The 57,671-nt window shown below is 44.6% G+C and carries 43 protein-coding genes and 2 tRNA genes (2 of these 45 cut by a window edge); 27 read left to right on the top strand and 18 right to left on the bottom strand.

Features of this window, described 5'->3' with window-relative positions; genetic code table 11:
• From AB6D07_RS03710 to AB6D07_RS03725, 4 genes are all read left to right on the top strand, one after another.
• A protein-coding gene (locus AB6D07_RS03710; protein ID WP_017097325.1) for an ammonium transporter crosses the window boundary here: on the top strand, positions 1 to 418 show its 3' end. Its footprint begins 812 nt before the window's first position; the window shows 418 of its 1,230 coding nt (coding positions 813–1,230); its start codon lies beyond the left edge, outside the window; it ends in the stop codon at positions 416 to 418.
• Positions 419 to 582: 164 nt separating this feature from the next.
• On the top strand, positions 583 to 1,599 hold the full coding sequence (locus tag AB6D07_RS03715; protein ID WP_012604721.1) for a Fe(3+) ABC transporter substrate-binding protein: 1,017 nt from the start codon (positions 583 to 585) through the stop codon (positions 1,597 to 1,599).
• A gap of 243 nt (positions 1,600 to 1,842) precedes the next feature.
• Complete coding sequence (locus AB6D07_RS03720) at positions 1,843 to 3,468, top strand: iron ABC transporter permease (protein ID WP_017103853.1); 1,626 nt, start codon at positions 1,843 to 1,845, stop codon at positions 3,466 to 3,468.
• The gene (locus AB6D07_RS03725) at positions 3,468 to 4,496 is read left to right on the top strand and encodes an ABC transporter ATP-binding protein (protein ID WP_017097323.1); all 1,029 of its coding nucleotides are present in this window, start codon (positions 3,468 to 3,470) and stop codon (positions 4,494 to 4,496) included. The genes AB6D07_RS03720 and AB6D07_RS03725 overlap by 1 nt, the downstream gene beginning before the upstream one ends.
• Positions 4,497 to 4,653: 157 nt before the next feature.
• Here AB6D07_RS03725 and AB6D07_RS03730 read toward each other — a convergent pair whose 3' ends face one another.
• From AB6D07_RS03730 to AB6D07_RS03790, 13 genes are all read right to left on the bottom strand, one after another.
• Complete coding sequence (locus AB6D07_RS03730; RefSeq protein WP_017103854.1) at positions 4,654 to 6,066, bottom strand: phosphoglucomutase/phosphomannomutase family protein; 1,413 nt, start codon at positions 6,064 to 6,066, stop codon at positions 4,654 to 4,656.
• A 74-nt stretch (positions 6,067 to 6,140) separates the two neighbouring features.
• Positions 6,141 to 8,546, bottom strand: a complete 2,406-nt coding sequence (locus tag AB6D07_RS03735; protein ID WP_017103855.1) for a GH36-type glycosyl hydrolase domain-containing protein — start codon at positions 8,544 to 8,546, stop codon at positions 6,141 to 6,143.
• 127 nt (positions 8,547 to 8,673) lie between these two features.
• Positions 8,674 to 10,620: a beta-N-acetylhexosaminidase gene (locus AB6D07_RS03740; RefSeq protein ID WP_017103856.1), complete on the bottom strand. Its 1,947-nt coding sequence runs from the start codon at positions 10,618 to 10,620 to the stop codon at positions 8,674 to 8,676.
• Between the two features lie 12 nt (positions 10,621 to 10,632).
• On the bottom strand, positions 10,633 to 11,517 hold the full coding sequence (locus tag AB6D07_RS03745; protein WP_017103857.1) for an N-acetylglucosamine kinase: 885 nt from the start codon (positions 11,515 to 11,517) through the stop codon (positions 10,633 to 10,635).
• Between the two features lie 2 nt (positions 11,518 to 11,519).
• Entirely contained in the window at positions 11,520 to 13,241 is a 1,722-nt protein-coding gene (locus AB6D07_RS03750; RefSeq protein ID WP_017103858.1) for a glycoside hydrolase family 9 protein, read from the bottom strand.
• A 113-nt stretch (positions 13,242 to 13,354) separates the two neighbouring features.
• Positions 13,355 to 14,350 (bottom strand): ABC transporter ATP-binding protein, encoded by a 996-nt coding sequence (locus AB6D07_RS03755; protein WP_009847565.1) that lies wholly within the window; start codon positions 14,348 to 14,350, stop codon positions 13,355 to 13,357.
• 87 nt (positions 14,351 to 14,437) lie between these two features.
• Positions 14,438 to 15,421: an ABC transporter ATP-binding protein gene (locus tag AB6D07_RS03760; RefSeq protein WP_009847564.1), complete on the bottom strand. Its 984-nt coding sequence runs from the start codon at positions 15,419 to 15,421 to the stop codon at positions 14,438 to 14,440.
• A gap of 2 nt (positions 15,422 to 15,423) precedes the next feature.
• Positions 15,424 to 16,449: an ABC transporter permease gene (locus AB6D07_RS03765; RefSeq protein WP_009847563.1), complete on the bottom strand. Its 1,026-nt coding sequence runs from the start codon at positions 16,447 to 16,449 to the stop codon at positions 15,424 to 15,426.
• A gap of 2 nt (positions 16,450 to 16,451) precedes the next feature.
• Positions 16,452 to 17,438 (bottom strand): ABC transporter permease, encoded by a 987-nt coding sequence (locus AB6D07_RS03770; protein WP_009847562.1) that lies wholly within the window; start codon positions 17,436 to 17,438, stop codon positions 16,452 to 16,454.
• Between the two features lie 169 nt (positions 17,439 to 17,607).
• Positions 17,608 to 19,290, bottom strand: coding sequence for an ABC transporter substrate-binding protein (locus tag AB6D07_RS03775; RefSeq protein WP_009847561.1), 1,683 nt, complete (start codon positions 19,288 to 19,290; stop codon positions 17,608 to 17,610).
• A 709-nt stretch (positions 19,291 to 19,999) separates the two neighbouring features.
• Entirely contained in the window at positions 20,000 to 23,389 is a 3,390-nt protein-coding gene (locus AB6D07_RS03780; RefSeq protein ID WP_017103859.1) for a response regulator, read from the bottom strand.
• A gap of 217 nt (positions 23,390 to 23,606) precedes the next feature.
• Positions 23,607 to 24,629, bottom strand: coding sequence for a 16S rRNA (guanine(1207)-N(2))-methyltransferase RsmC (gene rsmC, locus AB6D07_RS03785; protein ID WP_017103860.1), 1,023 nt, complete (start codon positions 24,627 to 24,629; stop codon positions 23,607 to 23,609).
• 110 nt (positions 24,630 to 24,739) lie between these two features.
• A complete protein-coding gene (locus AB6D07_RS03790; protein ID WP_009847558.1) occupies positions 24,740 to 25,825 on the bottom strand; it encodes an AI-2E family transporter in 1,086 nt (361 codons plus the stop codon).
• 76 nt (positions 25,826 to 25,901) lie between these two features.
• On the opposite strand from AB6D07_RS03790, the gene AB6D07_RS03795 reads away from it, so the two are divergent.
• Entirely contained in the window at positions 25,902 to 26,027 is a 126-nt protein-coding gene (locus AB6D07_RS03795) for a hypothetical protein (protein WP_009847557.1), read from the top strand.
• Positions 26,028 to 26,168: 141 nt separating this feature from the next.
• Here AB6D07_RS03795 and hemL read toward each other — a convergent pair whose 3' ends face one another.
• Positions 26,169 to 27,464: a glutamate-1-semialdehyde 2,1-aminomutase gene (gene hemL / locus AB6D07_RS03800; RefSeq protein WP_012604713.1), complete on the bottom strand. Its 1,296-nt coding sequence runs from the start codon at positions 27,462 to 27,464 to the stop codon at positions 26,169 to 26,171.
• Between the two features lie 296 nt (positions 27,465 to 27,760).
• Here hemL and erpA point away from each other — a divergent pair, with 296 nt between their 5' ends.
• The 3 genes from erpA to AB6D07_RS03815 all read left to right on the top strand — a co-directional run bounded on the left by erpA (position 27,761) and on the right by AB6D07_RS03815 (position 32,664).
• Positions 27,761 to 28,102, top strand: coding sequence for an iron-sulfur cluster insertion protein ErpA (gene erpA, locus AB6D07_RS03805; protein ID WP_004734539.1), 342 nt, complete (start codon positions 27,761 to 27,763; stop codon positions 28,100 to 28,102).
• Between the two features lie 337 nt (positions 28,103 to 28,439).
• Positions 28,440 to 29,564 carry an efflux RND transporter periplasmic adaptor subunit gene (locus AB6D07_RS03810; RefSeq protein ID WP_017103861.1) on the top strand — a complete coding sequence of 375 codons (1,125 nt, stop codon included), beginning with the start codon at positions 28,440 to 28,442 and terminating at the stop codon, positions 29,562 to 29,564.
• Positions 29,565 to 29,574: 10 nt separating this feature from the next.
• Positions 29,575 to 32,664, top strand: coding sequence for an efflux RND transporter permease subunit (locus tag AB6D07_RS03815; protein ID WP_017103862.1), 3,090 nt, complete (start codon positions 29,575 to 29,577; stop codon positions 32,662 to 32,664).
• A gap of 96 nt (positions 32,665 to 32,760) precedes the next feature.
• On the opposite strand, the gene AB6D07_RS03820 is transcribed toward AB6D07_RS03815, so the two are convergent.
• Entirely contained in the window at positions 32,761 to 34,050 is a 1,290-nt protein-coding gene (locus tag AB6D07_RS03820) for a peptidoglycan DD-metalloendopeptidase family protein (RefSeq protein WP_009847553.1), read from the bottom strand.
• Between the two features lie 129 nt (positions 34,051 to 34,179).
• Between AB6D07_RS03820 and tyrS the strand changes: the two genes are divergently transcribed.
• Together tyrS and AB6D07_RS03830 are read left to right on the top strand one after the other, a co-directional pair.
• A complete protein-coding gene (gene tyrS, locus AB6D07_RS03825) occupies positions 34,180 to 35,367 on the top strand; it encodes a tyrosine--tRNA ligase (RefSeq protein WP_017103863.1) in 1,188 nt (395 codons plus the stop codon).
• Between the two features lie 437 nt (positions 35,368 to 35,804).
• Positions 35,805 to 36,650, top strand: coding sequence for a magnesium transporter (locus tag AB6D07_RS03830; protein WP_009847552.1), 846 nt, complete (start codon positions 35,805 to 35,807; stop codon positions 36,648 to 36,650).
• A 109-nt stretch (positions 36,651 to 36,759) separates the two neighbouring features.
• Here AB6D07_RS03830 and dacB read toward each other — a convergent pair whose 3' ends face one another.
• Complete coding sequence (gene dacB, locus AB6D07_RS03835) at positions 36,760 to 38,193, bottom strand: serine-type D-Ala-D-Ala carboxypeptidase (protein ID WP_017103864.1); 1,434 nt, start codon at positions 38,191 to 38,193, stop codon at positions 36,760 to 36,762.
• Positions 38,194 to 38,305: 112 nt separating this feature from the next.
• On the bottom strand, positions 38,306 to 39,367 hold the full coding sequence (locus tag AB6D07_RS03840) for a porin (RefSeq protein WP_017097307.1): 1,062 nt from the start codon (positions 39,365 to 39,367) through the stop codon (positions 38,306 to 38,308).
• A gap of 515 nt (positions 39,368 to 39,882) precedes the next feature.
• Between AB6D07_RS03840 and greA the strand changes: the two genes are divergently transcribed.
• Positions 39,883 to 40,356 (top strand): transcription elongation factor GreA, encoded by a 474-nt coding sequence (gene greA, locus AB6D07_RS03845; protein WP_009847549.1) that lies wholly within the window; start codon positions 39,883 to 39,885, stop codon positions 40,354 to 40,356.
• 124 nt (positions 40,357 to 40,480) lie between these two features.
• On the opposite strand, the gene yhbY is transcribed toward greA, so the two are convergent.
• On the bottom strand, positions 40,481 to 40,777 hold the full coding sequence (yhbY, locus tag AB6D07_RS03850) for a ribosome assembly RNA-binding protein YhbY (RefSeq protein WP_004734509.1): 297 nt from the start codon (positions 40,775 to 40,777) through the stop codon (positions 40,481 to 40,483).
• A gap of 114 nt (positions 40,778 to 40,891) precedes the next feature.
• On the opposite strand from yhbY, the gene rlmE reads away from it, so the two are divergent.
• From rlmE to AB6D07_RS03930, 16 genes are all read left to right on the top strand, one after another.
• Entirely contained in the window at positions 40,892 to 41,521 is a 630-nt protein-coding gene (rlmE, locus tag AB6D07_RS03855) for a 23S rRNA (uridine(2552)-2'-O)-methyltransferase RlmE (RefSeq protein ID WP_009847548.1), read from the top strand.
• Between the two features lie 107 nt (positions 41,522 to 41,628).
• Positions 41,629 to 43,599: an ATP-dependent zinc metalloprotease FtsH gene (gene ftsH, locus AB6D07_RS03860; RefSeq protein ID WP_029223088.1), complete on the top strand. Its 1,971-nt coding sequence runs from the start codon at positions 41,629 to 41,631 to the stop codon at positions 43,597 to 43,599.
• A gap of 89 nt (positions 43,600 to 43,688) precedes the next feature.
• Positions 43,689 to 44,519 carry a dihydropteroate synthase gene (gene folP / locus AB6D07_RS03865; RefSeq protein WP_017103865.1) on the top strand — a complete coding sequence of 277 codons (831 nt, stop codon included), beginning with the start codon at positions 43,689 to 43,691 and terminating at the stop codon, positions 44,517 to 44,519.
• 21 nt (positions 44,520 to 44,540) lie between these two features.
• Positions 44,541 to 45,881 carry a phosphoglucosamine mutase gene (glmM, locus tag AB6D07_RS03870; protein WP_017101803.1) on the top strand — a complete coding sequence of 447 codons (1,341 nt, stop codon included), beginning with the start codon at positions 44,541 to 44,543 and terminating at the stop codon, positions 45,879 to 45,881.
• A gap of 278 nt (positions 45,882 to 46,159) precedes the next feature.
• Positions 46,160 to 46,492 carry a preprotein translocase subunit SecG gene (gene secG, locus AB6D07_RS03875; protein WP_009847546.1) on the top strand — a complete coding sequence of 111 codons (333 nt, stop codon included), beginning with the start codon at positions 46,160 to 46,162 and terminating at the stop codon, positions 46,490 to 46,492.
• Positions 46,493 to 46,508: 16 nt separating this feature from the next.
• Positions 46,509 to 46,593 (top strand) — tRNA-Leu (locus AB6D07_RS03880).
• Positions 46,594 to 46,646: 53 nt separating this feature from the next.
• Positions 46,647 to 46,723 (top strand) — tRNA-Met (locus AB6D07_RS03885).
• 237 nt (positions 46,724 to 46,960) lie between these two features.
• Positions 46,961 to 47,416 (top strand): ribosome maturation factor RimP, encoded by a 456-nt coding sequence (gene rimP / locus AB6D07_RS03890; RefSeq protein ID WP_004734501.1) that lies wholly within the window; start codon positions 46,961 to 46,963, stop codon positions 47,414 to 47,416.
• Positions 47,417 to 47,451: 35 nt separating this feature from the next.
• On the top strand, positions 47,452 to 48,939 hold the full coding sequence (gene nusA, locus AB6D07_RS03895) for a transcription termination factor NusA (protein WP_009847542.1): 1,488 nt from the start codon (positions 47,452 to 47,454) through the stop codon (positions 48,937 to 48,939).
• Positions 48,940 to 48,961: 22 nt separating this feature from the next.
• The gene (infB, locus tag AB6D07_RS03900; protein ID WP_009847541.1) at positions 48,962 to 51,652 is read left to right on the top strand and encodes a translation initiation factor IF-2; all 2,691 of its coding nucleotides are present in this window, start codon (positions 48,962 to 48,964) and stop codon (positions 51,650 to 51,652) included.
• Between the two features lie 135 nt (positions 51,653 to 51,787).
• Positions 51,788 to 52,201 (top strand): 30S ribosome-binding factor RbfA, encoded by a 414-nt coding sequence (rbfA, locus tag AB6D07_RS03905; RefSeq protein ID WP_009847540.1) that lies wholly within the window; start codon positions 51,788 to 51,790, stop codon positions 52,199 to 52,201.
• On the top strand, positions 52,201 to 53,154 hold the full coding sequence (gene truB / locus AB6D07_RS03910; RefSeq protein ID WP_012604702.1) for a tRNA pseudouridine(55) synthase TruB: 954 nt from the start codon (positions 52,201 to 52,203) through the stop codon (positions 53,152 to 53,154). Before rbfA ends, truB begins: the two co-directional genes overlap by 1 nt.
• A 218-nt stretch (positions 53,155 to 53,372) precedes the next feature.
• Positions 53,373 to 53,642 carry a 30S ribosomal protein S15 gene (rpsO, locus tag AB6D07_RS03915; protein WP_004734493.1) on the top strand — a complete coding sequence of 90 codons (270 nt, stop codon included), beginning with the start codon at positions 53,373 to 53,375 and terminating at the stop codon, positions 53,640 to 53,642.
• A gap of 360 nt (positions 53,643 to 54,002) precedes the next feature.
• A complete protein-coding gene (gene pnp / locus AB6D07_RS03920) occupies positions 54,003 to 56,123 on the top strand; it encodes a polyribonucleotide nucleotidyltransferase (protein ID WP_009847538.1) in 2,121 nt (706 codons plus the stop codon).
• Positions 56,124 to 56,247: 124 nt separating this feature from the next.
• Complete coding sequence (nlpI, locus tag AB6D07_RS03925; protein WP_017103866.1) at positions 56,248 to 57,171, top strand: lipoprotein NlpI; 924 nt, start codon at positions 56,248 to 56,250, stop codon at positions 57,169 to 57,171.
• A 174-nt stretch (positions 57,172 to 57,345) separates the two neighbouring features.
• On the top strand, positions 57,346 to 57,671 hold the 5' portion of the coding sequence (locus AB6D07_RS03930; RefSeq protein WP_029223089.1) for a MarR family winged helix-turn-helix transcriptional regulator. The gene runs 82 nt beyond the window's last position; 326 of the gene's 408 nt are visible here — the first part of the coding sequence; its start codon is at positions 57,346 to 57,348; its stop codon lies off the right edge, out of view.

Genomic DNA, 57,671 nt, shown 5'->3' on the forward strand with positions numbered 1-57,671 from the left:
AACAATGATTCTTAACGGTGCGTTAGCGGGCCTAGTAGCAATCACTGCAGACCCTCTATCACCATCACCTCTATTTGCTGTAGCGATTGGTTCTGTATCTGGTGCATTGGTTGTATTCAGCATCATCGCTCTAGACAAAGCTAAGATTGATGATCCAGTAGGTGCTATATCGGTACACGGTGTGTGTGGTTTCTTCGGTCTAATGGCTGTACCACTAAGCAATGCTGATGCAACGTTTGGTGCTCAACTATTGGGTGCAGCAGTAATCTTTGCATGGGTATTCGGTGCTAGCCTAGCGGTATGGGCAGTGCTTAAAGCAACAATCGGTATCCGAGTAACTGAAGATGAAGAACTTGAAGGTATGGACATGCACGATTGTGGTGTCGGTGCTTATCCAGAGTTTGTGTCTGTAAAATAGAACACTATGTATTAATTCATAATTTACAAATATTTACATATTACCCACTTGAAACCTGCTCTCATGAGCAGGTTTTTTTGTGCTCTATCATTGAAATTAATATTTTAATAAATATAATAACGCAACTGATATAGATTATCATTTCGATATAAAGGATTTTACCAATGAAAAAATTGCTAACTCTTTCAGCTCTAGCATGTAGCGCAATCGCACCAACGGCTGCAATCGCTGCTGAAGAAGTAAACGTATACTCTTACCGTCAACCTTTCCTTGTTGAACCTATGTTTGATGAGTTCACAAAAGAGACTGGTATCGAGGTGAATGTTAAGTTTGCTAAGAAAGGTTTAGCAGAGAAGCTAGCTCAAGAGGGCGAATACAGCCCAGCAGATGTGGTATTAACTGTTGATATCAGCCGTCTATCTGAGCTAACTGAAAAAGGTTTAGTTCAAGCTGTAGAAAGTGATGTTCTAGAAAAGAATATCCCAGCTCAGTACCAAGACACAGCTAACGAGTGGTTCGCTCTAACAACTCGTACACGTAGCGTATACTCTTCTCGTGACCGTGTTGGTCGTCTAGGTGAAGATTTCACTTACGCTGATCTAGCTAAGCCAGAATTCAAAGGTAAAATCTGTACACGTAGCGGTAAGCACCCATACAACGTTTCTCTAGTATCTTCGATGATTGCTCACAAAGGTGAAGCTGAAACGAAAGAATGGCTAGAAGGCGTAAAAGCAAACCTAGCACGTAAGCCTCAAGGTAATGACCGTGCACAAGTTAAAGCGATCAAAGAAGGTCTATGTGACGTTTCTCTTGGTAATAGCTACTACCTAGGTAAGATGGTTAACGATAAAGAGCAAAAAGCTTGGGCTGACGCTGTTTACCTTAACTTCCCTAACCAAGAGACAACAGGTACTCACGTAAATATCTCTGGTATGGCAATGGCTAAATTCTCTCCAAATAAAGAGAACGCGGTTAAGCTAATGGAATTCCTATCTGGTGACGTGGCGCAAGGCATGTACGCAGAAGTGAACTACGAATACCCAGTGAAAGCTGATGTTAAACCTTCAGAGCTTGTTGCTTCTTGGGGGGAATTCAAAGCTGATACAATTTCTCTAGATCAGATTGCTGACCACCACGCAGCTGCAATCAAGCTACTAGACGAAGTTAAGTTCGATCTATAATTTTTTACTGTAGGCTTCGGCCCAAGTAAAATGACAGCCTCAAGTCGCCATTTCGGTAACTTGGGGTTGTTTTGTTTTGGAAAATCACTTTTTGATACAAAGCTCCCCGTTAATCCCCAGAGTTATGAGCATCTCACCTTGAAGTCATTACAGTATATGGGTATAAATAACCCCCCATTAAAAGGATATGAGATGTATTTGCAAATGCATTTGTGTTTCATTAAGCCTCGTTGTAGTTAGGCGATGAAAGAAAAGAATTATTTATGGAACACCAGTAGCTGCATCATTGCTGTATTGCTGGTTTTACCGATTTTAGCGATTTTTACGACTGCTGTTGGAGAAACAGATGAGCTGTTTTCTCATCTTATGTCCACAGTAATGCCCACCTATACTTATAATACGGTGGTTTTAGTCATAGGAACCTTATTCCTGTCCTTGGCTTTTGGTATTCCGTCAGCTTGGATTATGGCAATGTGCCGTGTTCCAGGAGAGCGCGTTTTACAGTGGGCATTAGTGCTGCCATTAGCAATGCCAGGCTATATTGTCGGGTATATCTTTACCGATTGGTTCGACTTTGCTGGTCCGGTTCAAATTCTGCTACGAGATTTAACAGGCTGGGGGCCCGGAGAGTACTGGTTCCCAGACATTAGAACCTTGTTCGGAGCTATTATTGTTCTGTCACTTGTTCTCTACCCCTATGTTTATTTGCTATGCCGCGCGGCTTTTATGGAGCAAAACGTCTCCTTATTGCAATCCGCTCGGTTGTTAAAGTGTTCACCTTGGGAAAGCTTTCGTCGTATTTCCTTGCCGCTTGTTCGTCCATCAATGGCGGTCGGGCTATCACTGGTTGCAATGGAAACCATTGGTGACTTTGGTACCGTAAGTTACTTTGCAGTCAATACCTTAACGACTGCGGTTTACGATACTTGGTTAGGTTACTCAAGCTTAACGGCTGCTGCGAAAATATCGGCGATTATGCTGATTATCGTGATCCTACTATTGAGTTCAGAGCGCTATAGCCGTCGCAAACAGAAATTATTCCAGAATCAATTCAGTAGTCGTGAAGATTTTCGTTACGACCTTTCCGGTTGGAAGAAGTGGTTAGCATTGTTTTGGTGTTGGGGGTTGGTGTGTGTCGCATTCTTGTTCCCTCTTGCCCAGTTAATGATTTATGCCTACAAATATTTTGCTCAAAGCTGGACCCCTGAATTTAGAGAGTATGCCGTTAATAGCCTTTATGTTTCGGTAGTTGCTGCAATTATTGGTGTCGTTATTGCTTTGATTGTGAACTTCAATCAACGTGTTAGCCCAAGTAAGAAAAATCAGGCTTATATGCGTATCGCTTCCATGGGCTATGCCGTTCCAGGCACCGTGTTAGCGATTGGCGTGATGGTACCGGTGTTGTTTATGGATCACTTGGTTAATGACATCGCTAAAGTGATGGAGTGGGGACGACCTGGTTTGATCTTCTCTGGTTCCATGTTTGCGCTTATCTTTGCAATGGTCGTGCGTTTTTCTGCAGTGGCGATCGGCAGTATCGAAAGTAGCTTGAGTAAAGTATCTCCTTCATTGGATATGGCTTCTAAAACCATGGGCTGTAATACCAACCAGATGTTACGTCGTGTTCATTTACCTTTGATTAAACGCGGCGCGTTGATCGCAGGTTTACTGGTGTTTATCGAATCAATGAAAGAGCTAAATGCGGCATTGCTGTTACGTCCTTTCAACTTCGAAACATTGGCGACCTATGTTTATAACTATGCCTCAGATGAGCACCTAGAGTTGGCGGCAATGCCTGCTGTATTATTGGTGTTGGTGGGTTTAATTCCTCTGATCATCGTAAACCGTTCCTTGGAGCAGAAACACTAATGAGTTGTGCATTATCAATTAAAGATCTGACTTGTAAGTACGAGTCCCAAACTATTTTGGAATCTCTTTCTTTAGAAGTTGAGCATGGTGAAATTGTTTGTCTGCTTGGTGCCAGTGGTTGTGGTAAGACTACGCTGCTTAAAGCGATTGCCGGCCTGCTTCCATTGAGTAGTGGTGTCATGAGCTTGAACTGTCAAACCATCGACGATGGAGACAACTGGTTACCACCTGAGCAGAGAAACATCGGAATGATTTTTCAAGATTACGCCCTGTTTCCGCACTTGACGGTAAACCAGAATATCTGCTTTGGCCTCAAAGGTCTTTCTGAACAGCAAAAGAAAGAGAAAGTTCAAGAGATGTTGGAGCTAGTTCACTTAGATGAATTCGGTGACCGATACCCACATCAACTTTCTGGTGGTCAACAGCAGCGCGTAGCGATTGCTCGTTCTTTAGCGTACAAGCCAGACTTATTGTTATTGGATGAACCCTTCTCAAATATTGATACTCAAGTTCGCCATGAGTTGATCTCTCAGATTCGTAAAATATTTAAAAAGCAGGGTGTTACTGCTATTTTTGTAACGCACAGCCGTGAAGAAGCATTCGCTTTTTCAGATAAAATGGCGGTAATGAACCATGGTGTGATTGAGCAATATGGTTCAGCATCTGAGTTGTACTTCCACCCATCGAGTAAGTTTGTTGCTGATTTCTTAGGTGGTGGTAGCTACTTGAATGCACAGCGTATTTCAGATAATGAATTTGAAACGAGCTTGGGTCTGATAGAAGCGAAAGCACAAACTCAAATCGAAGTGGGAGCGGAATGTGCGTTGTTACTAAGACCACAGCATATAGTGGCGAGTCATGATGTCGACAGTAACCTGTCAGTGTTGGAACAACAATTTATGGGCGACCACTGTCGTTATGTGATTGAAGCTAACGGTCAGAAACTGTTAGCAACGTCTTCTGAGGCTCTAGGTGTTGGTATGCCAGTCACCGTCAAAGTAGATACCAAAGGTGTGTTGGCGTTTTAATGATACGCAGTAAGTATCGTTCTGCCGAAAAGTAAAATGCATTCGTAAAAAAGCCCAGCACTTTGATACAGAGTACTGGGCAAGAGTTCTTCACCTATAGGCTTTAACAAGGCAGTGGTTTGTTAAGTCCCATTCAAAACTGCTGCACTCTATAAGTCTATAGAGAGAGGAAGTCTTTCACTTTTTGAAGAACACGTTCTGCAGTGTCTTTATCTTCCATTTCTGCGAAGATTCGCAGTAACGGCTCTGTTCCTGAGAAGCGAGCGATCACCCAGCCGCCATTCTTGAAGTACACTTTGGCACCATCTTCATAGCTAACTTTTTCAATTTCGTATTCAAATTCAGGCAGTTGTTTCTCTACGTAAATCTTGGTGTAGAGCGCTTCTTTCTCTGAAGGCTTAAACTGGCAATCTCCTTCTGCCGTGTAGGCATAGCCATACTTAGAGTAGATTTCATCAAGTAACTCAGATAATTTTTTACCGGTTACACTGATCATCTCAACCAGTAAGCTTGAAGCAAATACGCCATCCTTACCTTTGATATGACCTCGAATGGTTAAACCGCCCGAGCTTTCACCACCAATCAGTGAATCATCTGCTTCCATTTGAGAGCTGATATGCTTAAAGCCTACAGGAACCTCAAAGCTCTTCTCACCATGATCTGCCGCTACTTTGTCGAGTAGATGTGTGGTGGCGATGTTACGAACGACAGAGCCCTTCCAGCCTTTGTATTCCAGTAAGTAGTAGTAAAGTAGGAGTAGCACTTCGTTAGGGTGAATGAAGTGACCTTTCTCATCAATGATGCCTAAACGGTCGGCATCGCCATCAGTACCAATACCAATGTCATATCCTTCTGCTGCCACCAAGTGCTTCAAGCGATAGAGCGTTGCTGCATTTGGGGACGGCATAAGACCACCGAAATCTGGGTTCTTACCATCGTTGATTACATCGACATCACAGCGACCGTTGATCAGTACGGTTTGCAGAGCATTTTTTGCAACACCAAACATTGGATCAATCAGTACGCGCAGGTTGGCTTTCTTAATCGAATCGATATCGATGAAGTTGATGATTGAATCAACAAAGTCGTTCATCGGGTTGATGATCTCGATTTCTTTGTCGTTTAACGCTTGTTCGAAATCGACTCGTATAACATCTTCGTTGGTCAGTGTTGCGATTTGCTGTTCGATCTTCTCTGTGATGATCTCGTCAGCATCGCGTCCACCTTCAATGAACACCTTTATGCCGTTATAGTCCGCAGGGTTGTGAGAAGCGGTAATACACGCAGAGTAAATACATCCCATCTCTTTTGCTTGGAACATCACGATAGGTGTTGGAACGAACTTATCAATGAAGCTTACTTTGATGTTGTTCGCCGCAAGTACTTCTGCAAACCAGCATGCCGCTTTATCTGAAAGGAAGCGACGGTCATAGCCGATAACGAATCCATTCTTGGCTGCATCTTCATTATTGATGATGTTAGCGAGCGCTTGCGCTACAAGGCGAACATTGTCTCTGGTGAACTCTTCACCAATGAAAGCGCGCCAGCCACCTGTACCAAATTTAATCATTAGAAAATCCTTTTAGTCTCATTGCCTCAAGTCGATAAAGACTTGAGGCAAGAGCTGTTCGTTAAATTAAGTGACTAGCCTAGAACAACGACAACGTCGTTCACGCTGCCTTCTGCTTGTACTGGGATTGCACCTTCAACTGACTTACCGTTGATAGTGATAGAGGTAACCCCTTTGCTTACTGCATTCGGGTTTTGCACTGTGATGTTGTAAGTCGCGCCACGCCATTGACGAGTAACCTCGAATTCCGGCCAATCAGTCGGAATACAAGGATCAATCGTTAAGCCTTCAAAGCCTGTGCGAACACCAAGAATGAAGTTGGTTACCGCAAAGTAAGCCCAACCCGACGTACCTGTTAACCAAGGGTGGTTTGCACGACCATGGTCTTGATGATCTTTACCCATGATGAACTGCACGTACGAGTATGGTTCTGCGTAACGTGTTTCAATCATGTCGTTTTGGTTGTACGGGTTCAGTGCGTCGTAGAACTTCATCGCACGGTCACCACGACCTAGCTTCGCTTCTGCTACCCAAGCCCATGGGTTCGGGTGAGAGAAGATTGCGCCATTCTCTTTTACGCCTTGATAAACGCGAGTCACAAAGCCGATATCATCGTTTGGTGTTGCGAATGAAGGAGAATTTAGGTGCAAGCCGTATTCAGAGAATAGGTTCTCATCAACAGCGTCCATCGCTTTCTCGCCACGCTCTTGAGAAACCGCGCCAGATAGAACCGCTAGCGTGTTTGACTCAAGGTGTACACGACCTTCAGCTTGTTGAGCGGTACCGATCTTGTCGCCATTTTTTGTTAGACCACGGATGTACCAGCCACCTTCGTCATCCCATAGGTGTGTTTCACAGGCTTCACGTACGTTCGCGGCCATTTCTGTGTATTTAGCAACGTCAGCATCGTTATTGCGGAACTTAGCTAGGTCTAGGAATTCTTGTAGAGCCCAGAAGTGCAGGAATGAAACCATTGACGACTCACCGCCACCTAGGTTTAAACAGTCATTCCAGTCTGCACGAAGGCCCTTACAAATGCCCGTTTGACCCACGTATTCAGCAGAGAAGTTCAGTGCCGCTTTCATGTGTTCGTAAACGGTCGCTTCGCCACCGTCTGCGTATGGGATCACTTCATCAAAGAAGTCGTGTTCACCGGTTTCCATTACATATTTGATGATGGTCGGAACGATCCATAAGTGATCATCAGAACAGGTGTCTTCAATGCCATGGATCTTATCGTCGTCTGAAGGCGTTGGAACAACCGTTGGCGATTTTGAAGGTTCAACATCTGCTTTTTCTGGATCGAACCAGTCAGGATCGAACAAGTGTAGACCGTAGCCCGCTTTCACTTGGCCGCGAAGCAGGTCGATAATACGTTTCTTGGTCATTTGTGGGTTGGCATGAGGTACTGAGATCGCGTCTTGCGCAGTATCACGGTAACCAAGGCCAGTACGGCCACCGACTTCAATGAAGGATGCAAAGCGCGACCAAACCACACAGGTTTCCGCTTGGTATAGCGTCCATGTGTTGATCATGGTGTCTAAGCCTTCGTTTGGAGACTTAACTTGGAATTTGTTGCAACGCTCGTCCCAGTGATCTTTGATGCCTTGGAAAGCGGCATCGACGTTGGCTGTGTCTTGGTACTTTTCACGTAGGCGCTCGCCGTTGCCTTTACCGATACCGAGTACATAAGCAAAGCGAACTTCTTCACCCGGCTGAATGGTAAATTGCTTGTGCAGAGAACCACAGTGGTTGTAACAGGTTTGAGCGCTGTTAGAACATTTACCGTTCTCAACGGCAATTGGGTTCGCTTCATCACGGTACATGCCAAGGAAGTTGTCACGTTGGCCGTCGTAGCTATCTGGTGAGAAAGTTGAAGCTAGGTAGTAGAAACCTTCAAAGTCGTTAGTGTTGTAGTACAGGTCGTATTCAAGAACACCTTCTTGGTAAGACGTACCCGCAGAGTACAAAGACATCTGATGGTTCTGATTATCCGATTGGATGTGGCTGAACGAGAACTCAACAAATGAGAAAGTACTGATGGTTCTTGGTTTGTCAGTGTTGTTCTTTAGTACCACGTCCCAAACTTCCGCATCTTCACCCTTAGGAACGAATAACGTTTTGGTTGCTGTAATACCACTGTATTCACACTTGAATTTTGAGTATGACAGGCCGTGACGAACTTCGTAGTTCGCTTCATCTAGGCTCTTTGCCACAGGCTGCCAAGAAATAGACCAGTAATCGCCCGTCTCATCATCACGCAGGTAAACATAGTGTCCTGGACGGTCGAAGGTGCCGTTTGGACGGAATTTAGTAACACGGTTGTATTCCGGAGAATTGTAGAACGAGTAGCCGCCAGCATTGTGCGAAATCACGGTACAAAACTTTTCAGTACCTAGGTAGTTGGTCCAAGGTGCTGGTACATCAGGGCGAGTGATGACGTATTCGCGATTATCGTTATCGAAATAGCCGTATTTCATTGTCATTTCCTTTTTAACAAACTGCATCTATGCAGCTAATTTTTAAATAATGATGCTGAGTCGAATCTGACTGAGCACCTTAATCAGGGGAAGCAAGTACTCGACTTGAGTGTGCTTTGGTTTCGTTTTATTCAGATTTCCAAGGGTTGCGATAATCAACATTGAGTCTGTCGAGTAATGGCAGGTGGCCTTTTAGGCGAGATAGGTAATCTAGCCAGTTTCGGTTGTTTTTATGTGTCCAACATCCTTCAGCTAAAGCGCTAATTCTTGGAAATACCATGTAATCCATGCGCTTTTGATTGGTAACGATCTCACACCATAGAGCACACTGAATTCCGCGGATCCGCTTACGAATTGGATCGGTGTCGGATATCTCAGCGAGGGCTTCGTAGGTATAAGCTTGTTCTAAGGGGATAACGGCAGCCCAATCTACGCCCGGTTCTTCCGGTGCATAATCTTGGGTCATGTCGAGATAGGTAAACTGTGCTGGTTGCAGCACCACATCAAAGCCTTGGCGAGCACAATTGATAGCGGCTTCTTCACTGAGCCATGAATAGATGATGGTCTCTTTGCTCACCTTGTCGCCGTGCTGTGCTTCTTCCCAGCCCACCATGCGCTTACCAAGTTGTTTGAGTTTGTTCTCGGCATAGCGGAATAGGTGGCCTTGTAGGTCTTTGCTGTCTTGATACTGGTGCTCTTTCATCAGTGCTTGAGCGGCAGGGCTGTTGGTCCACACGCCCGGTGGTACTTCATCTGCGCCCATGTGAATCAATTCGCTAGGGAAAAGTTCTGCGACTTCTTCAATCACAGCATCTAGGAACTGATAAGTACCTGGCAAGCCTGGATTTAGTACATTGTCGTTGTAGTGCTGAATACTCTTGTATTGAGTAGTGTCGGCTTGCTCTACCAGCATCTCAGGCAGCGACTTTATTGCGGCACGACAGTGTCCTGGGATATCGATCTCTGGGATCACCATGATGCTGCGTTGCTCTGCGTATTCAATGACTTCACGAATCTGTTGCTGCGTGTAGAAGCCGCCATAGTTATCCGCAAGGTGGGTGTATTGCGGTTCTAATGCATGATCAGGACCGCGCCAAGCGCCGATTTCAGTCAGCTGAGGCAGGCTCTTAATCTCAATTCTCCAACCTTCATCGTCAGTTAGGTGCCAATGAAATACGTTGAACTTGTAGTGCGCCAGTTGATTGATTAAACGCTTCACTTGCTCTACTGAGTGGAAGTGACGCGCGCAGTCCAACATCATGCCTCGGTACTTAAAGCGAGGGTGATCGGCGATTTTGCAGCATGGAATAGAAAAATTTTCGGCATCCAGTTGTTGAATCAATTGAATCAGACTTGCCACTGCGTGTGTAAACCCAGACTGGCTACCTGATTCAACAATTATTTGTTGTTCAGTAATGCGGAGTTTGTATTCTGCTTCGTCTAATGTTGGATTGCTGCGAAATAGAATGTCGCCGCTTTCGTCTTTTGAAAGTTCAGTTGGAAGCTCATTCGAAATCGACAGTTCAAAGGTAGAAAGTAATTCTTGCTGCAACCAAGAGACGGCTTTATCTGCAAGGTGAGATTGAACCTCAATCTTGCATCCACAGCTTAGCGCGAAACTACCTTGCTTGAGTTCGATCTGATTTGGTTGAGGAATCAATGCTATCTCAGAAGCGTTAACTTCAGGTATTTGATTGCGTTCACGGTATGGCGAAGCCAGTACTATGGGTGATATCGCGACAGGCAGTACCGATGTTTCTCCATCATGATGTGACTGGATAAAGGCATCGTTAAGGCCATCAGAATAGAAGCGGAATGGGGCGCTTTGAATACTGAATTCAAGGTAGTAATGGTTGTTGGCCTTTAATACTGAAGAACTTGGTTTGAACGAGCAATAGCTTCCAACTTGAGTCAGTTCACCTTGCGATAGACTCTCAGGAAGGATGAATCGGTCAAATGCAAAATGCAGAGACCAATCTTTTACGTCGAGGTCACTTAAATTATGTACCGTAAGGCCAAATCGGCAGTTATTTTTTTGTTCAGAAAGAACAGCTAAGTCGATGCGATAATTCATATAACTTCCCTGCTAAGCCTGTTGATACAAGTTGTGTTGTGACTTGCCGGCAAACATCAATGCGCCTTCGATAGCGTCAAATTGAGGTTTAACGATCCATTGTTGTACAGGTGGTGATAGCCAGTTGAGAATACGCTCAGCGATACTTCCCATTAAGCACACCTTGTCAGCGCCTTTTCGATGCAGCGCTAATACAAACATTTCGATATCGGCTGCAGTCTGCTTAAGCATCTCTATAGCCAGTTCATCGCCTTCATTTGCCAGTTGAAAAATGACGGGTGAGAATTGACCGTAATCCTTTGGAATCGCGCCTTTTGACCATGCCACGATCGCATCAACATCATTATTGAAATGATTCATGACATGTTGAGTTAGTGGGGTTTTGTTACGAATACCATCTTCAGCGAGTAGAACTTGCTGAATTAAACGAAGGCCCATCACTGCGCCGCCGCCTTGGTCAGAAATTGGAAATTCACGACCGCCAACCACATGTTGTTCGCCGTTGTTTAGGTAGATACCACATGAACCTGTACCACCAATCATGATCGCGCCGTCTTGGCCATTATGTGCACCAATACATGCACCATAGGCGTCTGTATTGAGTGTCATACTTGCGAAAGGGTGTGCTTGTGCCATGAAGTCGAGCCATGCTGACTTCTGTTCAGCACCAGCTAGCGCCAAACCAACATGCATATTAGAAAAATCGTTAGAGTTGAGTTGCCCTTGTTGTGCGGCTTTAGTAATCGCATCAACAATTGAACTCATTGCAACATCGACACCCAAAAGGATGTTGGCACTGCCACTTTTCGCTTCACCAATGAGTTTGCCTTGGTCATCACGAATGCGAGCACGGCAAGATGTGCCGCCACCATCAATACCTACGTAGTAAAGCGTCATGATTATTGCTCCTTACTTTGTGCTAGGAAGTTGAATTGCGCAGCCGTTGCTAGCAAATACCACGCCCCATGAGGGATCCATTGTTCACCCCAGCGCCAGTTTTGAAGCATGTCGTCTTTCTGTGCTGGTGGGTTGAATGCGATGTCTTGTTCGTCTTCGAACCCTGCCGTGATGCCATTGCAAATCCCGCCTTTGGCATTGAAGAAACCAAGTTGTGGTAGATAGTCTGGGTTGTTATGACCGTGGCCATCAAGCATGCACATGTGGTAAGGATTCAATCCTAAAATCCAATCAAGACTGTTTTGTGAAAGTTGGATTAAGCGCTTTTGAAGATCGGCATTTTGAATGTGTGGTTGAACTAAGTACGCCATGGTCGCAATTGAGCCAAGGCGCGCGTTTTCGCCTTGCCACCAGTAGCCTGTCTCGTTCTTCTGAGTAACGAAGAAAGCATCGCGCTTATCACCATCAACATTTTTAACGTACTGTCTTGGGTAGCCAAATGGGTTGATGACTTTGTCGGTAATATTGATTTCGAACTGACAAGCTTGCTCAACAACCACACGTGCTTGTTCTTTCAACTCAGTGTCAGTTTCATTATCGATGTACTCGCATAGAGCAATTACAGGAAGGCCAGCTTCAGCTGCATGGAAATAGGGGCGAGAGCCATCAGCATTAGCTGACCAAAAGTGCTCAAATGAATCATCAGATTGCTGACGAGAGATCAAGCGACTAGCCCAAACTCTTGCTTCGGATAGGTATTGCTCGTCCTCTGTTACTCGGTACAGTTCATTGGCAGCGAGTAGGGCACAATATTCATCGATGATGTTTTCTTCGCCATCGTTTAGGTACTGCAGGTTATGTTCTTTTAGGTGCCAATAACCGCTAACGGCAGTTTCAAGATAAGTTTGGCTCGAGTAACTGCCCGAGGTTTCAAGTTCAGATGCAGCAGCTAATGCGGCGATAGCAACGCCCGCACCTTGTCGGTAGCCCGCTTGCAAGTCCGTTGATTTGTTACCTTCTTGAGTGGCGTATGCGCAGATGTCACGTTGATTGATGTCTTTACTCCACTTGTCGAATACCGTCATGTAAAAGTATCCGTCAGCGTCTTGCATACGTACTAAGAAATCGGCACCGAATAGGGCTTCTTCCACTAAACGAGTCATAGAGAATTTAGGAAAGTCTGAGTTATTGCTAGTTAAGCGCACGCTTTTGAGCATATTCCAAACAACCATCGGAATTTGTTGTGGGTTGAGATAATTGCCATAAGATAGGTGGCTAAAGTACTTACTTACATCACCCGATGCGTCGTACCAACCGCCATGAACATCGACGTATCTGTCAGTGCCCATAATTTGTGCTTGTCGATCTTTTTTGTCGAAACTACCGCCACAGCGTTGTGACTTAAAGTAATGAAGCACATCAGAAAACGTGTGGTTCATTAATAGGTTGCTACCAATCTCAAATACTTCAGAGCGTAGGTTGTCAAAACGTAGGTAGTAGCGACCTGATTCAGTGAATGAACTGAAATCGATAGTGAAGAATTGCCCTTGATGCCAATTTGCTACGCGGCCTTGTTTAACCACATCAAAACTTCCGACAGTGATATGGTTGTCGGCACACACCAAAAGTGCAGTCGTACTTGATAAGCGAGCTTTCTTCGTTTGCAGAATAGCCTGCTTTGGAGCCGTGGATTCGTAGCCAATATGGTTGGTCAATAACAGCATCAATATTCTCCGACAGTCCTAGTTTCTACTGGCTAGGTACTTGAATGTTTTGGATATAAAATGTTTTGGATATAAATAGTTAGGGCCCGCAGACCCTAACTTGGTTTTATTGCTTAGCTTTCGTGTAGGTAACAACGCACAAAGTGGTTATCAGCTAACTGCGTAACCCCTGGTAACTGCTCTTTACACTTGTCCATTGCATGAGTGCAACGGCCTGCAAATGGGCAACCTGCTGATACTGGTGTCCAAAGAGGGATCTCACCTTTGTTGCCTGCGAGTTGTTCGTGGATCGATTTTTTAGGATCTGGAACCGCAGAAACAAGCAGTTGGGTGTAAGGATGCTGAGGGTTAGCAATCACATCATCGGTATCGCCCCATTCCACCATGTGTCCTACGTACATCACTGAAAGATCTTCAGCAATGTAACGAGCGGTTGCGATATCGTGAGTGATGTAAAGTAGAGACATTTGTTTCTCAAACTTCATTTCTTCCATCAGGTTCAAAACACCAGCACGAATCGATACATCAAGCATCGATGTTGGTTCATCGGCTAATACAACTTCTGCACCAACTGCAATGTTACGGGCTAGGTTGACACGTTGACGCTGACCACCAGAGAGTTGATGAGGGTACTTCTCTGCCGTTGCTTGTGGTGGCACTAAGCCAACTTGCTCTAGAAGATCGTACACACGTTCCTGTAACTCTTTCTTGTTGCCCGGAGATACTTTTTTGTGGATCAACAATGGTCGAGCTATGTGGTGAAAGATGTTATGTGTTGGGTTCAGAGAACCAAACGGGTCTTGCCATACCATCTGCACGCCTTCACGGTAGTGCATAAGATCTTTTCTGCTTGAGATCTCTTGGATATCACGACCTTTGTATTCGATCGTACCGCCCGAAGGTGCGTACATTTTTGCGATCATTTTTGCTGTTGTTGATTTGCCTGAACCTGACTCACCAACCACAGCTAGGCCACGACTTTTATACATCTTGAATGATACGTCGTTAATCGCACGCATCATTGGGGTTTGAATTGTGGTACTGCTTATTGGGAAGTCTTTTACGACATTCTTGCCTTCTACCAATAATTGACCGAAATCTTTGCTCATAATTGTCTCCAGAATCCTTATTCGCTTTGCTTGCATTTCGGCGGTCGAGCCGCCTTATTCGTTATTCACGCTGAATCAGCGTGCAAGCTATAGCTTCCTTTGTACTATTGGGTCACCGTACAGGTGGCAGTTAGACAAATGCCCCGGGTCGATAGAACGCAGCTTGGTTGGCACCTTGGTACACGTTTCATGTACACGATCACAACGAGCTTGGAAACGACACCCTTCAGGGATCTCTAACAGGTTCAGAGGGTTACCCGGAATGCCTGCTAGTTTTGTCTTTGGCCCTGTTAGTGGAGGGAAAGAACTTCCCAGCCCTTTGGTATAAGGGTGGTAAGGGTTTTCTAGAATATCTTGAGCATTGGCAACCTCGATGAGCTCACCTGAGTACATGATGCCGATACGGTCAGAGAACTCGACCATCAATGACAAGTCATGGGTGATGAACAGGATCGAGAAGCCAAACTCTTCTTTTAGTGCATAGATCTTTTGTAGGATTTCGCGTTGAACAACCACATCAAGTGCGGTCGTTGGCTCATCCATAATGATAAGCTTTGGATTCAATGCTAAAGCGATAGCAATAACCAAGCGCTGACGCATGCCGCCAGAGAATTGGTGAGGGTAGTCACTCAATCGGCTCGGGTGAATATCTACGATTTCAAGTAGACCTTCAGCGCGTTGCTTAGCTTGCTCACGAGTCATGTTGGTGTGACGCATAATTACGTCACAGAACTGCTCTTCCATTGGTAATACGGGATTGAGTGCGTTCATCGCACTCTGGAATACCATCGACATCTCGCTCCAACGGAACGCTTGCATACGGTCATCACTGTATTCAAGAATGTTCTCACCATTGAAGATAACCTCGCCACCACTGATGTAAGCGGGCGGCTTATGCAGGCGCATAAGAGAGAAAGCAACAGTTGATTTACCACAGCCAGATTCACCAGCTAGGCCGAATACTTCACCTGGAGCAATGTCGAAACTTACGTTGTTACACGCACGTACATCGCCAGACTCTGTGATGTAATCCACGCATAAATTGCGGATAGAAATTAGTGGTTCAGACATGATTATTTATCTCCGCTCCAAAGTGCATTTTGTGGTGGTAGTTCAGGTTCACGTTCTTCTTTGTCTTGTGCTGCTAATTTCTTCCAACGCTTCATGCCTTTGTGAGAACGCAGTTGCGGGTTGGCAATTTCATCGACAGCGAAGTTAAGTAGAGCAAGACCAGTTACAAGTAGTGTCAATGCGATACAAGGAGCCAACAGTTCCCACCAAGCGCCAATCAGCATTGATGAAGAGGTTTGAACGTTGTAAAGCATGATGCCCCAGCTGATTGTGTTCGGGTCACCAAGACCTAGGAACGAAATCGTTGCTTCCATCATGATTGCGTACATCACCGAACCGATGAAGCTCGCGCCAACGATAGAGATAAGGTTTGGAAGAATCTCTACGAAGATAATACGGAATGAAGATTCACCCAGAACTTCAGCGGCTTTTACAAACTCTTTTTCACGCAGTGCTAAGGTCTGGGAACGAACAACACGCGCGCCCCAAGCCCAAGACATAAAGCCGATAACCAAGGTTATGGTGAGTGGCCCTGCCTCACCGATAAAGGCTGCAACTACGAACAGTAATGGGTATTGAGGAATAACCAGCATGATGTTCATTGCGGCTGTCAGAACATCATCGACACGGCCGCCAAAGTAGCCAGCGGAAACACCGATAACCGTTGCTAGTAAACATACGGTAAGACCCGCACCAAAACCTACAGCAAGAGATACGCGTGCGCCGTATACCACTTGTGACCAAACGTCACGACCCATACGAGTTGTGCCCAGTACGTGGTCTGCCTTCTTAGACATTATCAACGTACGACGATCGTCTGCTAGGTTTTGAGCAACCCAGCCATCCGGGTTAGTTTGTGCAGACTTAACCACGAAGCCAGGGTATTCGTGTGGATTACCTGTACGTTTGTCTGGCACATGTTTTGTGATCAATGGAGCCGCAATAGCACCAAGAATAAAAATACTTAGGATGATGACGCCGGTTAAGGCCATCGGGTTACGCCAAATGAGTTTTAGAATATCTTTCATGATTATTTACCACCCTTACGAAGACGAGGGTCAAGAACAACGTAAAGCATGTCTGCAACTAGGTTAAAGAACAGCATGAATAGCGTCATGATAAGCAGTTGGCCTTGCAGTACTTGGTAATCACGAGCGTTAATTGCGTTGAAAAGTACGCTGCCAAGACCTGGGTAGTTAAAGATGATTTCGATAATTAACTGACCACCGATTGCCATACCTAACGACATAGAAAGTGCTGTCACACTTGGTAGCATCGCGTTACGAGCTGCGTAATTGAATACCACTCGGTTTTCGCTCAGGCCTTTGCCTTTCGCCATGGTGATGTAATCTTCAGCTAGCAGGTTGATCATGTTGTTACGCATGTTTACTAGGAAGCCACCAATTTGAACAATAGATGCACATAGCAAAGGTAAGAAGGCGTGGTAAGCGACATCTTTAATGAATGCCCAGCTTGTCCAATCTGGAATCGTACCTGCGGTATAGGCGTAACCTGTTGGGAACCATTTCAAGCCGATTGCGAAGGTAAACAGCGCAATCATGGCAATAACAACTTGAGGAACGGCTTGTAGAATAAGCATCCCTGGAGTAACAAAAGCATCGTATTTGCTGCCACGTTTCCACGCTGCAAAAATACCTAGGATTGAACCAATAGAGAAAGAAAGAATAACGGCAGTGCCTGCTAAGAATAGCGACCAACCGAATGCGCCACCTAACAGTGTATTTACTGAAAGTGGGTAGAATTGAATTGATGTACCAAGCTCCCAGCTTAGAATGTTCTTCATGTATGCGCCGTATTGAACCAGTAAGCCGCCATCAACGAAGCCTAATAGTTCTTTCATTGCCGCAATACGCTCAGGAGTAACTTGAACAGAAGCGTTCGCAAACATCATGGTAACTGGGTCACCAGGCATTGCTCTTGGAATAATAAAGTTTAACGTCGCTGCAACTAATAGCGCGACAAAATAAAATGACAAACGTCTTAAAAAATAACCCATAACTCACACCTTACTCACCCAGATTGTTTCCCTGTTTCTGGATTCAGGTCGCTCCTAGCGAAATTTGGAACGAAAAATCCCCTGACGACTAGCGCCATACTTTCAATTGATAGTGTGGGGATTTTTATAAGCGGCGTAAGAAGTTACGCCGCAAAGATTGAACGATTACTTATTTAACTGGTTTTAGGTCCAGTACATGAAGTAGACGCTCTGGAATACCAGCCCAAATGTTTGGACGGCCTTTTGGATTTTCTTCGTTCCACCAACCAGTGAATCGAGTTGTGTTGTATTGGTACATGTAAGCACCAGACATCACAGGGATAGTTACTTGGTCTGCAGCGATAATTTGCTGGATACCATGTGCAATATCTAGCTGTTCGTTCTTGTCAGCTGTTTTGTAGAAGCTGTTTAGAAGACCATCTAGCTTGTCATTTTTGTAGAAGTGCATAGCGAAACGAGGCATACCATCACCAGATTGTAGTGATGAGTTGTAAGCACTGTTCCAGTACGTGTATGGATCCGCACCGTGGAAGTAGTTTGTGTATGCTACGTCGTATGTACCTTCAAGCATTGCTTGATTGTAAACAGAGAAGTCAGGTGTACGAGCTTTCGCTTTAATACCGATTTCGTTTAGTTGCTCTACCGCAAGTTGAACTGTGTTGTTGAAGTCAGTCCAGCCGTTTGGCGATTGAATCATTAGTTCGAAAGATTTGCCTGATGGAGTGTCAACAAAACCATCTTTGTTTACATCTTTGAAGCCAGCGTCAGCAAGAAGCTTCTTCGCGCCTTCAGCGTTGTAAGTGTTGAAGCCTTTGTATTTGTCGTGAGTTTTTTCATCAGACCAAGCTTCAAACGCGTAGCCAAGACCTGATGCGAAATCGTTCACAGTACCGCCACCGTAGAATGCGATGTCGATGATAGTTTGGCGGTCAAGAGCCATAGAGAAAGCACGACGGAATTCAACGTTGCTCAATGCTTCATGCTTCGCAGCATCAGGGTGTTTGAAGTTAACGATGAATGCTTGTGTACCTGCTGGCGGGTACCAATAGTGGTGTTTAGGGCTTGCTGCAGCGTATGTACGATCGATATCTGGAACGAAAGAAGACGTCCAGTCCATTTCACTGTTTACAACTTTACCTAAGAACTGGTCGTTGTTCGCAATTTGTGGAACACGTAGACAGTCAACATCTAGGTTGTCTGCATCCCAGTAGTTCGGGTTTGCACACTGGATGTACAGTTGCGCTGTAAACGTATCGATTTCTGTAAATGGACCAGAACCTACCGGGTTCTCATTGGTAAACGTTGATGGATCTTTAACGTCTTTCCAGATGTGCTTAGGTACTACAGGTACTTTAGCAATCTCGTAAGGTACGTTTGAGTTTGCTTCTGTTAGTGTGAACTTAACTTGGTTGTCGTTCAGTTTTTCTACAGAAGTTACCCAAGAGTTGATACCAGATTGGTCAAGCTCTGGCTTCTCTTTTACAAGGTTGAAAGAAAAAACAACATCATCAGCAGAGAAAGTTTCTCCATCAGACCATTTAACACCCTTACGAATGTCGAAAACAACGCTCATCAGATCATCTGACATTTTGAAGTTTTCAGCTAGACGGAACACCGGAGTGTTACCGTGCATTTCGTTAAATACTACTAAAGGCTCGTACATGAAGTCAGTTGTAGTATGTAGGTTAGTAGCACCAAGGTACGGGTTAAAGTTACGTACGAATGTAGTGTACTCTTTCGGGTGAACGGTCAGTTCGCTGCGCTCTGCAGCTGTTGCTACTGATGCAAAACCTGTTGTAGCAGTTGCAATAATTGCTGTTGCTATTGCTGTTTTTTTTATATTGGCAAGCATAGCTGTTCCTTACTATTTGCTTTCATTTCACTAATGGATTGAATGTTATCTGTCGCTAATTAGTTAGTAGATACACACTCTAGTTAAAGGCCTACCTCTTCTTCGTTGCTCCAGACTCATCTTTGATTCTGAGAAGTGGTAAGAGTGGCCTGTAGGCCTTTGGCAGGAGTAAGAAAACACCTTATCGATGAATTAATCAAACTCGTTTCCCGTCAAAAACGTTAAAAACACACAGCGCCACGTCATTAACGTCAAAATGGCTTGCTTTGGTGGTTTTTTGTGCGCAATTGTTAAGGTGATGTGACTCGCATTTGGTTTTGTGGTGGTAGCTTTTTGTAAGTGGTCACTAACCTTTTCGGCTTTTAATTATCGATGCTTATCTTGCTGTGGTGTAATTGTAGATCTCGGTCACTTACCTATTTTACGTTAAATTTTTCTAGAAAATTAAATCTGCCGTTCTGTTGTGACTCGCTTCTCAAACTGCAACAAAGAGCCGGAGGAATGTGAAATTCAGCCAAGAATAAGGCTCAAAATAGTAACTGAACTGGTGATTGTTTAAGATTGAGTAACGTGTCATTTTACTTGTTTGATGCCGTAAAAGAAGTGTATTTGAATCGACGTCATTGTCCTTTGGTCGCGTACGATATTCACAAAAAAGCCCACGCTGGGTGGGCTTCATTATTTACAGTAGCTTGAGCTTACATCAGAGCTAACTGGTCAGTAGTTTTTGTAGCTTATCTCTTAGTGTCTCAATATGAGTTCTTTCAGGTGTCTGTTCTTTACAGTGCTCAAGTATAAACTCGATAGAGCTCAGTACCGTTCGCCAGCGAGGCGTTTTCGGTAGAGTTTCTACACGTAGATATTTGTCTAGCGTTCTAGTTTGAAGGGTACTGCGGTCTAGGTAGACGCGCCACAAGCCACTCTTCTCTGCGAAGGCAAACTTGGTTTCCCCTGTAACAGACTCCCAATAGATGATGGCATTAGTCATGACATCGACCAGCACTTCACGCATCAGCTCTTGTTTGTTTTTACCTTCACCGGTTGCTTTATCTGCAAGGCGAGTAAATTCACCGCCAAGCTCTTTCAGTTGTTGAAGTTTATCTTTGTCACCCTCAAAGGCGTAGCTTGAAAGTGCCTCAACCGCCGTTTCAAGGTTATTGACTCGGTTTGAGTTAACCCCACCACCAACATTAAAGATATACATGGTGTCGAGCCCTGAGCCTTCAGGTAGCTTAAGGATATCACTTGGTATGCGCTGACGAGTGTCGTCTATATAGATATCAATATCACCACAGTAGTGAGCTTGTTCCACCTTAAGGTATTTAGGCGCAATGATCTCATCGGCCATAGAGCGTTTAAGCTGCTCTTGCCCGCGCCTAAATAGTTTTGCTGCAGCTTCGTTGGCAAATCGAATTCGTTGGTCATCACGAATACAGATGATGGCCTCAGGGGCTGATTCTAGCTGCTCTAGCAAGCGCCCTTGAGTTTCTAGCAGGTTCGCTTCAACCATGGCTCTGTGTTTAAGCTCCAGTTGCAATTGAGCATTCTCAAGACGTCTTTGCTCAGCTTTACTTGCTGATAAGTGAGCCGTAATTCGCGCCGCCAGCTCTTGTTTGTTGAACGGTTTAGACAAGTAATCGTTGGCACCAGCTTCAAAGCCACGAACACGGTCTTCTGCTTGATTAAGAGCTGTGAGCATGATGATTGGCAACTGTGCATGATCGTATTGCTTACGCAGTGCTTCACACACCTGATAGCCACTCATACCTGGCATCATAATATCGAGCAGAAGTAACTCTGGCTTCTCTTTCTCAATCAGTTCAATGGTTTCTGGGCCGTCACATGCGGTGCGCACTCGATAACCTTCCAATTTCAAGAAACTGTCTAGCACGCGTAAGTTTACTGGTTCATCGTCGGCGATAACCAGTAACGGACCGTCTGGATCTTCACTGATAACACTATTTTCTTGTTGGCTGTTATCAATTAAATCTGGCGCTTGGAAGTGCGAATAGCTTCCTGAATCACTGTAGTTATCCAATTCTTCTTGGGTGGCTAAAGGCAGGGTAAAGCTGAACGTCGTGCCAAGCATCGGTTGGCTACTTACGTACAGTGAACCGCCCATCAGTTCAATCAGTTGACGACTTATCGACAACCCAAGCCCTGCACCTTGGCGATAGTTACTTGAGTCTTGTCCTGCTTGAATCAGTGGCTCAAAGATGTGTTCTAAGTATTCAGCAGGTATGCCTTGGCCTGTATCAACAACTTGTACACGAATGTTGTCGTCGATAACGCTTGCTGAGATAACAATTTTACCTTCTGATGTGTACTTGATGGCATTGCCGACCAAGTTATACATCACTTGTTCTAATCGTTGAGGATCGGACGAAACCAACCCTAAGTCACTGGGTACTTGGTTAATAATTCGGATTGGCTTATTGCCCAACAGATGATGAGACAATTCTAGTACCAAGCTGGTAGCAGCAGATAAATCAACAGCAGATTTATTTATGTCTAAACTGCCGTAGCGCATTTTGTGGTAATCAAGTAGATCATCGACCAGTGTTGCCAATCTCTGGCCACTATTGATGATGATATCCAACTGGTACTTCTGGTTGGCAGGAATAGGACCGTTTGCGCCAGAGATTAGCGCTTCAGCGATACCTACCATGCCATGTAATGGCGTTCTCAATTCGTGTGATGTTGTTGCTAAGAATTCATCTTTAAGTTTGTTAGCCAGTTGCAACTCTTCATTTTGTTTTTGAATGGTCTTAAGGTTGTCCTCAAGCTCATCATTTTGGCTCTTAATGAGCAGCATCTTTTCACGAATCGAACGTTGCATTCTTTCGAAGCTTACCGCGAGGCGGCCTATCTCATCTTTTCGTTCAGTATTAATCATGGTTTCATCAAGGTCACCCGCAGAGACTTTCTCTGCTGCCCATGTGAGCTTGAGTAACGGTGATGTGATGAAGTTAGACAGATAATGAGATGCGACAAATACAAGAATAATCGCCGTCAACATCACGATCACAAAGATCTTTTCTAACTGATGAATACGGGCAAACGCTTCTTTCTCTGGAAGCTCGACGACGAGTGCCCAAGTCGCATATTTGAGCTCAATTGGAGTATATGCAGCGATGATCGCTTGATCCTGAGCGTTGTCGAAGGTGCCAACGGCCGTTTCTCCTGCCAGAGCTTTATCAACAACATCTAAACTCAGATTAATCGACTCTTGTGAATGGGCAAGGCTACGTGGCAGATGATCATCGCCGACAAGCAAGGTTTGAATATTCGAACTCTTGTTGAGATCGGCAATAAGCTTAGTAATACCATTGATGGGCAGTCTAAACATGGCGTAACTGTGTAGGTAGCCTTGTTGAACGATAGGGGCGCCTAACCATGCGGTCTGTTTACCATTTTCGTCTTTAAAGTCAGAAACGATAACCGGTGTGTAGTCTTCGTTGGATTTGCGTTTGTCTTTTACGTCCTTTTCCAGGCGTTGAAAGGTTTTGCCGAGGTTTGCATCTTTGTACTTACCAGTCAGCAAGTTGGTGCCGTAGTCATCGCGCTTAAAAACTGAATAAGCGATGTTACCGTTAATGTCGACCAATAAAATGTCGTCAAAATCTGAACGCTTAAGCAGCTCTAAATAAGAGTTGTGGTAGCGCTTGTGAAGTAGACGATAGCGCTCGCTGCCAATAAAGCTGCTGGATTCAGGAAGAATCGATGTTTTGATTTGATCGCCCGATCCTTGAATGTAGCGCTGCTGCGCATTAGCGCGTGCTTCGTCAATGTCTAAGCCGAGGCGTTGGAATGCATTGATCAAACCATAGAATCGTCCGCCACTGGCATTGGCAAGCTCTGAGCGAACAAAACCCATCACTTGGGATTCTTGAGCTTGTAGGTAATCGACAATTTGCTGCTGTTTAGTATCACGGACGGAAACAAGGTGCGAAGTACTTTGTTCCTGAAGATCCTGACTGTGCGATTGGAGGAAAAATATCGCGATAAGTGTTACTGGGGTAATACTAAGGACAAGAAATGCCAGCATTAGGGTATTTTGAAGGCGCTTAAACTTCTGCTTACGATAGAATCTAAACATAAATTGGGTACTACTTTCCTTTGATGTACTGCTTGAAAGGGATGAAAACAAGTACAGAGAATAGAATTAACGGGTTCCAATTTAACGAAATTAACGAGTTTTTTTACTTTGACAAGTAAGTGGTATTTAAAGCGTGTGCAAAAGCTCATTTTTATGGGCTTTTGATAGAAATATGAACAGACAGCGCAGATATTGACCCTGCGCTGTGTTAGATAGGCTATTTGCTTGCGTGATAGATCGCGAATTTGGTGGTCTTATTTAGAGTCGCGCATTTTCCAAAAGCTTGCTCAATAATTGGAATGTATTTTAAAAAACTGTTCGCAACAATAATCATCTCACCAGAACGCTTCATGTGGTTAGGAGCCTGAGCAAGTAAGGTTTCAGTCGCACTGTAGCTTGTATCCAAACCAGAATGGAATGGTGGGTTACTGATGATGAATTGGTAATCTTTTGATGTGTCAGAGTAGACATCTGAGGCGAAGACATTACCTGTTAAACCATTCGCTTCTAGCGTTGCTTGGCTAGACGCCACGGCAAATGCACTGATGTCGCACATTTCCAGTTCGATATCAGGGTGACGAGATGCCATTACCGCGCCCAATACGCCTGCACCACAACCGAAATCCAGTACTTTACCTTTCAGTTTTGGCAGGGTATCAAGTAATAGTTGGCTACCAACATCAAATTGACCATGACTGAAGACGCCTGGAAGACTTTTCACGGTTAGTGATTGCTCACCAATGTTAACCGTGTAGGTTTTAAACCACTCTTGCAGGTTGAAGGCTGGTGGTTGCTCGAAGCATTGACCCCAGTAGAAAGAACAACGACGCGCTGAATCGTATTTCACGACTTTGCCGTAAGGAGTGAACATCTTCTCGATACTTTTAACACCAGAACGATTTTCGCCAACTACGACAATTTCGGTATCTTTACCTAACTTGGCAAATAACATCGCCAACAGAAATTCCGCTTCCGCTTTGGCCTTTGGCCAGTACAGCATCACTAAATCGGCCTTGGTCTCTTCGGTAAACTCCGCACCATAAAAACGTTGGATGGTGCTGCAGCCTTCTAATTGACGGTAGTAGCTGTAATTAGAAGTAAACACGGTGACTGATTCACAATGTTTCGCTAATTCAACAGGGAATAAGTCTTCTGCCTCACCTGCAACTAAAACATGTTTGCCTTCAAAGTAGGCGAGTTGACGTTGAGCAATTTGGCTTGGGGCAATATAAGCTGACATAGGACACTCTATTGAATCGTTAGCAAAAAATGAGGGCGGATTTTCGCATAATCCGCCCAAAGCTTGAAGTGTTTAATACGGGTTCGGCAACCAAGTTGCTGAACAGTTGATCAACTCTTGTCTTGCTGGTTTAAAAAGTCTTTAAACTCTTCATCGTAAATATTGAAAAGAACGATAGTAATAGCAAAGATCAGTGGGCCGTAGATAAGACCAATTAGGCCAAAAAGTTGAATACCACCCAACAGTGAGAAGAAGATCATTAGGGTATTCATGCCTGCACTGCCTTGCATCAACAGTGGTCGCAACAGGTTGTCAATTGAGCCAACAATCGCGACACAGTAAACCGTTAGGAAAATTGCCCACGTGGTATCGCCGGTTAGGAATAAGTAGGTTGCGGCTGGGATCCAGATTAGAGCAGTACCGACAACTGGGATGAAAGAGGCAAAGCCCATCATAGTGCCCCAGAACAACCCAGGGAAACCAGCAATCCACATACCTAAACCACCCGCAAAACCTTGCGCTATTGCGGTTAAGAATGAGCCCATAACGGCAGACTTAGAAACTTGCTCAATCTCAGTGAGGAGCTTGTCTTCTTGGCTACGAGATAGCGGAAGAATATGACGAACCACACTGATGATTTTGTCGTGATCTCTTAATAAGAAGAACAGAACAAACAGCATCAAGAAGAAATCCATTAAGAAGTTGGTCGCATCCCCAAGGATTTTCGCACTGATACCAACCAGTTTAGAACCAAAACTTGTCGCGAATTCTCCGACTTTCTGTGCGATGGCTTGGGGCTCAATGTTGTCGAAAGGCAGGTAGTTATTCACAAACGACAGCGCTTTGACCACAAGTGGGTGTGCAAACAGAGTCTGAATACCACCGTGTGTCACCCATTGGTACGTGTTCTGAGAGAACAGAGAGCCTTGCTGAACAATTGCTGCAAATACTGCCAATAAAGGGATAACAATAATGAAAGTCAGGATCACACAAGAAAGTAGAGAGACTACGTTCTCTTTATTCGGTATCTTCTTTTCAAGCCATTCGTGAATTGGAAACATCAGCAACGAGATGATGAATGCCATTACTATGGAATTTACATAAGGCTCGATAAGCAAGTAACAAGCATAAGCCGCCGCAAGCAGGGCAATGATGATCACCCAGTGGCTGGTATTGATTTTGAGTTTTTCTGACACGTTAATGGTCTCTATATTTGCGTTCTGAGTTTATAATGGCTGCAAAACAGAGAGTTAGCAATGAGGAGTTTTGATAATGGGATGCTGTAATAAAGATAAGAAATGCCAAGACGAAGAACAGCAAATAAAAAAAGAGATCCCTTGGTTCAGAATGTTCCTAGGTACGCTGATGTTGTTGGTTTTTCTTTTCTGGGAACGTTAGACGTTTTTAGTTCAGTTTTAGCCTTAATCGAAGGGTAAATAATCTGTCATATTTGTGGTTAACGAGCGTGATGTATTAAAAAGGGCTGCATCTAATGCAGCCCTAAATTCAATCGGTTAGCGACTTATAAAGTGCTTTCGATTATTTGCTTTCAGCAGCAATGATCGCAAGAGAGCGGTCAGCAGCTTCTAGTGTTGCATCCAGTTCTTTTGAACCATGAGCAAGAGAAGTAAAGCTTGCTTCGAATGCTGAAGGTGCAAGGTAAACACCGTGATCTAACATTAGATGGAAGAAGCGCTTGAAGCGTTCTACATCACACTTAGTTACATCTTCGTAGCACGTTACCGTTTCTTGGTCTGTGAAGAAGAAACCAAACATACCGCCAACTTGGTGAACTAGCATAGGGATGCCGTGCTTGTCAGCAAGTTGCTTGAAGCCATTTGCCAACTGCTTAGTTTTAGACGCTAGACGCTTTTCGTTGCCTTCTTCTCTTAGAAGATTCAAACATGCGTAGCCAGCAGCCATTGCAACAGGGTTACCTGAAAGCGTACCTGCTTGGTAAACAGGCCCCGTTGGTGCGATGTATTGCATCACGTCTTTACGACCACCAAAAGCACCCACTGGCATGCCGCCGCCAATCACTTTACCAAGACACGTTAAGTCTGGCTTGATGTTGTAGTAAGCCTGAGCACAACCTTCAGCAACGCGGAAACCTGTCATTACTTCATCAAAGATTAGCAATGCACCTTCTTGATCACAGATCTCACGTAGACCTTCGTGGAAGCCTTCTACTGGTGGGATACAGTTCATGTTGCCCGCGACAGGCTCAACGATGATACACGCGATCTCACCTTTGTTTGCTGCGAAGATTTCACGTACTGAATCTAGATTATTGAAAGTTGCAGTTAGCGTTAGTTTCGCAAAATCAGCCGGTACGCCTGGAGAGCTTGGTTGACCTAAAGTCAGTGCGCCAGAACCTGCTTTTACAAGTAGGCTGTCTGCGTGACCGTGGTAACAACCTTCAAACTTAAGGATTTTGTCACGACCAGTAAAGCCACGAGCGAGACGAATCGCACTCATTGTTGCTTCTGTACCTGAGCTCACCATACGCAGCTGTTCCATTGATGGAACCATCTCAGATACAAGTTCAGCCATCTTGATTTCAGTTTCGGTTGGAGCACCAAAGCTAAGGCCGCGTTGAGCTGCTGCAATAACAGCGTCACGAATAACAACGTGGTTGTGACCAAGGATCATTGGACCCCAAGAGCCAACGTAATCGATATATGCTTTACCATCAGCATCAAAAATAAGTGGGCCATCAGCGCGTTCAACGAAGATAGGAGAACCACCTACGCCATTGAATGCACGAACTGGAGAGTTTACGCCACCAGGAATAGTTTGCTGTGCTTTTTCGTACAGCTCTGCTGATTTGGTCATTGATATATCCTCTTTTGACTGTCGGACCAATTGGCACGCATTGTACCTATCCGGAATCCAACTAGGAATGCCTTCGCTGATATAATCACCCGAATCTGGTTGTTTTGTGTGGTTACGCGTTTTAATTGTCAGATATTAGCGAGTTTACAGCAGTAAAAGGAACGATCCTGTGGTGAATACTTGAACGTTTCAGTCAGGTATTAGATAATCACCAGAATATAAGAAAATACTCAACAACTATGGTCTCGATTTAGATTTGTATCATGTTGTTTTTGACACAGGTAAGAGAGGTTGTCGTGAGCGAAGTAAATATCCCATTGTCCTTTTCTGATGCAGCAGCTACCCGCGTACAAACGCTAATTGCTGAAGAAGAAAACCCAGAGCTAAAACTGCGTGTATACATTACAGGCGGCGGTTGTAGTGGCTTCCAGTACGGCTTCACATTTGATGAAAAAGTAAATGATGGCGACACTACCATTGTAAATAGCGGTGTGACGCTGGTTGTTGACCCAATGAGCCTACAGTACTTAATGGGCGGCATGGTTGATTACACTGAAGGCCTAGAAGGCGCACGTTTCTTTGTGAACAACCCGAACGCGACAACAACATGTGGTTGTGGCGCATCATTTAGCGTTTAGCGTGCACGAAAGGTAGCTTGAACGGAAAGCTACATTAGAAATATTTTAAACGCCGAGCCAATGCTCGGTGTTTTTGTTTGTAAAAAATACACCATACAAAACAGACAGTAAGTCGACTTATTCTAGGCATGTACGCCAAGGTTATTTTGGGTGGTTATGCTTAAGCTCCACTTTATTCATTTGCTTTATAGTAAACGCCATATTTTTTAAACTGTCGATAGCGTCCAACTTCGTTGGCTGTGGGTCTGTTAAAGTTACCTCTGTGCATCAGGATGTTGCATATGACGGTGTTAAGCTAATTAGCGCGCCTTAATCACATCGGACAAAAGGATTTGCTATGCCCACTCTATTTTCTAACTCTCCATTTTTTCAGAAACTGAAGCAGCCGTGGTTGGTTTCTCTGGTTCTAGTTGTACTGTTGTCGATTTGGCTTGGTTTAGGAGTGGGGCAAGCGGAAGAGTCGCCAGAAAAAAAAGCGACAGAAATTCCGTTGGCTAAGGTTTCCTTTCAAACATTCACTTCATCCCCCACCTTTAAAACCATAGATCTTTATGGTCGCACAGCACCCGATAGGCATGCTCGATTGGGAGCGGAAGTCGCGGGCAAGATTGTTAGGTTGAACGTTGTGAAAGGCGATACGGTTAAAGTAGGGCAAGCCATTGCTCAGATAGATAAAGGTGACTTAGAGATTCAGCTAGAGCGAGCTTCTGCTTTATATCGCTTGAAGCAGAAGGAATTCAAAGCGGCGCAGTCGCTGAAAAAAAGAGGGCTGCAAGGCGAGATAGCCTACACCACAGCTGAGGCTTCGTTAACTGAAGCGAAGGCTATGAAGCGTAATGCTGAACTGGCTCTAAAAAATACAGTCATCACATCGCCTTTCTCCGGTGTGGTTCAAGACTTGATGGTTGAGCTTGGCGATTTCGTAGGCGTCGGCGATCCGGTTGCGGGTGTGATTGATCTTGACCCTCTGGTCATCGAAGCCGATGTCAGTGAACGTCATATCCAGCATTTGTTAGTCAATCAATCTGCTTTGGTTCGTCTGTTAGGGCGAGAAGAAGCGGAAGGTCGTCTGCGCTATGTTTCTCGAATCTCTTCTGCTTCTACTAATACCTTCCCAATAGAGATTGAAATCGATAATTCCGATGGCCTGTTACCTGCCGGTGTCAGTGCTGAAGTAACACTCAACCTAGAAACAAGTGATGCTATCAAGATAACACCTGCGATGCTGGCACTGGATGAGGCCGGTAATCTTGGGGTCAAAACTTTGGTTTCAGCCGATGACTCACCAACCGTGAAATTTATAGGTATTCAGCTAGTAAAGGCAGAACAAGATGGAGTTTGGCTCACAGGGTTAGGTCAGCGTGTCGATATCATCACTGTGGGGCAAGGTTTTGTTCGTGATGGTGACTCGGTGATTGCTGTTGAGCAAGGTGTTGAACTCTCTAACGTAACTGCAGAGTAGGAGATAACCGATGTATTCAATTATTGATGCAGCCTTGTCTCGCGCTCGAACAATGCTCTCTCTTTTGGCACTCATATTGGTCGCAGGTGTCGTTACCTATATCACGATCCCCAAAGAATCGAGCCCCGACATTACCATCCCGATTATCTACGTTTCTGTTGGGCACCAAGGTATTTCGCCAACCGATGCAGAACGCTTATTGGTTAGACCGATAGAACAAGAGCTGAGGTCGATTGAAGGCGTAAAAGAGATGACCGCAACCGCAGCAGAAGGCCACGCCTCAGTTGTGTTGGAGTTTAATGTTGGCGTTGATCTCACCAAAGCGATGGCTGATGTGCGTGATGCTGTCGATTTAGCCAAACCAAAATTACCAGAAGACAGTGATGAGCCGACCGTGAATGAGGTGACGCTCGCGTCTGAGCAGCCAGTGTTGTCAGTTGTTCTGTTTGGTACCGTTCCTGAGCGCACCATAGTGCAAATTGCTCGAGAGCTTGGGGATAAGATCGAAAGCTATCGCCAAATTCTAGAGGTCGATATTGCAGGCGATCGCGATGACATTGTTGAGATCATTGTCGATCCGCTGTTGATGGAGAGCTACAGCTTAGATCAAGCGGATATCTATAACCTGATCGCTCTGAACAATCGAGTGGTCGCCGCTGGTTTTGTTGACACTGGCTACGGACGTTTCTCAGTCAAAGTTCCTTCGGTGTTTAACTCTTTAAAAGACGTACTTGAGTTGCCTATCAAAGTGGATGGTAAACAGGTTGTAACCTTTGGTGATGTGGCCACGGTTCGTCGAGCGTTTCGAGATCCTGAAAGCTTTGCCCGTTTAGATGGTAAATCTGCGGTGGTCTTGGATATCAAGAAGCGTGCGGGTGAAAATATCATCGAAACCGTAGAGTTAGTTAAAGCGGTTATGGCTGGTGCTCAACAACAAGCGGAATGGCCCAATAACTTATTGGTTAAATACACCTGGGATGAATCTAAAGATGTGAAGATCATGCTCAACGATCTTCAAAACAATATCTTGTCCGCCATCATTTTAGTGGTGATCGTTATCATCGCCATTCTTGGTGTTCGAACCGCGTTATTGGTTGGAATTTCAATACCTGGATCATTCCTCACGGGATTGTTGGTGTTGTCTGTGTTTGGTCTAACCGTCAACATTGTGGTTCTGTTCTCTTTGATCATGGCCGTTGGTATGTTGGTCGACGGCGCGATTGTTGTTACCGAGTTTGCCGATAGGCGAATGCAAGAAGGTGAAGGTAGAAAAGAAGCTTACCGAGACGCAGCGAAACGGATGGCATGGCCGATAACCGCATCGACAGCGACAACCTTAGCTGCATTTGCTCCGTTACTGTTTTGGCCGGATGTGACAGGCGAATTCATGAAGTTTCTGCCACTAACACTGATTGCAACGCTAACCGCTTCATTGATTATGGCGTTGTTGTTTGTACCGGTATTAGGTGGCTTGATTGGCAAACCTCAATACGTATCGCCCAAGAGCCAAGCTCGAATGGTGGCACTGCATAATGGTGATTTTTCACAAGCAACGGGCTTAACCAAGGCGTATTACCACACGCTTTCGATTGCGATTAAGCATCCCTTTAAGATTCTGTTCAGTGCGATATTGCTCGCGGTTGCAGTTGGTTTGACTTACTCCAAAGCGGGCCTAGGTGCAGAGTTCTTCCCTGAGGTTGATCCACCATTCTTTAATGTCAAAGTTCGCTCACATGGTGATCTTTCTATTCAAGAAAAAGATGACATCATGCGCGATATTGAGCAAATGATGCTTAATCATGATGAGTTCGATACTGTTTACACACGCACGGGGGGGGACGACCAGATTGGCTTGATCTCGATTACTCCTGTTGATTGGCAATATCGTCGTAGTGTTAAAGCGATTATTGATGAATTAAAGGTGCAAACCGATCAATACGCTGGTGTTGAGATTGAATATAAGTTTCCAGATGCAGGGCCTCCGGTTGAAAATGATTTAGTGATTGAGCTGTCAGCAACAACACCAGAACAGCTGAATCAGGCTGCAAAAATTGTAAGAAACTGGGCGGATGGTAATCAAGCTCTGACTAACATCAGTGATACAGCAAGCAAAGATGGCATTGATTGGAAAGTGGATATTCGCCGAGACGATGCCGCACGCTTTTCCGCTGATGCGACCTTGGTGGGTAATACCGTTCAATTCGTTACCAATGGTCTCAAGATTGGTGATTACCTGCCTGATGACTCATCAGAAGAGGTCGATATCTTGGTGCGTTACCCTAATGATAAAAGAGATATCGGACGCTTTGACCAGTTGAGAGTCAAAACACCTGCTGGCTTGGTGCCGATCACCAACTTTGCTCAGATTGTTCCCGACCACAAGCAAGATACGATTAAACGCCTCGATGGTAAGCGCGTAGTGAACATCATGGCGGATATGGAAGAGGGCTATAACCTTGCCCTCGAACTGCCAAAGATTGAGCAAGCGTTAAGTGAATTGGGGCTACCTAGTAGCGTAGAATTTCGTATCCGTGGTCAAAATGAAGAGCAAGAAAACTCTTCTGCCTTCTTACAAAGTGCATTCATGGTTGCACTGGCGGTAATGGCGTTGATTTTGATTACTCAGTTTAATAGTTTCTATCAAGCATTCCTGATTCTGAGTGCGGTGCTGTTCTCTACGGTTGGTGTGTTTGTTGGTCTGCTTATCTTCCAACGTCCGTTTGGTATCGTGATGTCCGGTATTGGGGTGATTGCACTGGCAGGTATAGTAGTGAACAACAATATCGTGCTGATTGATACCTATAATCAACTAATCAAAAGAGGCTTAGATAAGCGCGACGCAATTCTAAGAACTGGTGTCCAGCGCTTAAGGCCAGTGATGCTGACGACCGTGACTACGATCTTAGGCTTGATGCCGATGGTATTAGAGATGAACATTGACCTGATTAACCAAAAAATAGAGTTTGGCGCGCCGAGTACCCAATGGTGGTCGCAACTCGCTACGGCGATTGCGGGAGGGTTGGCATTTGCAACGGTACTAACCTTGGTGCTGACGCCTTGTCTATTAATGCTAGGGCGAGATAAGAAGCCTGAAAAATAGTAGATACAGTGGTTCGATGAACATAAAAAAGAGCGCCTTGGTGGGCGCTCTTTTCGTTGGTTTATAGGGCTCTTAACCTAATTGGTATCTAGTTGCCTAATTAGTCGCTAGCAACTGGCCGTATCGCTCAAGGTTATTCAGTCGAATCTCTGAGTTGGCAATAAAGGTTGCTTTTGCTTTACCGGTTAACGACTTAGATTGCGGTAATTTCACGGTTCGCGCATTTTTATGTACGCCATTGACCAAGAATTCATAGTGTAAGTGCGGGCCAGTCACACGGCCTGTACCGCCCAAAGTACCAATGGTTTGGCCTTGTTTTACGCGCTGACCTGTTTTCACCATACGTCGCTTCATATGCAAGTATTTAGTAATATAGGTGTTGCTGTGGCGAATGAACACGTAGTTACCATTGAATTGGTTGTAACCCGATTTCTGAACAATACCGTCACCGGCTGCCCAGATAGGTGTGCCAACAGGGGCTGCGTAGTCGGTGCCTCGGTGAGCTCGAACCTTACCGGTTACTGGGTGTTTTCTACGAGGGTTAAAGTTCGATGTTACACGGCGAAAATCAATCGGTGAGCGCAAGAAGGCTTTCTTCATGGCACGACCATTTTCATCGAAGTAGTTGCCGCTTCTATCATCTAATACCGCGGTAAATGAATCACCTTGGTTTTTGAATACTGCCGCCATGATCTTGCCGCGACCAATCACCTCGCCTTCAACGACTTTCTCTTGGTACAAAATCTTAAAGCTGTCGTTGTTGCGAATATCCAACGCAAAGTCGATATCCCAACCGAAGATGCCCGCCAGTTCCATAATTTGGTTTGCAGTTAGGCCTGCATTGACGCCGGCGTTCCAGAAGTTAGACGTGATGTTGGCTTCGGCATAGTTGTATTGGTAGGCCACTTCCTTTTTGTCGAAGCTAGAGGAGAATGAATCGCCAGACTTAGTGATCTTGAAGCTTTCAAACGCACTAAGCTGTCGCTTCAACTGAATAAGGTCGTTGTTTTCATCAAAGCCGAATTGTAATACGTCGCCAGGTCTTAGATTGGACAGCTGCTTCTTAATATCATTATTGGTATTGAGTAGAGTGATCAGTAAACGGTATGAAAGGCCAATACGTTCAAATAAAACAGAGGTGCTTTCGCCAGAGCGAACGGTGTATTTCTCCCATTTGAGTACTGCCGTCGGTGGTGCGTCACTTGAGCTAACAAGTGCTGATGCACTGATCGTCAGTGGGTAGTGTTTTCCAACGACTAAAGCTCCCGTATCGTCACGTAAGCTGTTGACGTCGGGGAGTAAGAAAATAGCGATAAAAATTACGGCACTAAAAAATGCGATAAATGCCCGGTGCAAAATGGGAAGGCGTGCAAAAATAGACAACATGTTCCGGTTCGTTCTGTAAATATTATGAAAATAGACGACGGAATAGTGTAACTGGTTTCAAAATACATCGCTATTCAAGTAAGATGTCTAATTATTATATTTTTGCCAAATCTGTGGGAGTGAACAAGAATGGCGAGTATTGAAGCTGCACTAGCCGAGATCAAACGTGGCGTAGAAGAACTGATTCCAGAAGACGAACTGATTGCGAAACTAAAAGAAGGTCGTCCTTTACGCATTAAACTGGGTGCCGATCCAACCGCTCCAGATATCCACCTAGGCCATACGGTTATCTTTAACAAGCTTCGTGCTTTCCAAGAGCTTGGTCATGAAGTGACGTTCCTTATCGGTGATTTCACAGCAATGGTTGGTGATCCATCAGGTAAGAACTCAACACGTCCACCGCTAAGCCGTGAAGACGTATTGAAGAATGCTGAAACTTACAAAGAGCAAGTATTCAAGATTCTAGATCCTGCGAAAACGCAAATTCGTTTCAACTCTGAGTGGTTATCTGAACTTGGTGCAGAAGGCATGATTCGTCTTGCTTCTAACCAAACTGTTGCTCGTATGCTTGAACGTGATGACTTTAAAAAGCGTTACGCTGGTGGTCAACCGATCGCAATCCACGAATTCATGTACCCACTTCTTCAAGGTCACGACTCTGTTGCACTAGAGAGCGATGTTGAGCTTGGCGGTACTGACCAGAAGTTTAACCTTCTAATGGGTCGTGAACTGCAAAAAGCAGCAGGTCAAAAACCACAAGCGGTACTGATGATGCCACTACTTGTTGGTCTAGACGGCGTTAAGAAGATGTCTAAGTCTGCGCACAACTACATCGGTATCAGCGAAGCACCAAGCGAGATGTTTGGTAAGATCATGTCTACCTCTGACGATCTAATGTGGAGCTACTACGAGCTACTGTCTTTCCGTCCTCTTGAAGAAGTTGCGGAACTGAAAGCTGGCGTTGAGGCGGGCAAAAACCCTCGTGACGTGAAAGTACTTCTTGCTAAAGAGATCATTGCTCGTTTCCACAGCGAAGCAGATGCTGAAGCGGCTGAGCAAGAGTTCGTTAACCGTTTTGCTAAGAACCAAGTTCCTGATGAAATGCCTGAATTTGAATTCGAAGCCGGCCTACCGATTGCGAACGTTCTAAAAGAAGCGGGTCTTGTAAACTCGACTTCTGATGCGATGCGTATGATCAAGCAAGGCGCTGCTAAGCTTGAAGGCGAGAAGATTGAAGACAGCAAGTTTGTACCTGAAGCAGGTACTGCAGTTTACCAAGTAGGTAAGCGTAAGTTTGCTCGTATTACTATTAAGTAATATTAAATCTCAATGATTTATAGAAAAGGTATCTTCGGATGCCTTTTTTATTGACCCTTATTTATTGACAGAAAGTTGACGAAGAATTTTTTACAGGATTGCTACACTATGGGCGCTGTCGAGCTGACAGTAATTTTGGAGATTTTTATGAACAATACCGACCATCCTCCTAGTTTGAATGGAGAAGAATAACTCGTCTCGGTATTGATCTATTGTCCTGCCGTTCGGGTAGGGTATCTGTTTTCCCCTCATTCTTTTCCACACTCTAGATTCTAACAAGTAGACACATCAGTGCTTTAAGCTCTTGGTGCGCTTAGTTTATATTCTTGATGTATATAGCTATACGCTCTTGGTGTACACCGCTTTATACTCTCGGGGTACTCTCTATAGGCTACTTGTTTTGATGGTCGTTACCTTTGCCAATCGGGAGATTCGCCATGACGGTAATGAACAACACTTTTTTATCTATTGAAGCTCTGTACTCAGAGCAAGACATCCAAGCTGTATCGAATGCCTTTCAACAGTATGGGCGTGAGCAACAAATTAACCTTTTAAACCGAATGCCACTTGAAGATGCGGTGTTAGTGCTTGGGCAATGCTCTCTTAGTACGATTCAGACTTTACTTAGTGAGCTAGAAGAGCAGGGCTTTGAGAAGCGCTCTCGACATCTAGCTCACCAACTAGGGCTGATCTACTCAGAGGTTGAACCTCAACAAGGTTACCTTTCAACTGGAGTGCTTAGCCATGTTAGGCAGCGTATCGGTTGGATTATTGCCTTAGCACTGCTGGGCATTGTCTCTGGGCTTATCATTGCTCAGTATGAAGACATTCTTAGCCAGCTAGTACTTCTGGCGATCTATATGCCGGTAATCGCTGCCGCGGGTGGCAACACAGGAACACAAGCTGCGACTTTGGTCATTAGGGCCTTAGCCACAGGGGAATTGAAGAAACGCCAGTGGGCCAACGTTCTATGGAAAGAGCTTAGAGTTGCTATCTGTTTAGCTCTTGCGATCGCCTTAGTGATGATTGGCCGAATCTTATTATTCAGTGACAACCAGTCAACGGGTGGTTACGACATTAATATGATTGCTTACGCGATTGCTGTTGCTCTGTTTATTCAAGTGACCATATCAACTGTACTCGGCGGTGGGTTACCGATAGTCGCTCGATTCTTCAAACTTGATCCTGCTGTGTTAGTGAGCCCTGTACTGGCTTCGATAGTTGATATCTCTGGAATGTGGATCTACTTCACTGTGGTTAATTCATTCTTAGGGATCGCTTAGCGTTTATAAAAATAGCTAAAAGCACCTTAGAGACAAAAATGGCGCTGAAGATTCAAGATCTTCAGCGCCATTTTTATTGCTTAAGTAGAAGCTTAAACAGAGTTGAACATTACTTAGGTTTGCTCTGTGTTTGACTGAATTCAACTACATCTGTGTAGAAAGCTCGTTCAAACTGGGTGATGGGTGCTTCTACTGGTTTGTCTGGATCTTGCTCTTCAGGGAAGTAATCACGGACAAACTGTACAAATAGAGAGTTTGGTTTTCCCGTTTTATCCAAACCAAAGCCTGCCATGTTGTAGCTCCCATACAAAGAACCACTTTTGGCAATAAGGTTGCCTTGGATTGGTGCTTTTCGCATGCTCTGACGGTATTTGAGCGTTCCATCAGTGCCAGATGTAGGCATAGCCTCAATCAGGTTGATCTGTTGGTCACTTTCCCAGATATAACGAAGCACCTGAGCCATGGTTTGCGAGGTCATGCGGTTATTTCTGGATAGCCCTGAACCATCGACCAACTGTGCTTGGCTTAGGTCAATATTGGCTTTGGTCAGTAATATCTGCTTTATCGCTTCAGTGCCGTTATTAAAACTGCCCGGTTGAACATAAAATGTCGCACCCAGCGTTTTGGTTAGGTTGTCTGCTATTAGGTTGTCTGATTTCTTGAGCATGATATTGAGCAGTTCGGGAAGTTTCTCTGAGCTGTGACTTGCGATTAACGTGCTTTTGCCTGATTTATCTTTTTTACCAACGACCACATTGCCTTTTACTTCAATTCTCAGTTCTTGAAGAATCGATGTAACGACTTGATAGGTGTAAAGTTCTGGACTTTGAATCGCGAACTTGAGTGGCAACGGTTTTTTACGTTCAACTAAGCAACCAGAGAGCTTGTAAGTGTTGTCTGGTGTCGTTATGAGCTCCAAGTCGCATTGTGTTGCCTTCTGCCCAGAGCGAGTTACCGTGGCGGCAGTGGTCGTCACGTCTATCGGATAGTGAGCTGGGATATATACGCGTGTTGTACCGTTATCTTTTGTATAAATAGAGGCTTGTGCGCAGTTACTGTCTAAGGTCATTGCGCTAGAGGGAGCGCTGTAACAAACGCCTAAAATGTCCCAAGGCCAACCAACCGCTCGTTGATAGCCAGTAAAAGCTGAGTTATCGAGGTATAAGTTGCCCTTGATTGTTTTAGATTGCGATTTAGCATATTGATCTAAAAGGTTTTTTAGATGCTCTCTTTGTAGTGTCGGGTCACCACTGAATGAGATCACGACATCTTTATTAGAACGCGCAATGCTGGTCGTGTAGTTAAAATTATCTCCTAACTCCAATTTGGCTGCCAAAGCGGTGACTAGCTTTAACGTACTGGCGGGTGGGTAAAAGCCATCGCTATTGGTGTTCAACTCACTCGAATCATCACTCAATGACTTCAGTATCAAGCTTGTGCTACTGCCATCGGGCAGTTTATCTAGAGGGAGGTATTCGAAAGCACTAATTGAATAGCTACACAGTGACAAGCCACATAGGAGTAAGCTGGATAGAAGGCGCATAGAAGGTTTTCTTGGATGACTGATGTTTTCAGTATACAGATATAAAAAACGCCCGCTATAGAGCGGGCGTTTTGATTCTCAATTAACTAATTAATCAATTAGATAATCAGAATTAGAAGTCGTAACGTAGACCTAGAGCTAGCTCGTCTTCAGCTTGTGCTGAAGTTGCAGGTAGGTTAGTACCTTCTGTACCGAACTGGTCACCCGCTGAGATTAGGTTGAAGTTGTACGATACGTAGCCACGGAAGTTAGGCTTGAAGTAGTACGTCGCGTCGATTGCGATATTGTCTGCAGACGTTTCGCCATTAGTTTCAGCGTTGTTGTATGTAGATGAGAATACTGTTTGACCTAGAGTGTAAGCCGCTGCTACTTCGTAACCAGTGTAATCACCGTCGTTCTTAGCAACTTGACCATCTGTGAATACACCAGCGAAGTATAGGTCGCCCATAGTGTAAGAACCCGAAAGCATGTATTCGTCTTGAGCTTCATCACCAGAGTATTGGCTTGCGTAACCAGCACCTAGTTTAACGCCAGTTTCACCGATTGCGTAGATACCAGATAGAGAGTAACCATCAGCGCTGTTGTCACTGTATGATGCTACTTTAGCATTCGCGTTACCATTAGCTTCACTAATAACTTTACCTGATGCATCTAGTTCAGTACGGTCAGCAAAACGGTAGCTTGCTTTAACGCTTAGGTCTTGGAATTGACCTTTGTAAGAAAGCATGTTGTCAGCACGGTCAGCAGCATTGATTTTCATTGCTGCAGAGTTACCGTGGTAAGCCATGATATCGGTAAAGTCAGTGATTACGCCTAGAGCGCCGTCGTTTTTACCGTAAGTTACTTCACCGAATGTACCGCCAAGTCCAGCGTAAGCGTAACGGTTAGTTAGGCTGTCGCTGTTTTTGTCAGTGCCTTCGCCGTTTTCAGCAGTTGTGAATTCGCCTTCGTAGAAACCAACACCGTATAGGCCATCTTGGATTTCAACTTGACCTAGAAAGTTAAGACGGATTCGAGAATTGTCTTGAGCGTTACCATCTTTCATAGATAGACGAGCTTCCGCACGGCCACCCATTTCTAGAGAAGTACCGTCTTGGTTGTATAGTTCTGAAGCGTTAGCACCAGTAGCAAGAGCTGCAGCAGATACAGCAAGCGCGATCATAGTCTTGTTCATGTTATTAATTCCTAATTACTGTCCATAAAGGTATTTATCAAGGATTTGAATCCTTTTTGTGTATTGCTCGTATTAATCAAGCTTCATAATCATGCTTAGAACAAAAGCGTGAAACTTGCCAGAACAATCCGTGGGGTACTTTTTAACCCTAAAGTTCCACCATCAGGTAGTAAAATGATATCAATAAAAATTATGCACACTGTTTTATTGAGTTTGCCACCATATAAGCTGTTGATTTTATATGGTTTTTATAAAAGTGTGATCTGTGTTTATTTGGTTTATTTTTGTTTTTTTTAGATATTTCATCGCCAACTTATTGATGGTGAGGTTATTATTCATTTTTGTGATGTCTGTAATTTAGACCTAGATAAAGCTTTTATAACGCAAAGTGGAATAAAGGTGATTTAGCCATAAAGTTTGTTTACACTAAGCCAAATCGTTTTGTTTCTATCACCCAATAAGTATGTTGGGTGGATTTATGTTGGCCAAAGAAAGCTTTGGCATAGAGGTAAAAAATGGAAAAGGTTCCAATGACAGTACGTGGCGCTCAGCAGCTACGTGACGAATTAGATCGCCTACTTAAGCTACGTCCTATTATTTCAGCAGCTATTGGTGAAGCTCGTGAACTCGGTGACTTGAAAGAGAACGCTGAATACCACGCCGCTCGTGAAGAGCAGGGTATCTGTGAAGCTCAAATTCGAGATATTGAATATAAGCTATCACTGGCTCAGATCATCGATGTAACGCAGATGGATAACACAGGTAAGATTATCTTTGGCACGACAGTGACTTTGATTGACGTAGATACGGATGAAGAATTCCGCTACCAAATCGTTTCTGAAGATGAAGCCGATATCAAAACGGGTCGCATTTCTGTGAAATCCCCAATTGCACGTGGCCTTATCGGTAAGATGGAAGGCGATGAAGTACTGATCTCTACCCCTGGTGGTGATAAAGACTTCGAAATCGACAAAGTAGAATACATCTAATTGAATTTTCTTTGTTTTTGATAAGTAAAAAGGTCGCTAATGCGACCTTTTTCGTTTCTCACGCTACACTAAAAGCTAAGCGCAGTGGCTTTCTTTTAATGAAGTTAGCTTATATTAAGCTCGCTTACTTGCGTGGAATCTCGATTTTACGTGCTTCTGACTGACGGAACAGTACTAGAACTTTACCGATAGTCTGTACTTTCTCAGCTTTAGATTCACGTACAATTGCATCGATAATCAGTTGCTTAGTCTCACGGTCTTCTGATGCAACTTTAATCTTGATCAGTTCGTGGTGGTCTAGAGCTAATTCGATTTCCGCTAGAACAGCTTCAGTAAGTCCATTTGCGCCCATTAGCACAACAGGTTTTAAACTGTGAGCTAGGCCCTTTAGATGCTGCTTTTGTTTGGTACTTAGGTTCATTACGCGGCCAATTTTATTTAGTATTAGGGTTGAAAAAACCTATTTTAACGCCATCTAAAGCTGAAGACTATAATTTATTCAGCAATTAGTACTTTCCTCCAATTTAGGTATCCAATGAGCAAACAGAAACACTCGGCCAGTTCAGGCCGTTGGTTGAAGGAACACTTCGACGACAAGTACGCAAATGAAGCCAGAAAAAAAGGCTATCGTTCGCGTGCTTATTTCAAAATGGAAGAGATTCAAACGAAAGATAAATTGCTGACTCCAGGGATGACCATTGTGGATTTGGGTGCAGCGCCTGGCGGTTGGTCTCAATATGCTGCTAAGATTATCGGAGACAACGGTCAAATCATTGCGTGTGACTTGTTACCAATGGATCCGATTGCTGGAGTGAGCTTTTTACAAGGCGATTTCCGCGAAGAAGCTGTGCTAGATGCGTTGCTGGAACGTATACAACCAAACATGGTTGATGTCGTGATGTCTGATATGGCACCTAATATAGCAGGCAACAATTCTGTGGATCAGCCAAGAGCTATGTATTTAGTTGAATTAGCTTTGGATATGTGTCGACAAGTTCTAGCTACCAATGGTAGTTTTGTTGTAAAAGTATTCCAAGGCGAAGGGTTTGACCAATATGTTAAGGACGTCCGTGAGATGTTTAAAACAGTCAAAGTTAGAAAACCCGACTCTTCTCGAGCTCGCTCTCGTGAAGTGTTTATCGTAGCAACTGGTTACAAAGGTTAACGATTCTCTTCCAAGAGTGAGAGTTAACAACATGGCTACAGGTTACAAACTGTAGTACCCTACCTTTAATTACAATTAGTTATCGAGAGGCTTACACCTTGAGTGACATGGCAAAAAATTTAATTCTGTGGCTTGTTATCGCGGTAGTGTTGATGTCGGTATTCCAGAGCTTCGGCCCTGGGGAAAGTAACGGCAGAGCAGTAGATTACACCACGTTTGTACAGGAAGTTGGCCAAGGCCAGATTCAAGACGCACAGTTCAATAACAGCGAAATCACCTTCACACGTCGTGGTGGTGGTTCTAAGTATGTAACTTACATGCCTGTTTATGATCAAAAGCTACTTGATGACTTAATTAATCAAAACGTAAAAGTTCAGGGTACACCACCTGAAGAGCAGAGCCTGCTTGGCACTATCTTCATTTCATGGTTCCCAATGATCTTACTGATTGGTGTGTGGATTTTCTTCATGCGTCAAATGCAAGGCGGTGGCGGCGGTAAAGGCGCAATGTCTTTTGGTAAGAGCAAAGCTCGAATGATGAGCGAAGAACAAATCAAAACGATGTTTGCTGATGTTGCTGGTTGTGACGAAGCAAAAGAAGACGTGAAAGAGCTTGTGGATTACCTTCGTGACCCAAGCCGCTTCCAAAAGCTTGGTGGTAAGATCCCGACAGGTATCCTGTTGGTCGGTCCTCCTGGTACGGGTAAGACATTGCTTGCAAAAGCGATTGCTGGTGAAGCGAAAGTACCGTTCTTTACTATCTCTGGTTCTGACTTCGTTGAAATGTTTGTTGGTGTTGGTGCATCTCGTGTGCGTGACATGTTCGAACAAGCGAAGAAAGCAGCGCCTTGTATCATCTTTATCGATGAAATCGATGCGGTAGGTCGTCAACGTGGCGCTGGTGTTGGTGGTGGTCACGATGAACGTGAGCAAACACTTAACCAAATGCTGGTTGAGATGGATGGTTTCGAAGGTAACGAAGGTATTATTGTTATCGCTGCGACTAACCGTCCAGACGTACTAGACCCTGCATTACTTCGTCCTGGTCGTTTTGACCGTCAAGTTGTGGTTGGTCTACCTGATGTACGTGGTCGTGAACAGATTCTTAAAGTACACATGCGTAAAGTGCCACTATCAGGTGATGTTGAACCATCTCTGATTGCTCGTGGTACTCCTGGTTTCTCTGGTGCAGACCTTGCGAACCTTGTTAACGAAGCGGCTCTATTTGCTGCTCGTGGTAACAAACGCAATGTATCGATGGTTGAGTTTGAACTTGCGAAAGACAAAATCATGATGGGTGCAGAGCGCCGTTCAATGGTGATGTCTGAGGAAGTGAAAGAGTCAACGGCTTACCACGAAGCAGGTCACGCAATTGTTGGTCGTTTGGTACCTGAACACGATCCAGTGTACAAAGTATCAATCATCCCACGTGGTCGTGCACTTGGTGTGACTATGTATCTACCAGAGCAAGATCGCGTAAGCATGTCTCGCCAACATCTAGAATCAATGATCTCTAGCTTGTACGGTGGTCGTCTTGCTGAAGAACTTATCTACGGTAAAGACAAGGTTTCGACTGGTGCGTCTAACGATATCGAACGTGCAACAGATATTGCTCGTAAGATGGTTACGCAGTGGGGCTTCTCTGAAAAGCTAGGTCCTCTTCTTTATGCTGAAGAAGAAGGCGAAGTTTTCCTAGGTCGCGGCATGAGCCAAGCAAAGCATGTTTCTGACGATACAACTAGATTAATCGATGAAGAAATTCGTATTCTTATCGACCGTAACTATGCTCGTGCGAAACAGATTCTTGAAGAGAACATGGATATCATGCACTCGATGAAAGATGCGCTAATGAAGTTTGAAACGATTGATGCAGGTCAGATTGATGACTTGATGGAACGCAAAGACGACATTCGTGAGCCTGCTGGTTGGGGTGACCAGGCGAAAGCAGAACCTGCAAAGGAAGAAGCTAAACCTGAAGCTAAATCAGAAGAGAAAGCCGAAGCCGAGCCAAAAGCTGAAGAGTCGACAGTTGAAGAAGCTAAATCTGAATCAGATGACGCTCAAAACAAAGATTCTTAATCGCTAAGCTATTAATTAAAACCCTGAGTACGCTCAGGGTTTTTCTGTTTCTAGGCCAAGATATTTTTTACCTTTAAGACCCACCTTCCATGATATTAAAAGCACACAATAAAACGCTCGTTTTAGACCGCCCACATGTGATGGGTATCCTCAATGTTACGCCTGACTCTTTCTCTGATGGCGGAAAATTCAATTCATTAGATAATGCTTTACTGCAAGCAGAGCGAATGATTCAGGCTGGCGTTAGCATTATTGATATTGGTGGTGAGTCGACTCGTCCGGGTGCTCCAGAGGTGTCCTTAGAGGAAGAGTTAGCTCGAGTTATCCCTGCGATTAAAGCGATTCGCGCCAAGTTTGATGTTTGGATCTCGATTGATACCAGCAAAGCGGATGTGATGCGTCAAGCCGTTGAAGCGGGTGCTGACTTGATCAATGATGTGCGAGCTCTGCAAGAGCCGGGCGCTTTAGAGGCTGCTGCTCAAGCTCAAGTTCCAGTTTGTTTGATGCACATGAAAGGCCAGCCAAGAAACATGCAAGCTAACCCTAGTTATGACGATGTTTTCACTGATGTTGAAGACTTTTTAAAAGAAAGGGCTGAGGCTTGTGAGTCCGTAGGTATACCTAAAGATCAACTTATTTTAGATCCTGGCTTTGGCTTTGGTAAAACGATAGAGCATAATTACCACCTATTAGCACACCTTGAAAAATTTCATACGCTTGGTTTGCCTGTCTTGGCGGGAATGTCGAGAAAATCGATGATCTTTAAACTGCTAGACAAAGCACCAGTAGATTGCATGGTAGGAAGTGTTACTTGCGCCACCATTGCTGCGATGAAAGGTGCTCAAATTATTCGCGTTCACGACGTAGAAGATACATTGGAAGCGATGAAGATAATCGAAGTGATGAATAACAATCACTAATCATAATTAAGGAAAATCAATATGTCTGATAAAAGACGTTACTTCGGCACAGATGGTGTACGTGGAAAAGTGGGCCAGTACCCAATCACACCTGATTTTGTTTTGAAGCTTGGCTGGGCTGCTGGTCGTGTTCTTGCAAAGCAGGGCACAAAGAAAGTGATCATTGGTAAAGATACTCGTATTTCTGGCTACATGCTTGAGTCTGCTTTAGAAGCTGGCTTAGCTGCTGCTGGTCTTCAAGCCACGTTTACGGGACCAATGCCGACACCGGCTGTTGCCTACCTAACACAAACTTTCCGTGCTGAAGCGGGAATTGTTATCTCTGCATCGCACAACCCCTTCTATGACAACGGCATCAAGTTCTTCTCGTCTGAAGGTACTAAATTGTCGGATGAGATTGAACTCGCCATCGAAGCTGAGCTAGACAAAGATATCGAGTGCGTGGAATCTTCCGAATTAGGTAAAGCGGTACGCCTAAATGATGCAGCAGGCCGTTATATTGAATTTTGTAAAAGTACATTCCCACACAAAATGACGCTAGCGGGTATGAAAATTGTGGTGGATTGCGCGCATGGTGCGACTTACCACATTGCGCCTGCTGTATTTAAAGAGCTGGGTGCTGAGGTTGTTGCGATTGGTGTGGAGCCAAATGGAACTAACATCAACCACGAAGTCGGTGCGACTGATGTGCGCGCTCTGCAAGCTAAAGTGCTTGAAGAAAAAGCGGCGTTAGGTCTTGGCTTTGATGGTGATGGTGACCGCATCATCATGGTTGACGAGCTAGGCAATAAAGTTGATGGTGACCAAATTGCTTACATTATTGCTCGCGATGCACTGCGTCGTGGTGAGTTGAAAGGCGGCGTTGTTGGTACGCTAATGACCAACCTTGGGATGGAAAACGGCCTTAAGCAGTTAGGTATTCCGTTTGTACGTGCTGCTGTCGGCGACCGTTACGTTATGGAACAACTTCTAGCTAAAGGCTGGAAGATCGGTGCTGAGAATTCGGGGCACGTTATCCTATTAGATAAAGTGACGACAGGTGATGCTATCGTTGCTGCTCTGCAAGTATTAGCCTCAGTTGTCGATAGTGAAATGACACTGAATGAGCTTTCTCAAGGTATGACGTTATACCCTCAAGTTCTAGAAAATGTTCGTTTCAGTGGTGATTCAAACCCACTAGAAGCAGAGGCTGTGAAAGCAGCTGTTATTGAAGTCGAGACGGAACTCGGTGAGAAAGGTCGTGTGCTATTACGCAAATCGGGTACTGAGCCACTACTGCGCGTAATGGTCGAAGGTGAAGATGCTGAACTTGTTCAGAGTTCTGCACTGAAAATTGCTGATGCAGTAAAAGCGAATTGCTAATAAAACATTTGCCGTAACATGCAAAGTCGGTCTCACTTGTGGGGGCCGGGTTTTAGTTATGTGATGATTAAAAAGGGGCGCAAATGAGTTTTGTGTCCCTTTTGCCCTTTTTTTGACCACTTGCTTGGTAAAGGCTTATTTTTTAGTAAATTCCCCTTGTCAGTCATCGCCGCATTCGCTAGTATTGCTCGGCCTTCAGTTAGGAGGTCGCTAGCCTTGTTCTTAAAAATAGTTTTTTGAACGGCGCTGGCTCAACAATTAGGAACATAGGTGGAAAAATGTTTACAGTTCTACTTGTGATTTACCTGTTGGCAGCGCTTGGTGTAATTGGCCTAGTGTTGATTCAACAAGGTAAAGGCGCAGATATGGGAGCCTCTTTCGGTGCTGGCGCTTCAAACACTGTGTTTGGTGCTGGTGGCTCAGGAAATTTCCTTACCCGAATGACTGCAATTTTTGCAACTACATTTTTTATCCTTAGCTTAGTGCTTGGTAATATGTCTACACATAAAACTGAGTCACAGTGGATTGACCCGACTCAAGGTCAGGTGATTCAACAAGCTGAAGATGCAGTGAGTGAAGTTCCGGCGCAAGGCGACGAAATTCCACAATAATCTGTAAAGATTTGATGCCGAGATGGTGAAATTGGTAGACACGCTAGCATGAGGTGCTAGTGCCTTAGGGTGTGAGGGTTCGAGTCCCTCTCTCGGCACCATGTTTACAAACTTGTAAAACATCTTGTTGGGCGTATAATGCTCACAAGTCGGACGCGGGATGGAGCAGTTTGGTAGCTCGTCGGGCTCATAACCCGAAGGTCGTCGGTTCAAATCCGGCTCCCGCAACCAATTTCAATGCTATTATATAGCTTGTATTGGTAGCAAGTTTGCACAGTGTGAACCTCACTGTGAGTTAAGTGTGATATCAAATATGATGACACTTAACATATAAGGGTCCAGCAACAAAAACCCCGGCTTATACGGGGTTTTTTGTTATCTAAGCATTTATAAATGCATTTAGATGATAATGTTTGCTTGGAATTTAAATTGGGCTTTGAGCCCTTTTTTTGTTTCTGGAGTGGTTAAATGACTGGTTTAGAAAGACAACTTACTGAAATGCTTGACGCTCCAGTAGCAGCATCAGGTTATGAGTTAGTTGGATTAGAATTTATTCGTGCTGGTGAGCACTCAACGCTACGCATTTACATCGATTCACCAAATGGTATCAATGTAGATGATTGCTCTGAAGTTAGTCACCAAGTAAGTGCCGTAATGGACGTTGAAGATCCAATTTCAGTGGCTTATAACCTTGAAGTGTCTTCACCAGGTTTAGAGAGACCACTGTTCAAAGCTGAGCATTACCAACAATTTATTGGTCACGAGGTAAGCATCGTTTTGAAAATGGCTGTCGGCAACCGTCGTAAATGGAAAGGTGATATCCAATCTATCGAAGGCGAGACAGTGAAAGTATTGGTTGAAGGACAAGAAGAAGAATTCGTCCTGAGCAATATTGCGAAAGCTAACCTGATCCCTAAATTTTAGTTCTCCTAGAGAGAAGAGCTTAAGAGGCTAGATTAATGAACAAAGAAATTTTGGCGGTAGTAGAAGCTGTTTCTAATGAGAAAGCAGTTCCTCGTGAGCGTATTTTTGAAGCGCTTGAAATCGCGCTTGCAACGGCAACAAAAAAGAAAAGCGAACTAGAAATCGAAGTTCGTGTTGAGATTGACCGTAAAACGGGTAATTTCGAAACTTTCCGCCGTTGGGAAGCTGTTGAGGAAGTTGAATTCCCAACAAAAGAAATCTCTATTGAAGCTGCAAAGTACGATGATCCAGAGATCGAACTTGGCGGTTTCATCGAAGATGATATCGAATCAGTAACGTTTGACCGTATTACGACTCAAACAGCTAAGCAAGTTATCGTACAGAAAGTACGTGAAGCTGAACGCGCTCAAATCGTTGAACAGTTTATTGATAACGAAGGCGAGCTAGTCACTGGCGCAGTTAAGAAAGTTAACCGTGACACAGTGATTCTAGATCTAGGTAACAATGCTGAAGCGGTAATCCTTCGTGATGACCAACTTCCTCGTGAAAACTTCCGTCCAGGTGACCGTGTTCGTGGTCTTCTATACGCAGTTAAACCAGAAGCTCGTGGTTTCCAGCTTTTTGTTACTCGTTCTAAGCCAGAAATGCTAGCTGAACTATTCCGTGTTGAAGTGCCTGAGATTGGTGAAGAGCTAATTGAACTTAAAGGTGCTGCACGTGACGCTGGTTCTCGTGCTAAAATCGCCGTTAAAACAAACGACAAACGTATTGACCCTGTTGGTGCGTGTGTTGGTATGCGTGGCGCACGTGTACAAGCTGTATCTAACGACCTTGGCGGTGAGCGTATCGATATCGTGCTTTGGGATGATAATCCGGCGCAATTCGTTATCAATGCAATGGCTCCTGCTGATGTTGCTTCTATCATCGTTGATGAAGATACGCACTCAATGGACATCGCGGTTGAAGCTGACAACCTAGCGCAAGCTATCGGTCGTAGCGGTCAAAACGTACGTCTAGCGTCTCAACTTACTGGTTGGGAACTGAACGTAATGACTGTTGCTGATCTAGAGAAGAAGCACCAAGAAGAAGCTGTTGCTTCTATTGAAAACTTCATGAAGCACCTAGATATCGAAGAAGACTTTGCTCAAATGCTTGTTGAAGAAGGCTTCTCTACGCTTGAAGAAGTAGCCTACGTTCCTGTGAACGAGCTTCTTGAAGTAGATGGTCTAGATGAAGGTATCGTTGAAGAATTGCGTAACCGCGCGAAAGACGCACTGACAACTCTAGCGCTAGCGAAAGAAGAAACTTTCGATGGTGTTGAGCCAGCTGAAGACCTACTTGCACTTGAAGGTCTTGAGCGTGAAATGGCTTACAAGCTAGCAGCAAAAGGCGTTGCGACATTGGAAGACCTAGCTGACCAAGGCGTTGATGAACTAGAAGGCATCGAAGACCTAACTGCAGAGCGTGCAGGCGAGCTAATTATGGCTGCGCGTAACATCTGTTGGTTCGGCGACGAAGAATAATTCAGCAAGGAGAGAGAGCGGTATGACACAATTAACAGTTAAAGCACTGAGTGAAGAGATTGGTACGCCAGTTGACCGCTTAATTGAACAACTTGCTGATGCAGGCATGAAGAAAGCAGGGTCGGACCAAGTGACTGATTCAGAGAAGCAAACATTGCTAACGCACCTTAAAAAGGAGCACGGCGATACTTCTGGTGAAACAGAACCGACTCGTTTAACTCTTCAACGCAAGACCCGCAGCACGCTAAGTGTTGCCGCTGGAGGCGGTAAGAGTAAGGATGTTCAAGTTGAGGTACGTAAAAAGCGTACTTACGTGAAGCGCAGCACTATTGAAGATGAAGCGAAACGTGAAGCTGAGGAAGTAGCTAATCGTGAAGCGGAAGAGAAAGCACAACGCGATGCTGAAGAGCAAGCGAAACGTGATGCTGCAGAGAAAGCACAGCGCGAAGCCGAAGCAAAAGTAACACGTGAAGCGGATGCAAAACGTGAAGCTGAAGAGAAGGCTCAACGCGCACAAGCTGAAAAGGCTAAAAAAGACATGAATTCAAAAAATGCAGACGCTAACGCACAAGCGAAAAAAGAAGCGGATGAACTTAAAGCTCGTCAAGAGCAAGAAGCAACTCGTAAAGCCGAAGCTGAAGCAGCTAAGCTTGTTGAAGAAGCTCGTAAGTTAGCAGAAGAGAACCAAGAACGTTGGTCTGAAGAAGAGAAGAAGAAGAAAGAGCAAGAGAAATCTGCGGATTACCATGTGACGACTTCTACTTACGCTCGTGAAGCTGAAGATGCGGCAGACAAAAAAGATGAGAAAGCACCTCGTCGTCGCAAGAAGAAACCAGCTCCAGCAACTCAGCCTGGCAATAACCGTGGTGGTCGTAACCAACGTGGTCGTGGCGGTAAAGGTAAGCTTGCTAAACCAACTTCAATGCAGCAAGGCTTCGATAAGTCAGCGACTGTTGCAAAATCTGACGTTGCTATCGGCGAAACTATCGTTGTTTCTGAACTGGCTAGCAAAATGTCAGTTAAAGCAACTGAAGTTATCAAAGTAATGATGAAGATGGGCGCTATGGCGACTATCAACCAAGTGATCGACCAAGAAACAGCACAACTTGTTGCTGAAGAAATGGGTCACAAGGTAATCCTACGTAAAGAAAACGAACTTGAAGAAGCAGTACTAGCTGACCGTGATAGCGATGCTATCGCTGAAGGTCGTGCTCCTGTTGTTACTATCATGGGTCACGTTGACCACGGTAAAACTTCAACACTTGACTACATTCGTAAAGCACACGTTGCTTCTGGCGAAGCTGGCGGTATCACGCAGCACATTGGTGCTTACCACGTAGATACTGACAACGGCATGATCACGTTCCTTGATACTCCTGGACACGCGGCCTTTACTGCTATGCGTGCTCGTGGTGCTCAAGCGACAGATATCGTTGTACTTGTTGTTGCTGCAGACGATGGCGTAATGCCACAAACAATCGAAGCAATCCAGCACGCAAAAGCGGCAGGCGTTCCTCTGATTGTTGCTGTGAACAAGATCGACAAAGAGGGTGCAAACCCAGACAACGTTAAGAATGAGCTAGCTCAATACGACGTTATTCCTGAAGAATGGGGCGGTGAGAACATCTTCGTTCACATCTCTGCAAAACAGGGTACAAACATTGATGGTCTTCTAGAGTCTATCCTTCTTCAGTCTGAAGTTCTTGAACTTACAGCGGTTAAAGAAGGCATGGCATCTGGTGTTGTTGTTGAATCTCGCCTTGATAAAGGTCGTGGTCCAGTTGCAACAGTACTAGTTCAGTCTGGTACTCTAAACAAAGGCGATATCGTTCTTTGTGGTCAAGAGTACGGCCGTGTTCGTGCAATGCGTGATGAAAACGGTAAAGACATCGAAACTGCAGGTCCATCTATCCCTGTAGAAATTCTAGGTCTTTCTGGCGTTCCTGCTTCAGGTGATGAAGCGACTGTTGTACGTGATGAGCGTAAAGCGCGTGAAGTTGCAAACTACCGTCAAGGTAAATTCCGTGATGTTAAACTAGCTCGCCAACAAAAAGCGAAACTAGAGAACATGTTCGCGAACATGACGGCAGGCGAAGTTGCTGAACTTAACGTTGTACTTAAAGCTGACGTTCAAGGTTCTGTAGAAGCGATTGCTGACTCTCTACTGAAACTGTCAACTGACGAAGTTAAAGTGAACATCGTAGGTTCTGGTGTTGGTGGTATTACTGAAACTGACGCAACGCTTGCTGCAGCTTCTAACGCTATCATCCTTGGTTTCAACGTTCGTGCTGACGCAACTGCGCGTAATACAGTTCAGAACGAAAACCTAGATCTACGTTACTACTCAATCATCTACCAACTGATTGACGAAGTTAAACAGGCAATGGGCGGTATGCTTGCTCCTGAATTCCGTCAAGAAATCATTGGTCTTGCACAAGTTCGTGACGTATTTAAGTCGCCTAAACTTGGTGCAATCGCTGGTTGTATCGTTACTGAAGGTACGATTAAGCGTAGCAACCCAATCCGTGTACTTCGTGAAAACGTTGTTATCTACGAAGGTGAACTAGAGTCACTTCGTCGCTTTAAAGATGACGTTCAAGAAGTTAAGAATGGTTACGAGTGTGGTGTTGGCGTTAAGAACTACAACGACGTTCGCGTTGGTGACCAGATCGAAGTATTCGAAATCGTTGAGGTTAAACGTACTCTAGACTAATCAGTCTGTACGACTCGACATATTGACTAAGGTTACTAACATTACTAATAAAGGTAATAAGGTAATCGGTTGTTGAATACACCATGGGGGGCTGGTAATTACCAAGCCCCCCATCTTTCTAAGTGAGAAAAGAAAATGTCAAAAGAATTTAGCCGCACACAACGTGTGTCTCAGCAGCTTCAAAAAGAGCTTGCGCTTATCCTACAACGTGAAGTTCGTGACTCACGTATCGGTATGGTAACTATCTCAGACGTAGAAGTGTCTCGTGACCTTGCTTACGCAAAAGTGTTCGTTACTTTCCTATGTATCGGTGAGCAAACACCTGAATCATGTCTTGCTGCTCTTAAAGAGCATGAAGTGCCAGTTCGTATGGCTCTTGGTAAGCGTATTCGTCACCGTCTAACGCCTGAAGTGCGTTTTACTTACGACAACACACTAGTAGAAGGCATGCGTATGTCTAACTTAGTAAGTGAAGTTTTAAACGACGATAAGCGTAAGCAAGAAGAGTCTGGCCGTACTGACGAAACTCAGTCTAAGGGCGAAGAGTAATGGCTCGCCGTCGTAAAGGTCGCCCTATCAACGGGGTAATTCTGTTAGATAAGCCAACGGGCATTTCGTCTAATGATGCACTGCAAAAAGTAAAACGTATTTACTTTGCAGAGAAGGCAGGGCACACCGGTGCTCTTGATCCTCTTGCGACTGGCATGCTGCCAATTTGTCTTGGTGAAGCAACGAAGTTTTCTCAGTTTCTATTGGATTCTGACAAGCGCTACGTAGTAATCGCTAAGCTTGGTGAGCGTACCAATACCTCTGACTCTGATGGTGAAGTGGTAGAGACACGAGATGTTAACGTGACTCAAGAGCAACTTGAACGCTGCATTGCAAGCTTCAAAGGGGAAACCGACCAGATTCCATCAATGTTCTCAGCATTGAAGTATCAAGGTAAGCCTTTGTATGAATACGCACGTGCAGGTATCGAGGTGCCTCGCGAATCTCGTAAGATCACTGTTTACTCTATTGAACTACTTCGCTTTGAAGGTGATGAAGTTGAGATGGAAGTGCATTGTTCAAAAGGCACTTACATCCGCACAATTACCGACGATCTTGGTGAAATGCTAGGTTGTGGTGCCCACGTGACCATGCTTCGCCGTACTGGTGTCGCTAAGTATCCGTACGATCGTATGGTGACTTTGGAGCAGTTGAACGAGATCCTAGAGCAAGCGCAGGCGCAAGAAATTGCACCCAAAGAACTGCTTGATCCACTATTAATGCCAATGGACACAGCCGTTGAAGACTTACCAGAAGTTAACTTAAACGCGGAACTGACTGACCTAGTTCAGCACGGTATGCCCGTTCAGGTTTCTGGTGCGCCAACTGAAGGTACGGTTCGCATGACAAGTGGTGAAGAGAAACTGTTTGTTGGTGTTGCTCAGATTGCTGAAGATGGCCGAGTTGCACCGAAGCGTTTGGTTGTTTTCAGAGATGAAGAGCCACAAGCATAACGCTGAAACCTAGTTAGGTATTGGCGCTTAGCCTGGAAAAGCGAATCAATAATATAGAAAGCGAGCCCTTAATTTTAATGGTTCGCTTTTTTCGTTTTTCATCAGTTCGATTGTTATTGCACCAACTCGTAAACTTCCCTATAATCCTCGGCTCGCGTAGCGGCTGAATCAGAGATTGGCTGCTACAAATATAAACTTACTCTTATCAGGAGAGATTTATGTCTCTGAATGCAGAAACTAAAGCAGCAATCGTTGCAGAATACGCACAATCTGAAGGCGACACAGGTTCACCAGAAGTACAAGTAGCACTACTTACTGCTTCTATCAACCACCTACAAGGTCACTTCAAAGCGCACAAACACGATCACCACAGCCGTCGTGGTCTATTACGTATGGTTTCTAGCCGTCGTAAGCTTCTTGATTACTTGAAAGGCAAAAACCTTACTCGTTACCAAGACCTAATCAAGCGTCTAGGCCTACGTCGCTAATAGCGATGTCTGCAAAGACAGTTTGAAGAAAAGGAGCATTTATGCTCCTTTTTTTGTGCCTGTTATATTTTTAATGTTAAAAATGAAGGTTCTCTGTGCGGTTAACCTGATTTTTAATCGTGAAAATGTCTCTTACCAAGAAAATAGTTTATACTCTCGCACGCGAATAATTGTTTGATTATTTCGCACCCTAATTAGCTCAACAATAACAGTCACAGATGTCGGCCAATAGGTCGCGACTATTAAAAGCAGATGTTTAGTCTGATTGAACTTCTCGTCTTTTTTTACTAGTCGCGATTAGTTATTGCTGAGCATTCATTCACTTATTCTGAAAAGAGATTTTCAGATGAAGGATATACAATGTTTGAAAAACCAGTTGTAAAGTCATTCCAGTACGGTAACCACACCGTTACTCTAGAAACGGGCGTAATGGCACGTCAAGCTACTGCTGCTGTAATGGCGACTATGGACGATACATCAGTATTCGTTTCTGTTGTTGCTAAAAAAGAAGCTGTTGCGGGTCAAGATTTCTTCCCTCTAACAGTTAACTACCAAGAGCGTACATACGCTGCGGGTAAAATCCCTGGTGGTTTCTTCAAGCGCGAAGGTCGTCCATCTGAAGGCGAAACACTAACAGCTCGTCTAATTGACCGTCCAATTCGTCCACTTTTCCCAAGTGCGTTTAAAAACGAAGTTCAAGTTATCGCTACGGTTGTTTCTATCAACCCTGACGTAAATCCAGACATGATCACTATGATCGCAACGTCTGCTGCACTTGCTATCTCTGGAGCTCCATTCAATGGTCCTATCGGTGCTGCACGTGTTGGTCACATCGACGGCGAACTTGTTCTTAACCCATCAAATACTGAGCTTGAAAACTCTAAACTAGACCTAGTTGTGTCTGGTACAGAAGGCGCAGTACTTATGGTTGAATCTGAAGCAGATAACCTATCTGAAGAAGAAATGCTTTCAGCTGTTGTTTACGGTCACGACCAACAACAAGTTGTAATCAAAGCAATCAACGAGTTTGCTGCTGAAGTTGCAACTCCATCTTGGAACTGGGAAGCGCCAGCAGTTAACACTGAGCTTAAAGCTAAAGTTGCTGAGCAAGCTGAAACACGTCTATCTGACGCGTACCAGATCACTGAGAAAATGGCTCGTTACGAGCAAGTTGGCGCAATCAAGAACGACACTGTTGAAGCTCTAATTGCACAAGACGAAAACCTAGATGAGCGCGAAATCCGCGGCATGCTTGGTTCTCTAGAGAAAAACGTAGTACGTAGCCGCATTATTGCTGGCAACCCACGTATCGATGGCCGTGAAAAAGACATGGTTCGTGCGCTAGACGTACGTACTGGTGTTCTTCCACGTACACACGGTTCTTCTCTATTCACTCGTGGTGAAACTCAAGCACTTGTTACTGCAACGCTTGGTACACAACGTGATGCACAAATCATCGACAGCCTAATGGGTGAGAAGAAAGACAACTTCCTTCTACACTACAACTTCCCTCCATACTGTGTAGGTGAGACTGGTTTCGTTGGCTCTCCTAAGCGTCGTGAAATTGGTCACGGTAAGCTTGCTAAACGTGGTATCCAAGCAGTAATGCCTTCTGTTGACGAATTCCCATACACAGTTCGTGTTGTATCGGAAATCACAGAATCTAACGGTTCTTCTTCAATGGCTTCTGTATGTGGTACATCTCTAGCACTTATGGATGCTGGTGTTCCAATCAAAGCTTCTGTTGCGGGTATCGCAATGGGTCTTGTTAAAGAAGGCGACGATTTCGTTGTTCTTTCTGACATCCTTGGCGACGAAGATCACCTAGGTGATATGGACTTTAAAGTAGCAGGTACTAACGCTGGTATCACTGCACTTCAAATGGACATCAAGATCGAAGGTATCACTAAAGAGATCATGCAAATTGCTCTTAACCAAGCGCAAGGTGCACGTAAGCACATCCTTTCTGTAATGGATGAAGCTATCTCTGGTGCTCGTGAAGATATCTCTGAATTCGCTCCACGTATCCACACAATGAAAATCAGCTCTGATAAGATCAAAGATGTTATCGGTAAAGGCGGCGCAGTTATCCGTGCTCTTTGTGAAGAAACGGGTACTACAATCGAAATCGAAGACGATGGCACAATCAAGATTGCTGCTACTGAAGGCGCAGCTGCTAAAGAAGCTATCCGTCGTATCGAAGAGATCACTGCTGAAGTTGAAGTTGGCCGCATTTACCAAGGTAAAGTTGCTCGTCTAGCTGACTTCGGTGCATTCGTTACTATCCTTCCAGGTAAAGATGGTCTAGTACACATCTCTCAAATCGCTGATAAGCGCGTTGAGAAAGTGTCTGACTACCTAACTGAAGGTCAAGAAGTACCAGTTAAGGTTCTTGAAATTGACCGTCAAGGCCGTGTACGTCTAAGCATGAAAGAAGCAGTTGAAACGCCAGCTGAAGGCGAAGCACCTGCTGCTGAGTAATTCTTAGCCTATTAATGGGACTATCGCTTTTTAGTGATTTCTAACCCATTGGTAAAAAAGCATGTTATAAAGGGGAGCATATCGCTCCCCTTTTTTATTGCGGTCATAACAGGAGTAATTATTTGTGAAATGGTTTCAAACCGCGAGTATGTGTTTACTGCTTGTACTGACAGGTTGTGCGACAACATCAGATAACACCTCACGTTGGGTTTATCCACCAATGGCTGTGCCGCTGCAACCAAGCGTTCAGCAAGAGGTTCAAATTGCACGTCTTAGTCAATTATTACAGCGCCCGGACTTGAACGATGAAGTTCGATCTAAGATGCTGTTTGAACGTGGTAACTACTACGACAGTGTTGGCCTGCGTGATTTAGCACGCCTTGATTTCAATCAGTCTCTTTCATTGAACCCCGCTCAACCTGATATCTTCAACCTTTTGGGTGTTTACTTTACGCAAGTAGGGGAGTTTGATGCCGCTTATGAATCTTTTGATTCTACGTTAGAGCTTGATCCTGCAAACTCTTACGCAGAAAGAAATCGCTCTATCGCACTCTACTACGGCGAACGTTATGATTTAGCCAATGAAGAGATGACGAAGCATTATACTGATGATCCAAGTGATCCATTCCGTGCGCTTTGGTTGTATATCATTCAGCACGAACTCACCCCAGAGCAAGCCAAGCTTGATTTGCAAAAACGTTACGAGAGCCGTGATGAGCAGTGGGGTTGGGTATTAGTCGCGATTATGCTTGATGACATTACTGAAGAGCAGGCTTTTAAGGCCATCTTGACCGGTACTCGTGACAACACGTTACTTGCGCAGCGTCTAACTGAGACATATTTCTACCTTGCTAAGCGTTACCACATGAATGGGGACTACGCGAATGCGATCTCTCTGTACAAGTTGTCAGTGTCTTTCAATGTGTATGAATATGTAGAGCATCGTTACTCTTTCTTAGAGCTAAGCCGTATATTTACTACTCTTAAAGCCGAGCACTTAGCAAAAGTTAAGTTGGCTGAGGCCGAAGAAAAAGCCGGCACAAAGTAAGCGATATATTTTGATTCCGAAGAACCGCTGCCTGTCAGCGGTTTTTTTATGCTCCTTTTTTATGCTCCGTTTTTATAAACAAAAAAAGGGGGGCTCGTTTTTGATTGCTTTTGATTTAAATAATAATAAAATAGTTAGCCTTGCTAACTAAATGCGATTCTTGATTAGGTGAGTATGCTGAACCAGAATTTAGAAAAGATTGAGCGCTTCGCCTCTAAGATATGGCGAACTCAGGTAAATGAAGATCCTATTTGCCAATTGAGCTTCAATGAGTATGACTATTTGAAGGTCATTCAATCTTCTCCTGAACCGATCCGATTGACTGATCTTGCGATTGAGATGCAGGTTACAAAGCCTTCAGCAACCACTATGGTTCAGAGACTAGAGAGAAAGGGGCTTGTTGAGCGTAAAGCTTCGCTCGAAGATGCGAGGTCTAAGTTGGTCGTATTGACCAGCAAAGCTGAACTCGGCTTAGAAGAAGAAAGTAAGATCTATCAGGT

Source organism: Vibrio sp. 10N.239.312.C11, from assembly GCF_041466065.1.
GTDB lineage: Bacteria > Pseudomonadota > Gammaproteobacteria > Enterobacterales > Vibrionaceae > Vibrio > Vibrio tasmaniensis_A.

Excerpts from the sequence above, each read along its gene's own strand:
- AB6D07_RS03745 (WP_017103857.1), bottom strand. The coding sequence starts at position 11,517 with ATGACGCTTTACTACGTAGGTATTGATGGTGGCGGCACATCTTGCCGT.
- AB6D07_RS03780 (WP_017103859.1), bottom strand. The coding sequence starts at position 23,389 with ATGTTTAGATTCTATCGTAAGCAGAAGTTTAAGCGCCTTCAAAATACC.
- AB6D07_RS03760 (WP_009847564.1), bottom strand. The coding sequence starts at position 15,421 with ATGTCTGAACCACTAATTTCTATCCGCAATTTATGCGTGGATTACATC.
- infB (WP_009847541.1), top strand. The coding sequence starts at position 48,962 with ATGACACAATTAACAGTTAAAGCACTGAGTGAAGAGATTGGTACGCCA.
- AB6D07_RS03840 (WP_017097307.1), bottom strand. The coding sequence starts at position 39,367 with ATGAACAAGACTATGATCGCGCTTGCTGTATCTGCTGCAGCTCTTGCT.
- AB6D07_RS03735 (WP_017103855.1), bottom strand. The coding sequence starts at position 8,546 with ATGAAATACGGCTATTTCGATAACGATAATCGCGAATACGTCATCACT.
- yhbY (WP_004734509.1), bottom strand. The coding sequence starts at position 40,777 with ATGAACCTAAGTACCAAACAAAAGCAGCATCTAAAGGGCCTAGCTCAC.
- truB (WP_012604702.1), top strand. The coding sequence starts at position 52,201 with ATGGCTCGCCGTCGTAAAGGTCGCCCTATCAACGGGGTAATTCTGTTA.
- dacB (WP_017103864.1), bottom strand. The coding sequence starts at position 38,193 with ATGCGCCTTCTATCCAGCTTACTCCTATGTGGCTTGTCACTGTGTAGC.
- ftsH (WP_029223088.1), top strand. The coding sequence starts at position 41,629 with ATGGCAAAAAATTTAATTCTGTGGCTTGTTATCGCGGTAGTGTTGATG.
- secG (WP_009847546.1), top strand. The coding sequence starts at position 46,160 with ATGTTTACAGTTCTACTTGTGATTTACCTGTTGGCAGCGCTTGGTGTA.
- AB6D07_RS03755 (WP_009847565.1), bottom strand. The coding sequence starts at position 14,350 with ATGAGCAAAGATTTCGGTCAATTATTGGTAGAAGGCAAGAATGTCGTA.
- pnp (WP_009847538.1), top strand. The coding sequence starts at position 54,003 with ATGTTTGAAAAACCAGTTGTAAAGTCATTCCAGTACGGTAACCACACC.
- AB6D07_RS03750 (WP_017103858.1), bottom strand. The coding sequence starts at position 13,241 with ATGCTGTTATTGACCAACCATATTGGCTACGAATCCACGGCTCCAAAG.
- hemL (WP_012604713.1), bottom strand. The coding sequence starts at position 27,464 with ATGACCAAATCAGCAGAGCTGTACGAAAAAGCACAGCAAACTATTCCT.
- AB6D07_RS03730 (WP_017103854.1), bottom strand. The coding sequence starts at position 6,066 with ATGATTAAATTTGGTACAGGTGGCTGGCGCGCTTTCATTGGTGAAGAG.
- AB6D07_RS03740 (WP_017103856.1), bottom strand. The coding sequence starts at position 10,620 with ATGAATTATCGCATCGACTTAGCTGTTCTTTCTGAACAAAAAAATAAC.
- AB6D07_RS03725 (WP_017097323.1), top strand. The coding sequence starts at position 3,468 with ATGAGTTGTGCATTATCAATTAAAGATCTGACTTGTAAGTACGAGTCC.
- AB6D07_RS03810 (WP_017103861.1), top strand. The coding sequence starts at position 28,440 with ATGCCCACTCTATTTTCTAACTCTCCATTTTTTCAGAAACTGAAGCAG.
- AB6D07_RS03830 (WP_009847552.1), top strand. The coding sequence starts at position 35,805 with ATGACGGTAATGAACAACACTTTTTTATCTATTGAAGCTCTGTACTCA.
- folP (WP_017103865.1), top strand. The coding sequence starts at position 43,689 with ATGATATTAAAAGCACACAATAAAACGCTCGTTTTAGACCGCCCACAT.
- AB6D07_RS03765 (WP_009847563.1), bottom strand. The coding sequence starts at position 16,449 with ATGAAAGATATTCTAAAACTCATTTGGCGTAACCCGATGGCCTTAACC.
- AB6D07_RS03795 (WP_009847557.1), top strand. The coding sequence starts at position 25,902 with ATGGGATGCTGTAATAAAGATAAGAAATGCCAAGACGAAGAACAGCAA.
- AB6D07_RS03770 (WP_009847562.1), bottom strand. The coding sequence starts at position 17,438 with ATGGGTTATTTTTTAAGACGTTTGTCATTTTATTTTGTCGCGCTATTA.
- AB6D07_RS03720 (WP_017103853.1), top strand. The coding sequence starts at position 1,843 with ATGAAAGAAAAGAATTATTTATGGAACACCAGTAGCTGCATCATTGCT.
- AB6D07_RS03815 (WP_017103862.1), top strand. The coding sequence starts at position 29,575 with ATGTATTCAATTATTGATGCAGCCTTGTCTCGCGCTCGAACAATGCTC.
- rbfA (WP_009847540.1), top strand. The coding sequence starts at position 51,788 with ATGTCAAAAGAATTTAGCCGCACACAACGTGTGTCTCAGCAGCTTCAA.
- rlmE (WP_009847548.1), top strand. The coding sequence starts at position 40,892 with ATGAGCAAACAGAAACACTCGGCCAGTTCAGGCCGTTGGTTGAAGGAA.
- nusA (WP_009847542.1), top strand. The coding sequence starts at position 47,452 with ATGAACAAAGAAATTTTGGCGGTAGTAGAAGCTGTTTCTAATGAGAAA.
- AB6D07_RS03715 (WP_012604721.1), top strand. The coding sequence starts at position 583 with ATGAAAAAATTGCTAACTCTTTCAGCTCTAGCATGTAGCGCAATCGCA.
- rsmC (WP_017103860.1), bottom strand. The coding sequence starts at position 24,629 with ATGTCAGCTTATATTGCCCCAAGCCAAATTGCTCAACGTCAACTCGCC.
- AB6D07_RS03820 (WP_009847553.1), bottom strand. The coding sequence starts at position 34,050 with ATGTTGTCTATTTTTGCACGCCTTCCCATTTTGCACCGGGCATTTATC.
- AB6D07_RS03775 (WP_009847561.1), bottom strand. The coding sequence starts at position 19,290 with ATGCTTGCCAATATAAAAAAAACAGCAATAGCAACAGCAATTATTGCA.
- rimP (WP_004734501.1), top strand. The coding sequence starts at position 46,961 with ATGACTGGTTTAGAAAGACAACTTACTGAAATGCTTGACGCTCCAGTA.
- glmM (WP_017101803.1), top strand. The coding sequence starts at position 44,541 with ATGTCTGATAAAAGACGTTACTTCGGCACAGATGGTGTACGTGGAAAA.
- tyrS (WP_017103863.1), top strand. The coding sequence starts at position 34,180 with ATGGCGAGTATTGAAGCTGCACTAGCCGAGATCAAACGTGGCGTAGAA.
- greA (WP_009847549.1), top strand. The coding sequence starts at position 39,883 with ATGGAAAAGGTTCCAATGACAGTACGTGGCGCTCAGCAGCTACGTGAC.
- rpsO (WP_004734493.1), top strand. The coding sequence starts at position 53,373 with ATGTCTCTGAATGCAGAAACTAAAGCAGCAATCGTTGCAGAATACGCA.